The 50,602-nt window shown below is 65.1% G+C and carries 38 protein-coding genes and 1 pseudogene; 25 read left to right on the top strand and 14 right to left on the bottom strand.

The genetic code is table 11. The annotated features are described in order from the left end of the window. Positions 1-304 (bottom strand): annotated as a pseudogene (locus BN2476_RS34550) (PRC-barrel domain containing protein); the annotation flags it as partial. A gap of 601 nt (positions 305-905) precedes the next feature. Here BN2476_RS34550 and BN2476_RS34555 point away from each other — a divergent pair. The 5 genes from BN2476_RS34555 to BN2476_RS34575 all read left to right on the top strand — a co-directional run bounded on the left by BN2476_RS34555 (position 906) and on the right by BN2476_RS34575 (position 12,800). Further along, positions 906-2,300, top strand: a complete 1,395-nt coding sequence (locus BN2476_RS34555) for an NCS2 family permease (RefSeq protein WP_087738719.1) — start codon at positions 906-908, stop codon at positions 2,298-2,300. Between the two features lie 247 nt (positions 2,301-2,547). Continuing rightward, positions 2,548-11,154: an autotransporter-associated beta strand repeat-containing protein gene (locus BN2476_RS34560; RefSeq protein ID WP_087738689.1), complete on the top strand. Its 8,607-nt coding sequence runs from the start codon at positions 2,548-2,550 to the stop codon at positions 11,152-11,154. A 41-nt stretch (positions 11,155-11,195) separates the two neighbouring features. Continuing rightward, positions 11,196-11,618 (top strand): ArsR/SmtB family transcription factor, encoded by a 423-nt coding sequence (locus BN2476_RS34565; protein WP_087738690.1) that lies wholly within the window; start codon positions 11,196-11,198, stop codon positions 11,616-11,618. After that, on the top strand, positions 11,525-11,953 hold the full coding sequence (locus tag BN2476_RS34570) for an SRPBCC family protein (protein WP_087738691.1): 429 nt from the start codon (positions 11,525-11,527) through the stop codon (positions 11,951-11,953). The genes BN2476_RS34565 and BN2476_RS34570 overlap by 94 nt, the downstream gene beginning before the upstream one ends. Before the next feature lie 73 nt (positions 11,954-12,026). Further along, positions 12,027-12,800 carry a DUF899 domain-containing protein gene (locus BN2476_RS34575; protein WP_087738720.1) on the top strand — a complete coding sequence of 258 codons (774 nt, stop codon included), beginning with the start codon at positions 12,027-12,029 and terminating at the stop codon, positions 12,798-12,800. Between the two features lie 40 nt (positions 12,801-12,840). Here BN2476_RS34575 and BN2476_RS34580 read toward each other — a convergent pair whose 3' ends face one another. Together BN2476_RS34580 and BN2476_RS34585 are read right to left on the bottom strand one after the other, a co-directional pair. Continuing rightward, positions 12,841-13,023, bottom strand: a complete 183-nt coding sequence (locus tag BN2476_RS34580; RefSeq protein ID WP_087738692.1) for a hypothetical protein — start codon at positions 13,021-13,023, stop codon at positions 12,841-12,843. A 132-nt stretch (positions 13,024-13,155) separates the two neighbouring features. Next, a complete protein-coding gene (locus tag BN2476_RS34585; protein ID WP_087738721.1) occupies positions 13,156-14,061 on the bottom strand; it encodes an NAD-dependent epimerase/dehydratase family protein in 906 nt (301 codons plus the stop codon). A 389-nt stretch (positions 14,062-14,450) separates the two neighbouring features. On the opposite strand from BN2476_RS34585, the gene hutH reads away from it, so the two are divergent. The 8 genes from hutH (at position 14,451) to BN2476_RS34625 (ending at position 23,728) form a co-directional block, all read left to right on the top strand. Further along, positions 14,451-15,974 (top strand): histidine ammonia-lyase, encoded by a 1,524-nt coding sequence (gene hutH / locus BN2476_RS34590; protein WP_087738693.1) that lies wholly within the window; start codon positions 14,451-14,453, stop codon positions 15,972-15,974. Between the two features lie 38 nt (positions 15,975-16,012). Continuing rightward, on the top strand, positions 16,013-16,708 hold the full coding sequence (gene hutC / locus BN2476_RS34595; protein WP_087738694.1) for a histidine utilization transcriptional repressor HutC: 696 nt from the start codon (positions 16,013-16,015) through the stop codon (positions 16,706-16,708). Between the two features lie 82 nt (positions 16,709-16,790). Then, complete coding sequence (gene hutU, locus BN2476_RS34600) at positions 16,791-18,479, top strand: urocanate hydratase (RefSeq protein ID WP_087738695.1); 1,689 nt, start codon at positions 16,791-16,793, stop codon at positions 18,477-18,479. Between the two features lie 2 nt (positions 18,480-18,481). Next, on the top strand, positions 18,482-19,108 hold the full coding sequence (locus tag BN2476_RS34605) for a HutD/Ves family protein (protein ID WP_087738696.1): 627 nt from the start codon (positions 18,482-18,484) through the stop codon (positions 19,106-19,108). Between the two features lie 57 nt (positions 19,109-19,165). Then, complete coding sequence (hutI, locus tag BN2476_RS34610; protein WP_087738697.1) at positions 19,166-20,383, top strand: imidazolonepropionase; 1,218 nt, start codon at positions 19,166-19,168, stop codon at positions 20,381-20,383. Positions 20,384-20,488: 105 nt separating this feature from the next. Next, positions 20,489-21,889 carry a formimidoylglutamate deiminase gene (locus BN2476_RS34615; RefSeq protein ID WP_087738698.1) on the top strand — a complete coding sequence of 467 codons (1,401 nt, stop codon included), beginning with the start codon at positions 20,489-20,491 and terminating at the stop codon, positions 21,887-21,889. Between the two features lie 55 nt (positions 21,890-21,944). Further along, positions 21,945-22,757, top strand: coding sequence for an N-formylglutamate deformylase (hutG, locus tag BN2476_RS34620; RefSeq protein ID WP_087738699.1), 813 nt, complete (start codon positions 21,945-21,947; stop codon positions 22,755-22,757). Positions 22,758-23,065: 308 nt separating this feature from the next. Then, positions 23,066-23,728 (top strand): hypothetical protein, encoded by a 663-nt coding sequence (locus BN2476_RS34625; RefSeq protein WP_087738722.1) that lies wholly within the window; start codon positions 23,066-23,068, stop codon positions 23,726-23,728. Between the two features lie 34 nt (positions 23,729-23,762). Here BN2476_RS34625 and BN2476_RS34630 read toward each other — a convergent pair whose 3' ends face one another. After that, on the bottom strand, positions 23,763-24,539 hold the full coding sequence (locus BN2476_RS34630; protein ID WP_087738723.1) for a helix-turn-helix domain-containing protein: 777 nt from the start codon (positions 24,537-24,539) through the stop codon (positions 23,763-23,765). Positions 24,540-24,667: 128 nt separating this feature from the next. Continuing rightward, positions 24,668-25,315, bottom strand: coding sequence for a response regulator (locus BN2476_RS34635; protein ID WP_087738700.1), 648 nt, complete (start codon positions 25,313-25,315; stop codon positions 24,668-24,670). A 638-nt stretch (positions 25,316-25,953) separates the two neighbouring features. Between BN2476_RS34635 and BN2476_RS34640 the strand changes: the two genes are divergently transcribed. After that, complete coding sequence (locus tag BN2476_RS34640) at positions 25,954-26,877, top strand: LysR family transcriptional regulator (protein WP_087738701.1); 924 nt, start codon at positions 25,954-25,956, stop codon at positions 26,875-26,877. Between the two features lie 9 nt (positions 26,878-26,886). Here the strand turns inward: BN2476_RS34640 and BN2476_RS34645 are convergent, their stop codons facing one another. After that, positions 26,887-27,741 carry a LysR substrate-binding domain-containing protein gene (locus tag BN2476_RS34645; protein WP_087738702.1) on the bottom strand — a complete coding sequence of 285 codons (855 nt, stop codon included), beginning with the start codon at positions 27,739-27,741 and terminating at the stop codon, positions 26,887-26,889. 54 nt (positions 27,742-27,795) lie between these two features. Between BN2476_RS34645 and BN2476_RS34650 the strand changes: the two genes are divergently transcribed. Together BN2476_RS34650 and BN2476_RS34655 are read left to right on the top strand one after the other, a co-directional pair. Further along, positions 27,796-29,121 carry an aspartate aminotransferase type Ic gene (locus BN2476_RS34650; protein ID WP_500044692.1) on the top strand — a complete coding sequence of 442 codons (1,326 nt, stop codon included), beginning with the start codon at positions 27,796-27,798 and terminating at the stop codon, positions 29,119-29,121. Positions 29,122-29,241: 120 nt separating this feature from the next. After that, a complete protein-coding gene (locus BN2476_RS34655) occupies positions 29,242-30,630 on the top strand; it encodes a DHA2 family efflux MFS transporter permease subunit (RefSeq protein ID WP_087738704.1) in 1,389 nt (462 codons plus the stop codon). Between the two features lie 27 nt (positions 30,631-30,657). Here the strand turns inward: BN2476_RS34655 and BN2476_RS34660 are convergent, their stop codons facing one another. After that, positions 30,658-31,206, bottom strand: a complete 549-nt coding sequence (locus tag BN2476_RS34660) for a hypothetical protein (RefSeq protein WP_087738705.1) — start codon at positions 31,204-31,206, stop codon at positions 30,658-30,660. Between the two features lie 136 nt (positions 31,207-31,342). Between BN2476_RS34660 and BN2476_RS34665 the strand changes: the two genes are divergently transcribed. Together BN2476_RS34665 and BN2476_RS34670 are read left to right on the top strand one after the other, a co-directional pair. After that, entirely contained in the window at positions 31,343-32,281 is a 939-nt protein-coding gene (locus tag BN2476_RS34665) for a helix-turn-helix transcriptional regulator (RefSeq protein WP_087738706.1), read from the top strand. Continuing rightward, positions 32,278-34,170 (top strand): DUF3857 domain-containing transglutaminase family protein, encoded by a 1,893-nt coding sequence (locus BN2476_RS34670; RefSeq protein WP_087738707.1) that lies wholly within the window; start codon positions 32,278-32,280, stop codon positions 34,168-34,170. The genes BN2476_RS34665 and BN2476_RS34670 overlap by 4 nt, the downstream gene beginning before the upstream one ends. Positions 34,171-34,383: 213 nt before the next feature. On the opposite strand, the gene BN2476_RS34675 is transcribed toward BN2476_RS34670, so the two are convergent. From BN2476_RS34675 to glgC, 5 genes are all read right to left on the bottom strand, one after another. Next, positions 34,384-35,538, bottom strand: a complete 1,155-nt coding sequence (locus tag BN2476_RS34675) for a branched-chain amino acid ABC transporter substrate-binding protein (protein ID WP_087738708.1) — start codon at positions 35,536-35,538, stop codon at positions 34,384-34,386. Positions 35,539-36,083: 545 nt separating this feature from the next. Continuing rightward, positions 36,084-36,545: a hypothetical protein gene (locus BN2476_RS34680; protein ID WP_087738709.1), complete on the bottom strand. Its 462-nt coding sequence runs from the start codon at positions 36,543-36,545 to the stop codon at positions 36,084-36,086. 117 nt (positions 36,546-36,662) lie between these two features. Further along, positions 36,663-37,526 (bottom strand): pyridoxal kinase PdxY, encoded by an 864-nt coding sequence (gene pdxY / locus BN2476_RS34685; RefSeq protein WP_087738724.1) that lies wholly within the window; start codon positions 37,524-37,526, stop codon positions 36,663-36,665. A 331-nt stretch (positions 37,527-37,857) separates the two neighbouring features. Continuing rightward, complete coding sequence (gene glgA, locus BN2476_RS34690; RefSeq protein WP_087738710.1) at positions 37,858-39,318, bottom strand: glycogen synthase GlgA; 1,461 nt, start codon at positions 39,316-39,318, stop codon at positions 37,858-37,860. Between the two features lie 73 nt (positions 39,319-39,391). After that, positions 39,392-40,666, bottom strand: a complete 1,275-nt coding sequence (gene glgC, locus BN2476_RS34695; RefSeq protein ID WP_087738711.1) for a glucose-1-phosphate adenylyltransferase — start codon at positions 40,664-40,666, stop codon at positions 39,392-39,394. A 437-nt stretch (positions 40,667-41,103) separates the two neighbouring features. Here glgC and BN2476_RS34700 point away from each other — a divergent pair, with 437 nt between their 5' ends. After that, positions 41,104-42,192 (top strand): alpha/beta fold hydrolase, encoded by a 1,089-nt coding sequence (locus tag BN2476_RS34700; RefSeq protein WP_087738712.1) that lies wholly within the window; start codon positions 41,104-41,106, stop codon positions 42,190-42,192. A gap of 134 nt (positions 42,193-42,326) precedes the next feature. Here BN2476_RS34700 and BN2476_RS34705 read toward each other — a convergent pair whose 3' ends face one another. Next, a complete protein-coding gene (locus BN2476_RS34705) occupies positions 42,327-43,319 on the bottom strand; it encodes an LLM class flavin-dependent oxidoreductase (protein WP_087738725.1) in 993 nt (330 codons plus the stop codon). A 947-nt stretch (positions 43,320-44,266) separates the two neighbouring features. Here BN2476_RS34705 and bamE point away from each other — a divergent pair. After that, complete coding sequence (bamE, locus tag BN2476_RS34710; protein ID WP_438942925.1) at positions 44,267-44,836, top strand: outer membrane protein assembly factor BamE domain-containing protein; 570 nt, start codon at positions 44,267-44,269, stop codon at positions 44,834-44,836. A 183-nt stretch (positions 44,837-45,019) separates the two neighbouring features. After that, positions 45,020-46,024 carry a patatin-like phospholipase family protein gene (locus BN2476_RS34715; RefSeq protein ID WP_087738713.1) on the top strand — a complete coding sequence of 335 codons (1,005 nt, stop codon included), beginning with the start codon at positions 45,020-45,022 and terminating at the stop codon, positions 46,022-46,024. 20 nt (positions 46,025-46,044) lie between these two features. Here the strand turns inward: BN2476_RS34715 and BN2476_RS34720 are convergent, their stop codons facing one another. Next, a complete protein-coding gene (locus BN2476_RS34720; protein WP_087738714.1) occupies positions 46,045-46,662 on the bottom strand; it encodes a class I SAM-dependent methyltransferase in 618 nt (205 codons plus the stop codon). 429 nt (positions 46,663-47,091) lie between these two features. Here BN2476_RS34720 and BN2476_RS34730 point away from each other — a divergent pair, with 429 nt between their 5' ends. The 4 genes from BN2476_RS34730 (at position 47,092) to BN2476_RS34745 (ending at position 50,520) form a co-directional block, all read left to right on the top strand. Next, positions 47,092-47,781: an ABC transporter permease gene (locus BN2476_RS34730; protein ID WP_087738727.1), complete on the top strand. Its 690-nt coding sequence runs from the start codon at positions 47,092-47,094 to the stop codon at positions 47,779-47,781. Positions 47,782-47,809: 28 nt separating this feature from the next. After that, positions 47,810-48,523: an ABC transporter permease gene (locus BN2476_RS34735; protein ID WP_087738716.1), complete on the top strand. Its 714-nt coding sequence runs from the start codon at positions 47,810-47,812 to the stop codon at positions 48,521-48,523. A 105-nt stretch (positions 48,524-48,628) separates the two neighbouring features. Beyond that, positions 48,629-49,420 (top strand): ABC transporter ATP-binding protein, encoded by a 792-nt coding sequence (locus tag BN2476_RS34740; protein ID WP_087738717.1) that lies wholly within the window; start codon positions 48,629-48,631, stop codon positions 49,418-49,420. Between the two features lie 38 nt (positions 49,421-49,458). Beyond that, the gene (locus tag BN2476_RS34745; protein WP_087738718.1) at positions 49,459-50,520 is read left to right on the top strand and encodes a GlxA family transcriptional regulator; all 1,062 of its coding nucleotides are present in this window, start codon (positions 49,459-49,461) and stop codon (positions 50,518-50,520) included. Positions 50,521-50,602: the final 82 nt, after the last annotated feature.

Below are 50,602 nucleotides of genomic sequence, written 5' to 3' on the forward strand. Positions count from 1 at the left end.
GGGGCGGCGGCGGGGGCGGCGGCGCGACGACGGGTGGCGGCGGTTCCGGCTTGCGCGGACGCACGACAGGGGGACGCGGCTTCTTCGGTTCCTTCGGCTCGACGGTTTCGACGGGCTCGGGCTCAGGCTCGGATGCGGCGACGGGCGCGGGGACGTTCAGCAGCGTCACCGTCGCTTCGCTGATGGGCGCGGGCGGCTGTTCGGTGGGCCCGAACAGGCTGCACCCCGACAGGATGGCGATGAAGGCCGCAAAAACGGCCAAAAACAAAAGACGGAAGGCTGGACGTAGGAAACCGCCGTTCATCAAGTGGGACTCCGTGGCCAGGGCGGCAGGCCGATGCAGGTGCTGTCGCAAACAAACGATCCAGAGACTCATGCGGGCATCGAAAGCCTCGCCGGCAATGCATTAAAGGCGTGGTTTGCCGAGAGTTTAACCCGTGACGCCGCGCGGCCCTTGTTTCGTCTGCGCTTGCGGGGCGCGGAATGCACGGCGCCGCTTCGCAAACGGCGCTGTCGATGCGGTGGCCGCGCGAGCGCGCCGGCTGCATTCAACATCGGCTTCAAAGCGCTTTCAGCAGGGCTTGCGCGCCTGTCGGGCGGCGCGAAGCGAGTAGGTGTTAACACGCGGGTCGCGAGCGCGCGTTGCCGTGATTCAAACGATATAAGGATCGCGACATGCCCGGCATCTTTTTATCGCGATGGGACTTATAAGGCGATTCGCCTAACCTTCGCCTCAACACAAAAAGAACAACGGCGCGACACGCGGCATCACGGACGACGTCCACGGGCGCGCCGAGGGCCGGGAAAGCGCAACACATACCGACTACTCAACGAGACGAACCTGATGACGGCGCCGCCGCTGAAGCGGCCGCCGTTTCAGCATGCTGATAAAGGAGGCACTCATCATGATGGAACCCCAGGCCCAGAGCATCGCGGAAGCCGGCAGCGAGGTGTTCGAAGGCACCCGCGGCGGGCAGACGTTCATCGACCGCTTTTTCGACATCACCGCGCGCGGCAGCACGGGACGTCAGGAGATCATCGCAGGCATCACGACGTTTCTCGCGATGGTGTATTCCGTGTTCGTCGTGCCGGGCATGTTCGGCAAGGCGGGCTTCGACACGAGTGCTGTGTTCGTCGCCGTGTGTCTGACGACGGCGTTCGGTTCGCTATTGATGGGCATCTGGGCGCGCCTGCCGATCGCGATCGGCTGCGCGATCTCGCTGACGGCATTCACCGCGTTCGGCCTCGTGCTCGGCAAGGGCTTGCATCCGAACGTCGCGCTCGGCGCCGTGTTCCTGATGGGGCTCGTCTTCACCGCGATTTCGGTGACGGGCGTGCGCTCGTGGATTCTGCGCAATCTGCCTGCTGGCGTCGCGCATGGCACGGGCATCGGCATCGGGCTCTTTCTGCTGCTGATCGCGGCCAACGATGTCGGCCTCGTTGTGAAGAATCCGGGGCCGGGGCTGCCTGTGTCGCTGGGCCATATCACGTCGCTGCCGGTGCTGATGTCGGTGGGCGGCCTCGCTGCGATCTTCGGCCTCGTGCGCCGTCGCGTGCCGGGCTCGATCCTGATCGTGATCGTCGCGATCTCGGCGCTTGCGCTGCTGATCGATCCCGCCGTCGCGTTCCATGGCGTGTTCGCATTGCCGTCGCTGAGCACGCCGGGGCACGCTTCGCTGATCGGCGCGATGGACATCAAGGGCGCGTTGTCGCTTGCCGTGCTGCCTAGCGTGCTCGCGCTCGTGATGACGGCCGTGTTCGACGCGACGGGGACGATCCGCGCGGTCGCAGGGCAGGCGGGCCAACTCGACGAGAACGGCCGCATCATCAACGGTGGCCGCGCGCTGACAGCCGACTCGCTCAGCTCGATCTTCTCCGGCCTGATGGGCGGCGCGCCGGCTGCCGCGTACATCGAATCGACGGTGGGCGTCGCGGCAGGCGCGAAGACGGGTCTGGCGGCTGCCGTGGTCGGCTTGCTGTTCCTCGTCGTGATGTTCTTCTCGCCGCTCGCCGCGCTCGTGCCCTCGTATGCGACGGCGCCCGCGCTGATGTACGTCGGCTTGCTGATGCTCTCCAGCGTGAGCAAGCTGCACATGGACGATATGGTCGATTCGATGTCCGGCCTCGTGTGCGCCGTGTTCATCGTGCTGACGGCCAATATCGTCACGGGCATCATGCTGGGCTTCTGCACGCTCGTGATCGGCCGCGTGGTCAGCGGCGAATGGCGCAAGCTGAACGTGGGCACAGTGGCGATCGCTATCGTGCTGGCCGTGTTCTATCTTGGCGGCTGGGCGATCTGATTCTTTGGATTGTTGCGGCGATACGGGTGTTGCCCTTTGCGGGGCAGCACCCGTTTTTTTTTGTAGCGACTCCAGAGCACGCAGGCATTGCAAGCGACCGCGCCGATTATTTGCACAAGGCGATTGTTTAATAATCCTCATGGTTTCACGATTGGAAACACGACAGTATGGCCGATCAGGTCGATGTCCTTCGTGAGCGCGAAGTGTGTCGACCTGATGAAACCGGGGCCACGTTGCGGAGGATTAAATGGACGACGTCAGGCTGGTTTTCGCGTCTTCGCTCAAACCGCTTGCCACGTTCATTGGCTTCGCACTGGTCAACGGCCTCTATGGTCCGGCGGCATCCGCGGCCTGTGCGACATCGTCGAACGTCACCACCTGCAACACGAACGCGCCGTCTCCGTGGACCAGTACTGTGGGGCAGGGACCGGCCACGCCGGCCGGCGCCACCGTGACACTCGCGCCGAGCGCGCAGATCGTCACGGGCAATGCCAACGCGATCAGCCTCGGCGACAACACGACCATCAACATCGGCGCGGGCGCGCTCGTGCAGAACAAGGCAACCAGCGGCGCCGGCCTCTCGAGCGCCGGCAACAATACGGTCGAGTTCGGTTCGAACGGCAACATGACGGTCGGCGCGGGCGCGTCCGTCAAGTCGACGGGCTCGGCTCGCAACGCGGAAGCCATCAACGTGATCGGCACAGGCAACACGATCACCAACTTCGGACTGATTTCAGGCGTCAACTCGGCTGCTATATGGTTCGAAGACCGGACCATCGGCACGCCGAATACAGTCGACAACTACGGCACGATCCAGACAGGCAGCGGCGCCGCGGGTAGCACGCTCGGCAACGTGATCGGCAACTCGAGTCACGGCAATGTGAACTTCATCAACCGCACGGGAGCGACCGTGCAGGGCAGCCTGTCGTTTGCGAGCGGCAACGACTCGCTGACGCTCGAAGCCGGCTCCGTGATCACGGGCAGCTTCGATGGCGGCGGCGGCACCAATACGCTCACGTTGTCGGGCGTCACGGGCTCGAGCGATACGCTGCCCGGCAACATCTCCAACTTCCAGACGCTGACCAAGACGGGCGCGGGCACGTGGACGCTGTCGGGCACGGTCGGCAACAACGCGGGCACGCCGCTCGCAGTCGATGTCCAGCAGGGCACGCTGGCCCTGACGGGCAATAACGCCAGCTTCAACGGCTCCGTGCTGGTCGAGGGCGCGGGCACGCTTCAGGCGCGCGCGCAAAGCCTGCCGCCGACCGTTACCGACAACGGCCTCGTGCTGTTCGCGCAGCCCGACAACGGCACCTACGCCGGCCTGCTCAAGGGCACGGGCGCGGTCACCAAGACGGGTGTGGGCGTGCTGACGCTATCGGGCAACAACACATATCAGGGCAACACGTTGATCCAGGGCGGCGCGATCGCGATCAGTGCCGATAGCGGACTGGGCGGCGCGAGCGGTGCGGTGACGCTCGATGGCGGGGCGCTGGAACTGCAGCGCAGCTTCAATCTTTCACCGTCGCGCGCGATCACGGTCACGCCGAACAACGGCGCGATCATCACCGATGCGGGCGTGAGCAGCGTGCTCGGTCAGCCTGTCGCGGGCGCAGGTTCGTTCACCAAGGGCGGTGCCGGTACGCTGGCGCTCACAAACACGAGCACATATGCGGGCAGCACGACGATCGCGGGCGGCACGCTGCAACTGGGCAATGGCGGCACGACAGGCAGCCTTCCCGGCGGCGCAGTGACGGACAACGGCATCCTCGCGTTCAACCGCAGCGATCAGGTGGGCTTCGGCAATCCGATCTCCGGCAGCGGCGGCGTCATCCAGAACGGCAGCGGCACGACGATTCTCACCGCGAGCAACTCGTACGGCGGCGTCACCAACGTCGATGCGGGCGCTCTCTACGTGAACGGCAACCAGGCGGGCACGGGCACCGCAACCGTCGCGAGCGGCGCGACGCTGGGCGGAGCGGGCGCGCTGGGCGGCAGTGTCGCGGTCGGCAACGGCGGCACGCTGTCGCCTGGCGATGTCGACGCCACGCCGGGCACGCTGACGATCGGCGGCGATCTGTCGTTGGGCAGCAGCTCGACGCTGAACTACAGCTTCGGCCAGGCCGGACAGGTCGGCGGCCCGCTGAACGATCTGACCGACGTGGGCGGCAATCTCACCCTCGGCGGCACATTGAACGTCGTCGCGACGCCGGGCGGAACGTTCTCGCCAGGCCTTTATCGCGTCATCAGCTATGCGGGGGCACTGGGGGGCGGCGGCCTCGCACTGGGCACCGTGCCGACACCGGGCAACTATTTCATTCAGACCTCGATCCCCAATCAGGTCAATCTGATCAACACGAGCGGCCTGACGTTGAACTACTGGGACGGCCAGATCCCGGCGCAGAGGAACAACGGAAGCATCGACGGCGGCAACGGCACCTGGACGAGCTCGCTCGGCAACGACAACTGGACCAACGAGAGCGGCCTCGTCAATGCGCCTTACAGCAATGGCGCATTCGCGATCTTCGTGGGCGCGCCGGGCACCGTGACTGTCGACACGAGTCTGGGCGCGGTACAGGCCGCAGGCATGCAGTTCGGAGTCGATGGCTACAACATCGTCGGCAATCCGTTGACGTTGACGGGAGGCGCAACGCCCGCCACCGGCTCGGTCATTCGCGTCGGCGACGGCACGCGTGCGGGCGCGGGCTACACGGCCACCATCGCCGCGCCTGTCCATGGCAGCGCCACGCTCGTCAAGAGCGATCTGGGCACGCTGGTGCTGAGCGGCGCGAACACATACACAGGCGGTACGCAGATCAACGGCGGCACGCTGCAGGTGAGCCAGGACGCCAACCTCGGTGCCTCGGGCGGCGCGCTGGGACTCGACGGCGGCGCGCTGCACACGACGCAAAGCTTCGGCACGTTGCGCAATACGACGCTGGAGCCGGGCGGAGGCACGTTCGATACCGATGCGGGAACCACGCTCGCGATGGGCGACGGCGTGTCCGCTGCCGGCATGATCGGCGGCGCGGGTGGCCTGGTGAAGACGGGCGGCGGCACGCTCGCGCTCGCGGCCGACAACACCTACACGGGCGGCACCACGATCGAAGCAGGCACGCTTCAGCTGGGCGCAGGCACAGCGACAGGGAGCATCGCCGGCGATGTGACGGACAACGGCACGTTGGCCTTCAACCGCGCCGATACGTTCACCTTCGGCGGCATCGTTTCCGGCGCGGGCGCGCTTGCGCAGACGGGCAGCGGCACCACGGTCCTCACGGCCGCGAACACGTACACTGGCGGCACCACGATCAGCGCGGGCGGGCTGCAACTGGGCAACGGCGGCGCGAGCGGCAGCATCGTCGGCAACGTGACGGACAACGGCAGCCTGACGTTCAACCGTTCCGACAGTTTCAGCTTCGGCGGCGCGATTTCAGGCACCGGCAGCGTCACGCAAAGCGGCACGGGCACGACGGATCTGAGCGCAGCCAACAGCTATACGGGCGCGACCACGGTCAATGCGGGAGCGCTTTACATCGACGGCGACCAGAGTCTCGCGACGGGCACGACGACCGTCGGCGCCGCCACGCTGGGCGGTGCTGGCACGATCGGCGGAAGCGTCAATATCGCCGGCAACGGCAGCGCGGGCGGCACGCTGTCGCCAGGCACCCGTTCGACGGCGCCGGGCACGCTCACCATCAACGGCAACCTGTCGCTCGCCAGCAACTCGTCGCTGGACTACCGCTTCGGCGCCGCAAACACGGTGGGCGGCGCGTTCAACGACCTGACCAACGTCGGCGGCAATCTGACGCTCGGCGGCACGCTGAACGTCACGCTGTCGCCGGGAGGAAGCTTCGATCCGGGCGTGTACCGCGTGATCAACTACGGCGGCACGCTCACCAGCAACACGCTGAGCCTCGGCACCGTGCCGGCGGGGTCGTTCTTCGTGCAGACCTCGGTGAGCCACGAGGTCAATCTCATCAACACGACGGGCGTCACGCTGAACTATTGGGACGGGGGCGCCGGTCCGAAGAACAATAGTTCAGTCGACGGCGGCAGCGGCGTCTGGAACGCAGCCGCGCCCGGCGGCAACGACAACTGGACCGACCAGAACGGCACCCTCAACGCGCCGTGGGCCAATCAGGCATTTGCAATCTTCATGTCGACGCCGGGCACGGTCACCGTCGACAGCAGCACGTCGACGGGCAATGGCCCCGTCGTGGCGAGCGGGATGCAGTTCGCGAGCAACGGCTATGTGATCAACGGCAATACGCCCGCCGATGCGATCACGCTGGTGGGCACGGGCACAGGAGTGGGCATGACGGCTTCGTCCGTGATCCGCGTTGGCGACGGCACGGCGCAAGGCGCCGGATACACGGCAACCATCAACGCGCAACTGACGGGGGCCTCGCAACTCGTCAAGACCGACCTCGGCACGCTGATCCTCGAGGGCGCCAACACGTACACAGGCGGGACCGCAATCGACGGCGGCGTGCTGCAGATCGCCGCCGACAACAACCTGGGCGCGCCCGGCACGGCATTGAGCGTCGACAGCGGCACGCTGCGCACCACGGCCGACATGACATCGGCGCGCGCGACGACCCTCGGCGCGAACGGAGGCACGTTCGACGTCACGGCGGGCACGACGCTCGAACTCGACGCGGCGGTCGGCGGCACGGGCGCGCTCAGCAAGACCAGCGCCGGTGCGCTCGTGCTCGCGCAGGACAATGTGTATTCGGGCGGGACGATCATCGGCGCGGGCACGCTTCAACTCGGCAATGGCGGCACGTCGGGCAGCGTCATCGGCAATGTGACGGATAACGGCACACTCGCATTCGATCGCAGCGACGCGGCAACATTCGGCGGACTGATTTCGGGCACCGGCAGTGTGAATCAGCTCGGCTCGGGCACGACGATCTTCACTGCCGACAACACCTACAGCGGCGGCACGACCATCAGCGGCGGCACGTTGCAACTGGGCAATGGCGGCACGTCGGGCAGCGTCATCGGCAATGTGACGGATAGCGGCACGCTCGCATTCGATCGCAGCGACGCCGCGACATTCGGCGGACTGATTTCGGGCACCGGCAGTGTGAATCAGCTCGGCTCAGGCACGACGATCTTCACCGCCGACAACACCTACAGCGGTGGCACGACCATCAGTGCCGGCACGCTGCAACTGGGCAACGGCGGCACGTCCGGCTCGATCGCCGGCAATGTCACGGACAACGCCACACTGGCGTTCAGGCGCGCCGACACGGTGACTTTCGCCGGCGTGATCGGCGGAAGCGGCACGCTGAACCAGCTGGGCACCGGCACGACCATGCTCACCGGCGACAACACGTATGGCGGCGGCACAACGATCGGCGCGGGCACGCTGCAGCTAGGCAACGGCGGCACGTCCGGCAGCATCGTCGGTGACGTGACTGACGAAGGCATACTCGCTGTCGATCGCGCCGATACGCTGCCGCTCGGCGGCCGCATCACGGGCGCGGGTGCGCTGCTGCAGCAAGGCACGGGCACGACGGTGCTGACGGGCTTCAATACGTACTCGGGCGGCACAATCATCAGCGGCGGCACGCTGCAACTGGGCAACGGCGGGGCGACGGGCAGCATCACGGGCGACGTGCTCGACAACGGCACGTTGACCTTCAATCGCGCGGACCTGATGCCCTTCGTCGGCACGATTTCCGGGTCGGGCGCCGTAGTTCAGCAAGGCAGCGGCACGACGGTGCTGAGCGGCGCCAACGCCTATGGCGGCCCGACCCTGGTGACGGGCGGCGCGCTCTTCATCGACGGCGACCAGAGCGGCGCCGCCGGGCCGACGACGGCGACAGGCGGAGCCACGCTGGGCGGCACGGGCACCATCGGCGGCGATGTGGCTATCGTCAGCGGCGGCACGCTGTCGCCGGGCGATGTCGGTGTCGCGCCGGGAACGCTGACGATCAACAGGAACCTGACCCTGAACAGCGGTGCGCTGCTGTCGTACAGCTTCGGCCAGGCGAATGTCGTGGGCGGTCCGCTCAACGATCTCACCGTGGTCAAGGGCAACCTGACGCTCGCGGGCACGCTGAACGTGCAGACGACGGAAGGCGGTACGTTCGATCCCGGCATCTACCGCGTATTCAGCTACACAGGCTCGCTCACGAATAACGGCCTCGCGCTCGCTGCGATCCCTTCGCCGGACTTCACCGTGCAGACATCGGTCGACAAGCAGGTGAATCTCGTCAATCCATCGGGGCTCGCGCTGAATTTCTGGGACGGCGCGGCAGGGCCGAAGAACGACTCCAGCGTCAATGGCGGCGACGGCGTTTGGCAGAACTTCAACGGCAACAACAACTGGAGCAATCCGTCGGGTGCGCTGAACGGCGTGTTCGCGGATGCGTCGTTTGCCGTTTTCATGGCGAAGCCCGGCACCGTCACCGTCGATGACAGTCTCGGCAGCGTCCACGTGTCGGGCATGCAGTTCGCAAGCGACGGCTATGTGGTGAAGGGCGCGCCCATCACGTTGATCGGCACGCCTCAGACACAGGGCGCAGCCGTGATCCGGGTCGGCGACGGCAGCAGCGCCGGCGCGGCCTACACGGCGACCATCGATTCCGTGTTGACGGGCACGGCGTCCCTGGTGAAGAGCGACATCGGCACACTCGTGTTGAACGCGGCCAACACCTATACGGGTGGCACGGCCATCAACGGTGGCGTCCTGCAGATCGCGGGCGATGCGAACCTCGGCGCGTCGGCGGGAGCGCTGAGCCTGAACGGCGGCACGCTGCGCACCACGGCGAGCTTCAGCGAATCGCGCGCTACCACGCTCGGCGATCTGGGCGGCACGTTCGATACGGCGGCGGGCACGCAATTCACGCTGGCCACCGACATCGGCGGCAGCGGGTCGCTCACGAAGATGGGGGCGGGCACCACGATTCTCACCGGCACGAACACCTATGTAGGCGGGACGACGGTCAGCGCGGGCACGCTGCAACTGGGTAATGGCGGCGCAAGCGGAAGTGTGTCCGGCGACATCCGCGACAACGCGACGTTGACATTCGACCGCTCGGACCAGTTTGCGCTCGCTGGCGCGGTGTTCGGCACGGGCCGTGTCATCCAGCAAGGCTCGGGCACGACGATCCTCAACGCGAACAACACGTACCTCGGCACGACGACGGTCAATGCCGGCACCCTCGCCGTCGGCGATGCCGCCCATTCATCTGCTGCACTGAGCGGCGGTGGCAATACGATCGTACGGGCAGGCGCTACGCTGGGCGGCTACGGCAGCGTGACGGGCAATGTGATGAACCTCGGCACGATTGCGGTTGCCGACGCGATCCCGGCGTTCGGCAACGCAGCCGGCAACGTGGCCGCGGCAGCTGCGGCAGGCGGCGCGACGGCGCATGCGCAGACGACGCCGCACTCTGCCGCACAAGGCGCAACAGATGGCGGCACGGGCAACTTCAACATCGTCGGCAACCTCGCCAACGCAGGGCTTGTGCAACTCGGTGGGCCAGGCGTTGGAAACACGCTGACGGTGGCCGGCAACTACGTCGGGCAGCAGGGCGCCGTCGCGCTGAACGCGAAGCTCGGCGCCGACAATTCGCCGGCCGACCGCCTCGTGATCAGCGGCGGCAGTGCGACGGGTTCGACGATGCTGAAAGTGACCAACGTCGGCGGCGCCGGCGACCAGACCGTGTCGGATGGCATCCAGGTCGTGCAAGCGACGAACGGCGCGACCACGGCGCCAGGCGCATTCACAGGGGGCCCTGCGAGTGCTGGCGCATACACGTACCAGTTGTTTCGCGGCGGCATCCACCCCGGCACCGAAGACAACTGGTATCTGCGCTCGGCGTTGATGCCGAACGAATTGCCCTCCGCCACGCCCACACCGCCACCACCCGCGCCGCCAATTCCCATCTATCGCGCGGCGGTGCCCGTCTATGCGGAGGTGCCGTCGCTCGCACGCGAACTGATGGTGCAGCAGATCGGCACGTTCCATGACCGCATGGGCTCGCAGGACCTGCTGACCGAAACGGGCACCGTGCCCGCCTCATGGGGACGGTTGTGGGGCGATCACCTGTCCGAGGATCACGACGGCACGGTGAGTCAGTCGTTCAGCGGCACCGTGATGGGAGCCCAGGCAGGGCAGGACGTGTATGCCGATTCGACCGCGAGCGGCCATCGAAACCACTATGGCTTCTTCCTCGGCTATGCTCGCGCGAGTGGCGACGTCAAAGGTTTCGCACTCGCACAACCCGATTTTGCCGCGGGCAGCCTGTCGATCGACTCATACAGCGCCGGAGCGTACTGGACACACGTCGGGCCGGGTGGCTGGTACACGGATACCGTGCTGATGGGCAGCACGATGACTATCAATCCCGAGTCGAACGCGGGAGATCACACGTCCACTCACGCGAACGCGTTCACCGCGTCGCTGGAAGGCGGACTGCCGATTGCCTTGCAGCACAACCTCACCGTCGAGCCGCAGGCGCAACTCGTGTTCGAGCACACACACATCAACGATCTGAACGATGGCGTGTCGAGCGTGAGCTGGAGCAGCGCGAACGAACTGATCGGCCGGCTCGGCGTGCGGCTCGCGGGGCAGCTCTCGGGCCACGGGATGCAGTGGCAGCCGTATCTTCGGCTCGATGTGCTGCGCTATTTCGGCGGCCACGACCAGACGACTTTCGCGAACCATACGACGATCGACTCGAACGCGGGCTCTACCCAGGGACATGTGGGCGTGGGCGTATCGGCGCACGTGAATAACCGGGTCAGCGTCTACGCGACTGCGGGCTACTGGTTCAATCTCGGCACGTCGCATCGGGCTACCGTCGAGGGCAATGCCGGTGTGCGCCTGAGCTGGTAAGTTCGCTTGACAAGGCGTCCTCGTGCTCTACACTTAACCTCATGGTTAAGTTTCAAGACGGCACACTCGATCGCACATTCGCGGCGCTGGCCGACCCCACGCGCCGCGCGCTGCTGTCGCGCCTGTCCGATAGCGTGGATCTGTCCGTCTCCGAACTCGCCGAACCGTTCTCGATGTCGCTGCCCGCCGTGATGAAGCACCTCGACGTGCTGTCGGACGCGGGGCTCATCACGCGGACCAAGACGGGCCGCACGGTCGCGTGCCGTCTGTCGGCGGGGCCGATGGAGGAGGCGATGGAATGGCTGCGCCGCTATCAGCGGTTCTGGTCCGAAGCGCTCGATCAACTGGCCGCCTACGTGGAGGAACAGTCATGCCCGACCGCCCCAGTCTCACACTCCAGCGACACATCAACGCGCGCCCGGCGAAAGTCTTCAGCGCGTGGACGGACCCGCAGCAAATCGTGAAGTGGCTGCATCCCGGCGGCTGCAACGTCGTTCACGCCGAGATGGAACTGAGGGCAGGCGGCCGTTTTCACATGATCATGCGCGCGCCCGATGGCGAAGAGCACGACGTGAGCGGCGTCTTTCGCGAAGTCGCGATGAACGAAAAGCTTGTCTACACATGGGCGTATCGCTCGACGCCAGAACGTGAGTCCATCGTCACATTCATGCTGAAGGCGGATGGCGACGGGACGTGGCTGACGCTGAAGCACGAACAGTTCTTCGACGAAGCCGCGCGCGATGCGCATCGGGGCGGCTGGACGGAAGCGCTGGACGGACTCGAACACTATTTCTCGTGAAGGTCGCGCTCGCCTGCATGGAGCGAACGCAGAGCGAATGCAGAGCGAACAGGCCGTGCAACCGGAGGAACTGATGGAACAGCACAAGATCGTTTCACGCGAAGAATGGCTTGCCGCGCAACGCGCGCATCTCGTCGAAGAAAAGGCGTTCACGCGCGCACGCGATGCGCTTGCGAAAAAGCGCCAGGCACTGCCATGGATGAAAGTCGACAAGACCTATACGTTCGATACGCCCGATGGCGAGAAGACGCTCGCGGATCTTTTCGCGGGGCGCAGCCAGTTGATTGTGTATCACTTCATGCTTGGACCCGACTGGGAGCAGGGATGTCCCGGCTGTTCGTTCCTGTCCGATCATATCGACGGCGCGCTCGTGCATCTCGCGCATCGCGACGTGACGTATGTGGCCATCTCGCGCGCGCCGCTCGAAAAAATCGAGGCATTCAAAGAGCGCATGGAGTGGCGGTTTCCGTGGGTGTCGTCGTTCAGCAGCGACTTCAATTACGACTTCAACGTGTCGTTCACGACGCAGCAGGAAGCCGAAGGCAAGGTGTTCTACAACTTCGAAACACAGGACTACGCGTGCGACGAACTGCCCGGCATGAGCGTGTTCTACAGGAACGACAAGGGCGAAATCTTCCGCACGTTCGCGTCGTATGCGCGCGGCGGCGAGCCGCTGATCAGCACGTATACGCTGCTCGATTACGTGCCGAAGGGCCGCGACGAAGACGAGAACAAGATGATGGGCTGGATGCGCCATCACGACCGCTATGAAGACGGCGTGACGGGCAAATCGCTGGCTGAAGGGAAAGAGGCGGATGCGTGCTGCCATTCCGCGCTGCACAAGTGAACGCCCACGAGTAGTCAGGACACTCGGATCGGGCCCGCGTTTACAGCGACATTTCAAACGCGGGCTTGAGAAAGACTTCGATGGCCATCACGACGAGGCCCATCGCGCCTGACGCGAGCGTGAGCGTGCCGTATTCGTCGTAACGCGAGTCGTACAGGCACGCGATCACGAAGAGAATCGCGAGCAGATTCGTCAGCCAGTCGAAATTGAGTGCAAGCAGCATTGAATGATCCGGGCTCGTGCCGATAGATCAAAATCGTCGTGATCCTGATCGAACGGATTCTAGCGGCGCGAGCTTACGGATAAGCAACAGCCGGACTTGCAGCGTGTGCGTTGGGCAACGTTTTGCGCGCTTCTACGCGTCTTTCATCATGTCGTTCCCGATCCAGTCGATCACCGATGTGCGCGTCGGTTGCCAGCCGAGCAGGTCACGCGCGCGAGTGCCGCGCACGCGGCTATTCGAGCCGAGTCCATACGACGCCATTTCGTAGCCCCATTCGGCGATCGCCTGCTCGAGCGGCCAGTCTTGCGCGGGACCGAGATGCAGCGCCTTCGCGATAGCCGTGCTCATGTCGCGGAACGACGCTTCGCCGCTTTCGACGAAATAGAACGTGCCCGCCGGGCTCTTGTCGAGCGCGAGACGATACAGCTCGACGACGTCGTCGATGAACACGTTCGACCAGATGTTGCCGCCGCTGCCGACATGCCGCACGACGCCGCTCTTTTGCGCCTGACGCACGAGACGCGGCAACTGCACGCTCGCACTGCCTTTGACCGCGCCGTGTCCATAGATCAGCGTATTGCACAGCACCGACGAACGGATGCCGCGCTGCGCTGCATCGAGCACGAGCCGGTCGATCTCGACGCGCGGCGCCTTGTCGGCCGTCGGCTCGGGCAGCGCATCTTCCGTGTAGATCTTCGCGTCGCCGCGTTCGCCGCCCGACGCATCGCCGACGATGCTCGATCCGCTCGTATGCAGAAGCGGCTTGCCGGAGCCCGCGAGTCCGTCGATCAGCGCAACGACTGCGCCGCGATGGTCGCTGCTCGCCGCGTTGATGACGGCGTTGGCGGCTTGGGCTTGCGCGGTCAGCAGAGTGCGGTCGTCGAGCGTGCCTGTCACGGGCTCGATGCCTAGGCGTTTCAGTTCGGCCGCGTGTTCCGGGTTGCGGATCAGGCCCGTCACGCGATGGCCCGCGCGCACGAGCCCCGCCGCAATCGATCCGCCGATATAGCCGCTTGCGCCTGTCACGAAGATGTTCAAAACGTTCTCCTTGCGAGAAAAGACTTGGGACGGCGTCAGTATGGCGGCGCAAGGTTCTTGCAAAAAGCGCGCGGGTCTCAAATCAATCTTGACTCGAAATCAAGAATGCGGCCGCGTGGCGGACGTCGGCTGGCGCGGCCGCTTTTTGTCCGCTTGCCAACGCGTAAATCACACGTGTATATACAAGTTATCGACGCGGCTCGACGAGGCACGTGAACCAGGGCGCGAATTGCCCGATCGCCAGCGAGACTGCGAAAACTGCGAGATCCATGCCAGAACGCCTTGTTCGATCTAATGGAAAGCCCTTACCCGAATTCGCAAAATTTGAGTTGTATATACAAGCTGTCGCCGATACACTTCTCGAAATTGTATAGACAGGAACTCACACCATGATTCTCACGCCAGGCTCCCTGACTCTGCCCCAACTGCGCCAGATCGCGCACGAACAGGTAACGTTGCAACTCGATCCCGCGAGCTTCGCCGCCATCGACGCCTGCGCTCAAGCCGTCGCGGACATCGCCGCCAAGGGCGAGCCGGCGTACGGCATCAACACGGGCTTTGGCCGCCTCGCGAGCACGCATATCCCGCACGATCAGCTCGAACTGCTGCAGCGCAATCTGGTGCTGTCGCATGCCGTCGGCATCGGCGAGCCGATGTCGCTGCCCGTCGTGCGTCTGCTGATGGCGCTCAAGTTGTCGAGCCTCGGCCGCGGCCACTCGGGCATTCGCCGCGAAGTGATGGACGCGTTGATCAAGCTGTTCAACGCCGACGTGCTGCCCGTGATCCCCGTGAAGGGTTCGGTCGGCGCATCGGGCGACCTCGCGCCGCTCGCGCATATGTCGGCCGTGCTGCTCGGCGTCGGCGAAGTGTTCGTGAAGGGCGAGCGCTTGCCGGCGACGGAAGGCCTGCGTCTCGTCGGCCTCAAGCCGCTGACGCTGCAAGCGAAGGAAGGCCTCGCGCTGCTGAACGGCACCCAGGCATCGACGGCGCTCGCGCTCTACAACATGTTCGCGATCGAAGACCTGTACCGCACCGGCCTCGTGGCGGGCGCGCTGTCCGTCGATGCGGCGGCCGGCTCCGTCAAGCCGTTCGACGCGCGCATCCATGAACTGCGCGGCCATCAAGGCCAGATGGATGCGGCAGCTTCGTACCGCGCGCTGCTCGACGGTTCCGCGATCAATCTGTCGCATCGCGATTGCGGCAAGGTGCAGGACCCGTACAGCCTGCGCTGCCAGCCGCAGGTGATGGGCGCGTGCCTCGACCAGATGCGTGCCGCCGCGCAAGTGCTGCTCGTCGAAGCAAACGCGGTGTCCGACAACCCGCTGATCTTCCCGGACACGGGCGAAGTGCTGTCGGGCGGCAACTTCCACGCCGAGCCCGTCGCGTTCGCCGCCGACAATCTCGCGCTCGCCGCATCGGAAATCGGCGCGCTCGCCGAGCGCCGCATCGCGCTGCTGATCGACGCGACGCTGTCGGGCCTGCCGCCGTTCCTCGTCAAGGATGGCGGCGTGAACTCGGGCTTCATGATCGCGCACGTCACTGCCGCCGCGCTCGCATCGGAGAACAAGACGCTGGCTCACCCGGCATCCGTCGATTCGCTGCCCACGTCGGCGAACCAGGAGGATCACGTGTCGATGGCGACCTTCGCCGCGCGCAAGCTCGCCGACATCGCCGACAACACCGCGAACATCCTGTCGATCGAGTTGCTCGCCGCCGCGCAGGGCGTCGATCTGCGCGCGCCGCACAAGACGAGCCCTGCGCTGCAAAAGGTGATGGACACGGTGCGTGCGCACGTCGCGCATTACGAGCTCGACCATTACTTCGCGCCGGATATCGCGGCGATCACGAAGCTCGTGCAGGACGGCACGATCGCGGCGCACAGCCCGTTCTCGTTCGTCTCCGAGCAACGCTAGACCACTTGCACAGCGGCAGAGCGAGAGAGAAGCCCAGCATGAACGCACCCGCCTATCAGGGAATCAAGGACTTCATCCTCGCCCGCATCCACGCGGGCGAATGGAGCGAAGGGCATCAGGTTCCATCGGAGAACGAGCTTGCGCGCGAGTTCAACGTCGCGCGCATGACGGTCAACCGCGCGCTGCGCGAATTGACGGCCGAGCAGGTGCTCACGCGCGTTCAGGGCTCGGGCACGTTCGTCGCGCGGCCGAAGTACGAGTCGACGCTGGTGGCGATCCGCAGCATCTCCGACGAGATCGTCGCGCGCGGCCATCGCTATCACGCGAACGTGCTGCTCGTGGGCGCTGCGATCGCCGACGAAGAGCTTGCCGCTGAAATGCAGGTGAGCGCGGGCAGCCCGATCTTTCACTCGCGCGTGCTGCATTTCGAGAACGACGAGCCGGTGCAACTCGAAGAACGCTGGGTCAATCCCGCCGTCGCGCCCGAATACGCATTGCAGGACTTCACGAACACGACGCCGAATCAGTACCTCGTGCGCGTCGCGCCGCTGCAGCGCGTCGAGTACCGCATCGAAGCATCGGCGCCGGACGCCGACACGCGCCGGCTTCTGACGATGGACGACGTCGAGCCGTGCCTCGTGCTGCATCGTCGCACGTGGTCGCAGAGTGTGGTCGCATCCATTGCGAACCTCTGGCATCCGGGCAACCGTTACCGGTTCACCGGCCACTTCTGACACTGCTGATTTCGTTTTCGTTCGATCCATTCGCTCAGTTATCACCTCAGTCATCACTGTTACTAGCGCTTCCGAGGGCAACATGAACAACCCGAAACACATCGACCCGCGTCTCGACCCGACTCGCACGATCCGCGCGCCGCGCGGCAGCGAGAAAACCTGCAAGACCTGGATCGCGGAAGCCGCGTACCGGATGATCCAGAACAACCTGGACCCGGAAGTGGCCGAGCATCCGCATGCGCTCGTCGTGTACGGCGGCATCGGCCGTGCGGCGCGCAACTGGGATTGCTTCGACCAGATTCTTGCATCGCTGAAGAACCTCGAAGAGAACGAGACGCTGCTGGTGCAATCGGGCAAGCCTGTCGGCGTGTTCCGCACGCACGCCGACGCGCCGCGCGTGCTGCTCGCGAATTCGAACCTCGTCCCGCACTGGGCAAACTGGGACCACTTCCACGAACTCGACCGCAAGGGCCTGATGATGTACGGCCAGATGACGGCGGGCAGCTGGATCTATATCGGCAGCCAGGGCATCGTGCAGGGCACGTACGAGACGTTCTTCTCAGTGGCTAACCAGCACTTCGACGGCAATCCGAAGGGCCGCTGGATCTTGACGGGCGGTCTCGGCGGCATGGGCGGCGCGCAGCCGCTCGCGGCGACGATGGCGGGCTTCTCGATGATCGCCGTCGAATGCGACGAGACGCGCATCGACTTCCGCCTCAAGACGCGCTACGTCGATAAAAAGGCGAAGACGCTCGACGAAGCGCTCGCGATGATCGACGAAGCGAAGAAAACGGGCTCGCCCGTTTCGATCGGCCTGCTCGGCAATGCTGCCGATGTGTTCGCGGAACTCGTCAAGCGCAACATCACGCCCGACTGCGTGACGGACCAGACGAGCGCGCACGACCCGATTCACGGCTATCTGCCGCAAGGCTGGACGATCGAAGACTGGCGCGAGCGTCAGAAGACGGACCCGCAGAGCATCGTGACGCCCGCGAAGCAGTCGATGGCGAAGCAGGTTCAAGCGATGCTCACGCTGCAGCAACGCGGCGCGGCTACGCTCGACTACGGCAACAACATCCGTCAGATGGCGCTCGAAATGGGCGTGCAGAACGCGTTCGATTTCCCCGGCTTCGTGCCCGCGTATATCCGTCCTTTGTTCTGCGAAGGCAAGGGACCGTTCCGCTGGGTCGCGCTGTCGGGCGATCCCGAGGACATCTACAAGACGGACGCGAAGGTCAAGGAACTGATCCCCGATGATCCGCACCTGCACAACTGGCTCGACATGGCGCGCGAGCGCATCGCGTTCCAGGGCTTGCCGGCGCGTATCTGCTGGGTCGGCGTGAAGGATCGCTATCGTCTCGGCCAGGCGTTCAACGAAATGGTCAAGAAGGGCGAGCTGAAGGCGCCGATCGTGATCGGCCGCGATCACCTCGATACGGGATCGGTGGCGAGCCCGAACCGCGAAACGGAAGCGATGAAGGACGGCTCGGATGCCGTCAGCGACTGGCCGCTGCTCAACGCGCTGCTGAACACGGCGGGCGGCGCGTCGTGGGTATCGCTGCATCATGGCGGCGGCGTCGGCATGGGCTTTTCCCAGCATGCGGGCGTCGTGATCGTCGCCGATGGCTCGGACGCCGCGCATGAGCGCCTCGGCCGCGTGCTGTTCAACGACCCGGCGACGGGCGTGATGCGTCACGCGGACGCTGGCTACGAACTCGCGCAGAAGACGGCGCGCGAAGCCGGCCTCAAGCTGCCGATGCTGGGCCGCTGATCGTGAGCGCGACGTCATCGGCCGCAAGCGTGTCGCTGATCCGCGGCGCGGATCTCGTGGCGTCGCCGTGGAAGAACGGCGGCGGCGTCACGCGCGAAGTCGCGGCTTATCCCGCGGGCGCGGCGCTCGATGCGTTCGTGTGGCGCGTGAGCGTCGCCGATGTCGGCGCGGCCGGTCCGTTCTCGCGCTTCGCGGGCATCGACCGGACGCTCGTGCTGCTGTCGGGCGCGGGCATGATGCTCGACGAAGCGGACGAAGGGCAACGAGTGATGCACGCGCTGCGCGAGCCGCTCGATATCGCACGCTTCAAAGGCGAGACGGCCATCGACGCGCGTCTCGTCGACGGCCCGACGCGCGACTTCAACCTGATGGTGCGGCGTGGTGCGGCGACGGGCGAAGTCGCGATCTGGCGCGACGAAGCGCGCGCGCAGCTCGATGCCGACGCCGTGCTGCTGTTCTGCGCACAAGGGGCGCTCGATGTCGCGCTCGGCGACGAGATGAAAGCAGCCACGCTCACGGCCAACGACACCTTGCGCATCGACAACGCACGCGCATTGCGATGCGAGGTAAAAGGCAAGGGCGCGTTGCTCGCCGTCAGCATTCGCTATACGGACAAGTCGCGAGCCTGAACCTGCTTTGAACGCAATGGGCCTGCCCTCAACAGACTGCCTTCGACGACATCCGCAATGAAGCCAATCGTCTGGAACCATCTCAAGCTCTGCGCGCAGGGCAACCCCAACGAAACGATCGACGATGCCGCGATCGCCGTCGAGAACGGCCGCATCGCATGGCTCGGCGCGGCGCGCGAATTGCCTCCGCAGTACACAGCGTGGCCGCGCGAAGACCTGGGCGGCGCGTGGGTGACGCCGGGGCTCGTCGATTGCCATACGCATCTCGTATACGGCGGCCAGCGCGCCGACGAATTCGCGCAGCGTCTCGCGGGCGTGAGCTACGAGGAAATCGCGAAGCAGGGCGGCGGCATTGTGTCGACGGTGCGCGCGACGCGTGCCGCCGACGAGGCATCGCTCTTCAGTCAATCGGCGGCGCGGCTCGAACCGATGCTCGCCGAAGGCGTGACGGCCATCGAAATCAAATCCGGCTACGGGCTCGATCTGCAATCCGAGCGCAAGATGCTGCGCGTCGCGCGGCAACTGGGCGAGCGTTATCCCGTGACCGTCTACACGACGTTTCTCGGCGCGCATGCGTTGCCGCCGGAATTCGCGGGCCGCGCGGACGACTACATCGATGAAGTGTGCGAGCACATGCTGCCCGCGCTTGCCGACGAAGGACTCGTCGATGCCGTCGACGTGTTCTGCGAGCGTATCGGCTTTTCGCTCGAACAGAGCGAGCGCGTGTTCAACGCCGCGGCGCGGCGCGGATTGCCCGTCAAGATGCACGCGGAGCAACTGTCGAACAGCGGCGGCACGGCGCTCGCCGCGCGTCATCGCGCGCTGTCGGCGGATCATCTGGAGTTTCTCGACGAAGCGGGCGTCGCCGCGATGAAGGAAGCGGGCACCGTCGCCGTGCTGCTGCCGGGCGCGTTCTACTTCATCCGCGAAACGCAGTTGCCGCCGCTCGACCTGCTGCGCCGCTACGAAGTGCCGATTGCGATTTCGACCGACAGCAATCCGGGCACGTCGCCCGCGACCTCGCTGCTGCTGATGATGAACATGGCGACGACGCTCTTCCGGATGACCGTCCCTGAAGTGCTGCAAGGCGTGACGCGCCATGCGGCGCAGGCGCTCGGCAAAGCGGATAGGCATGGCGCGCTCGCGGTCGGGCGTGCCGCCGACTTCGCGGTGTGGTCGGTGCAATCGCTTGCGGAGCTCGCGTACTGGATCGGGCGTCCGCTGTGCGAGCGGGTCGTGCGCGGCGGCGAGACGGTTTATACGCGACGCGGCTGATCGCGCGCGGGAGCGCGTGCACAGGCACGGAAACACGCATACGCGCAGACGCACGCACGGACACGCGATCACACGCACGCCAACGCAACGAGATTCCGACACGACATGACTCAAGCCACTCAATCGCTTTTCGCCGATCACGCGTTCCTGCCCGAAGGCTGGCGCCACAATGTGCTGCTGCAATGGGACGCGCACGGCGCGCTGCTTTCCGTCACGCCCGACACGCAAGCGCCCGCAGGCATCGCGCGCGCGAGCGGCCCCGTCTTGCCCGGCATGCCGAATCTTCATTCGCACGCGTTTCAGCGCGCGATGGCGGGCCTCACCGAATACCGGGCCGCGTGCCAAGGCGCCACCGACAACTTCTGGAGCTGGCGCGACCTGATGTATCGCTTCGCCGCGCGCATCACGCCGGAAGGGCTCGCGTCGATTGCGCAATGGCTCTACATCGAAATGCTGAAGGCGGGCTACACGTCCGTCTGCGAGTTCCATTACGTGCACCACATGCAGGACGGCAGGCGTTATGCGAACGCGGCGGAACTGGCGCAACGCGTCGTCGATGCGGCAGGCGAGAGCGGCATCGGCATCACGATGCTGCCCGTGCTCTATCAGTATGCGGGCTTCGGCGCGCAGCCGCCGCGCGACGACCAGCGCCGCTTCATCAACACGCCGGAGAGCCTGCTTGCGCTGCTGGATACGCTGCGCGGCGCGCGCCGCGAGCATGGCGCGCTGCGCTACGGCGTCGCGCCGCATTCGCTGCGCGCGGTGTCGAACGATACGCTGCGCACGCTGCTCGATGGCCTCGATGCGATGTCGCCGGGCGCGCCCGTGCATATCCATATCGCCGAGCAGACAGCGGAAGTGGACGCGTGCTTCGCAACGGAAGGCGCGCGGCCCGTGCAATGGCTGCTCGATCGTTTCGACGTCGATGCGCGCTGGTGTCTCGTGCACGCGACCCATATCGACGCCGACGAAACCGCCGCGCTCGCGAAGAGCGGAGCCGTCGCGGGCCTGTGCCTGACGACGGAAGCGAATCTCGGCGACGGCATCTTTCCCGCGCACGATTATCTCGCTCAGAACGGACGCATCGGAATCGGCAGCGACAGCCATATCGGCGTCGACTGGCGCGCGGAACTGCGGCTGCTCGAATACGGCCAGCGCCTGTCGAAACGGCAGCGCAACGTGCTCGCATCGGCGGACATGCCGCGTGTCGCCGACCGCCTGTTCGCTGCGTCGCTGGAAGGCGGCGCGCTCGCGACGGGCCGCGCGGTCGGCGCGTTGCGGGCAGGCGCGCGCGCCGATTTCATCGTGCTCGATGCGAATCATGCGAGCATCGCGGAGCATGCGAGCGACGCGTGGCTGTCGGGTGTCGTATTCTGCGAGCACGGAGAGACGCCCATCCGCGATGTGTACGCGGGCGGCGCGAAGGTCGTCGAAGACCGCAAGCATCGCGACGAAGCGCGCGCGTATGCGCAATATCGCGCAGCGCTTTCCGATCTGCTGAAATGAAGCCAGCCGCCGGCGCTCTCGCCGGTCCGAATCCACTTTGAGAAGCACTGACGACATGACCGCGACGCACAACTTGCCTGTCTTCTCGCTGCATCGGGGAAGCCTGCCGATGCTGATCTCGATCCCGCATCTGGGCACGCGTATTCCCGACGACATCGCCGCGACGATGAGCCCCGTCGCCGCACGCACCGACGATTGCGACTGGCATCTCGACCGCCTGTATGCGTTTGCGAAACGCATGGGCGCGTCGATTCTCACGCCCATCTATGCGCGCTACGTAATCGATCTGAACCGTCCGCCCGATGGCGCGAACCTCTATCCGGGGCAGGACACGACGGGCCTGTTGCCCGTCGATACGTTCGACAAGGAGCCGCTCTATCGCGACGGCCATCTGCCCGACGATGCGGAAGCCGCGCGCCGCCGCGACGCGTACTGGAAGCCGTATCACGAGGCCTTGCAGGGCGAACTGGCCGCGCTGAAGGCAAAGCACGGCAACGTGCTGCTGTGGGAAGCGCACTCGATCCGCTCGCAAGTGCCGCGCTTCTTCGACGGGCGGCTGCCCGATTTCAACTTCGGTACGTCGAACGGCGCGAGCGCGGTCGAAGGGCTCGCCGAAACGCTGGCGAATATCGTCAACGGGCATGGCGGCTATACGGCCGTTGCAAACGGCCGCTTCAAGGGCGGCTATATCACGCGACACTACGGACAGCCCGCGCAGAACGTGCACGCCATCCAGCTCGAACTGTCGCAGATCACGTACATGCAGGAGCAGATGCCGTACGCGTACGGCGAAGTGCTTGCCGCGAAGGTCGAGCCGCTGCTCGAAACGCTCGTGAAGACGGCGCTCGAACGCGTCGTGGCCGCCTGATCCTCCTTTTTGCCCGCCACACGGTGAAATCCATGTAGCGGTGTCTTCATCGTGCGGAACGCCGCTTGCTTCCGGCAGTCAATTGCTGAATGAGGTGCGCGCGTCCGGTGCGCGCCACTGTTGTCTTTGCGCCGCAGCGTTCGGGCGAATCCGGTTGCGCGCCGCATGGCGATGCGACTATCTTTGTCGGACACAGCGCCTGGGCACGCGCCTTGCGCCGCGAGGCCGTCCGGCGAAGCATCGCGCAATCGGTGCGGCGTGTCGCGCCGCATGCGCTAGCAGCGAGACTGACGAAGGAAGACCCAGCGATGGAATATTCCGACGAATACCTGCTTCCTGTCTGGCGAACGAATCTGGCGCTGCTGACGCGCGAGGTCGGCGCGTCGATGCGTCTTGCGCGGATGATGACGTTCTCCCCGTCGTACCTGAAGCTGATGCTCGCGGGCCAGCGCGACTTCAGCGAAGAATTCGTGCGCGGCGTCGAAGCGGTGACGGGGCTGCCGCCCGGCTGGATGGATACGCCGCATGAATCGCACGACGTGCCCGACAATGCGCGCGATGCAATCGACAACGAAACGCCGCTTGCGCGCTTTCGCGGCACCGCGCATCCGGTGCGCAAGAAGTCGGTCCTGCGTCCGCCGGAGCCGATCTTCGGTCAGCAGCCGCAACGCCGTCCCGAGGACGACACTCACGAAGCCGAACAGCATCGGCGTCAGGCGCACTTTCGCAAGGTGCGCGATCTTGCCGTGCAGGAAGTGCGGCGCTTCGAACGCTATCTGACGCATCCGCCCGTCGAACTGGCGTCGGTGCGCGCGAAAGTCGAAGACGTAATGGCCGCCGCCGATCTCGACGAACAGATTCACGCCGATCTCGCCGGCCGTCTCGAACAGATCGACAAGCATCGCCATATGCTGCTGCGTCATACAGAGCGCTTGCACGCATTGCTCGCGCAGCTAGGCGAAGACGACTGAACGCGTCCCGCAGCAGTCGGTAGCGCATGATGTGTCAGAGCCGCGCGAGCGCGGCGCTGTCGAGAATGCGGATCTGCTTGCCGCGTGCATGCACGAGCCGCTCCTGCTGGAGCTTCGAGAACATCCGGCTGGCCGTTTCGAGCGTGATGCCGAGATAGCTGCCGATCTCGCAGCGCGTCATGCGCATGTTGAACTCGGTCGCCGAGTAGCCGCGCGTGCCGTAGCGCTCCGCCAGATTCAGCAGAAACGCGGCGACGCGCTGCTCCGCGCGCATCGTGCCGAGCAGCAGGATCACGTTCGCTTCTCGCACGATTTCCCAACTCATCATTCTGTGCAGATGCCGCTGCATCGGCTTGATTTCGCGGCACAGGTTCTCGAGCGGCTCGAACGGAATCACGCAGACGGTGCTGCGTTCGAGCGCGACCGCGCCGCAACGATGCTGGCCGCCGGCGATGCCGTCCAGCCCGAGTGTTTCCCCTGAGATCTGGAATCCCGTCACCTGCTCGCGTCCCTCGCGATGCATGACGACGGTCTTGAACGAGCCGCTGCGCAGGACGTAGACGCTGTGAAACGGATCGTTCGCGCGATAGAGGTTAGCGCCGCGCTGCACGGTGCGCACTTCGCAGACGAGCGAGTCCACTTGCGCGAGTTCGTCGGCGTTGAGATCGGCGGGGTTGCACAGCGTGTTGAGCGCCCATTGCGAGCAGCGGGGCGCCGGATGCAGTGCCGCGCCCGCGTTTAACCTGCGCACGAGGTCCGGTGCCTGGCTGAATGGGAGGGGCGAGTTCGTCGGCGCGTCGGCAAACAGCATGATGGCCTCCTTCAAGGGAACGCGCATGCGGGCCATGATGCACGCGCGGTGGTGTTGTCCCGCTTTCGCGTCATTGCGGAAGAGCGGCGCGGGCGGGCGATGTCGGCGTTGTATTGCGCGTGGTGCGCTCACGGTTCCTCGCTGTCGTCGAACAGTCTGTGGCGCATCGCGTAGCGGACGAGCGCCGTGCCGTGCGGCATCCGCATCTTCTCGAGGATGCGGGCCTTGTAAGTGCTGACGGTCTTCGTGCTCACGCACAGTTGCGTCGCGATCTCGCCGATTCTTTCTCCCGCCGTGATGCGCCGGAACACGTCGAATTCGCGTCTGCTGAGCCGCTGATGCGGCAGTGTTTCGACGGGCTCGGGCGGATTGCGAGCGATCTGCCCGGCCATTGCGACGCTCATGTGGATACCGCCGCTGGCGATCGTCGTCAGCGCGCCGATCAACTCGCCGCTTGCGCTTTCGCTGGTCAGATAACCCGATGCGCCCGCCTTGAATGCGCGCATCGCGTACTGCTCGTCGCCGTTCATCGTCAGCGCGAGTACCTGGATGCCCTGATCGATCTCCCTGATTTCGCGGATCAACTCGACGCCGGTGTGGCTCGCGATCGACGCATCGAGTATCAGGATGTGCGCTTGCGTCGTGCGCACCAGTGCGATCGTGCTGGCCGAATCGGCTGCTTCGCCGGCGACTTCGAAGTCAGGCAAGCGCAGCAGAATGTGGCGAATGCCTTCGCGTATCAATGCGCGATCGTGTGCAATGAGGATGCGGATCATGAGTGCGGCTCTATAAGTTGAAAGGGCGTTCAAGGGGAACGCGTTCTCACGCGCGAGTGGCACGATTCAAGTGTCGTCGCGCGTAATGTCATTTCGATCGCGTTGTCGATTAATTAATGCATTCACCATGTTTGATATCGCTTATGTAACTACCGGATAGCCGGCATTTCATTGTTGAAAACAAAGCGGATTGGTCTCGCATGGGAATAATTTGTCCCCCTCCAAACGGAGGGTGCCACTTCGACTTTTCTCGACATAGACTCTCTGCTAATCGGTCGGAGATGTAACCAGATGTTGCCGGAAGCGCGCCGCGAGCGGCGTGCGCCAACGCACCGGATGCGCGCGACTCAACGATGTATTCAGCGCTCCGCCACATGTCGTTTTGCACACGCGCAATCAAATGCGCGAAGGAAAAAGATCTCCGCGTCAAGGCCAGCGACTCACAATTGTGTTCTGCATGTTTTCGCTTGCTCATCGGATGTCTCCATTACGATAGCGAGTTGGCAATGCAAACGGCGCTTTGCCGTATCGCGAGTCGAGATGTATATGATTTTTCCTTAAAAATAATATGTCCCATAGGATAACTAAGAAATAGATGTGGTTGAAAACAGCATTTTCATTTTTGAAAAAGGTTTCTTATGGATCTAAACGCGACTCGTATGTTCGTTACGGCAGTGCAGACGGGCACCCTTTCTGCTGCGGCAGCACGCCTTAACGTTCCGTTGCCCACGTTGAGCCGGCGCATCCGGCGGCTCGAGCGCGACTTGCGCGTGCAACTGATCGAGCGCGGCACACGGGGCGTGACGCTGACGCGCGCCGGCATGCAGTTTTATGAAACGACTGACTTCGGGATCGACTCATTGCTCAAAGCCGAGGACGTGCTGAGATCGGGGCAGGCTCACTACGAAGGCGTGCTCAGGCTTTCGTTGCCGCCTTCGTTCGAGCCATGGTGGGAAATGCTCGGCGATTTTCAGGAGCGGTATCCTGCGATCAAGGTGTGTGTGTACACCAGCGAGCGCAATGTCGATCTGCGGCACGAGGGCATCGATGTTGCGCTGCGGGTTGGCCGGGTCGTCGAAGACAGCATGGTGGCGCGGCGGCTTGTCAGCTACCGGCATGTGCTGGTGGCGAGTCCGTCGCTCGCCGAGCGCCTCGATCCCGATTCTCCCGAGGCGCTGCATTCGTGCCCGTGCGCGGTCTGGTCGAACCAGCCGAACGACGAGAGCAGCTGGCGCCTGGGCGACCAGGCGCTGCGCGGCAGCGTGAGGCTCGTCACGAACGACTACCTTCATTTGCGCATTCGCGCGTTGCGTGGCGAGGTCGTGACGGAGCTGCCGCCGTTTCTCGCGGCGGACGCGATCCGCAATGGCACGCTGCGCGCTCTTTTCCCGAACCTCGTAATGCCCTTGCAGTACATCAGTCTCGTGTACCCGTCGCATCGCCATCCGTCGAGCCTCGTGAAGGCTTATCTCGACCATTGCGAGGAATATGTCGCTTCGTTCGAAGGGCTTGCCAACCAGGGGATGCACGCATCCGCAGCCGAGCGGCCGCCTCGCGCGTGACGCGAGCCTTCAGGCGCGCAGTTCGCTCAGGATCTGTTCCGCGAGATAGTCGCAAGGCGGACGATTCGAACGCGCGCTGCGCGCCAGAATGATTTCGAGTTCCGGCAGCTTCGGCAGGCCATGCGGCCGACCGAGCGTGACGAAGCGCTCGGGCACCGCGCAACGCGCGAGCGGCGCGACGGCGAGCCCGGCGTCGACCATGCTGAAGAGGCCCATCAGGCTCGGGCTTTCATACGACGTGCGATAGGCGATCTTCGCGCGCTCCAGCGCTTGCAGCGCGTTCGCGCGCGCGACGCTACCTGTGCCGAACACGGCGATGGGAAGCGGGCGTTCCTTCCACACTTCGCGTCCCGCGGCGGACGTGCCCGCCCAGACCATCGGTTCGAGCCGGATGAACTCGCCCGCGAGACCCTTGACGCGCGTCACGCACGCGAGATCGATCTTGTTGTCCTTCAAGAGCGGCGCCAGCGCATTGCTGGGCAGGCCGACCACCTGGATTTCGACTTTCGGATAGGTCGCCGAAAAATTGCGCAACACGGAGGGCAGCAGCGACGATGCGTAATCGTCGGGCACGCCGATCGCGACGCGGCCCTTCACATCGGGATGCACGACGGACGCCCACGCCTCGTCGCGCAGCGCGAGCATGCGCCGCGCGTAGGCGAGGAGCGTCTGGCCGTCCGGCGTCAGTGTCACGCTGCGCGGTCCGCGTATGAAGAGCGGCTTGCCGAGCGCCGCTTCGAGCGAACGTATCTGCATGCTCAGCGCCGATTGCGAGCGATGCACGAGCGTCGCGCCGCGCACGAAGCTGCCCGTATCGGCGATGGCGACGAACATCGCGAGCACGTCGAGGTCGAGGGCTTTCATTCGCTGTTATCCGCCGTTATCCGTTGATCGGAAACATCAGAAATATTGATCGAAATGTTCAATATAACGCGTTTGCCTGAAGTCAGGCGCGGCGGGCATACTGATTTTATCCGAGACCTTTCACACGCCACCATGACGACGCCCGCCACCTACGACGAATTCAAGCGCCTGAACATGCGGCTCGACATGTCGCGCGGCAAGCCATCGCCAGAGCAATTGGACCTGTCGCGAGCTTTGATCGACGAAGCGGGGACGGCGGGTTTCATGTCGCGCGATGGAATCGACTGCCGCAACTACGGTCATGTACTGGGCTTGCCGGAAGCGCGCGAGTTCGGCGCTCAACTGCTGGACGTCGACGCGGCGCAGGTCGTCGCGGCGGGCAATTCGAGCCTCGAACTGATGCACGATGCGCTCGTGTTCGCGATGCTGCACGGCGTGTCCGCTCATGTATCCAATCACGCGCCATGGAGCCGGCAGCGCGAGGTCGCGTTTCTGTGCCCTGTGCCCGGATACGACCGGCACTTCGCGATCTGCGAGGCGCTGGGTATCCGCATGATCGCCGTGCCGATGACGCAGGACGCCCCCGACATGGACGCCGTCGAAGCGCTCGTCAAGCACGACGCGTCGGTGAAGGGCATCTGGTGCATGCCGCTCTACAGCAACCCATCGGGTGCGATCTGGTCGCGCACGACGATCGAGCGTCTCGCCGCGATGCCGACGGCCGCGAACGATTTCCGGCTCTTCTGGGATGACGCGTACCGTTTTCATCATCTGACCGGCACGCGGCACGCGACGCCCGGCATCATCGAACTATGCGAGCAGGCGGGACATGCGGATCGCGCGCTGGTGTTCGCATCGCTGTCGAAAGTGACGCTCGCGGGTGGCGGCGTCGCGTTCCTCGCGTCGTCGCGGCGCAATGTCGACTGGTGGCAGCGGCATGCGAGCATTCGCACGATCGGCCCGGACAAGCTGAACCAGTTGCGGCACGTGCGCTATCTGCGCGACCGCGAAGGGCTCGAACATCTGATGGCGAAGCATCGTGCGCTACTGCGCCCGAAGTTCGACGCCGTCGTGGCCGAGTTCGACACACTGCTCGCCGATGTGCCCGGTGTATCGTGGAACCGGCCGGAAGGCGGCTACTTCATCAGCCTGTATGCGCCGAAGGGCCACGCGAAACGCACGGTCGCGCTCGCGGCCGACGCGGGACTCGTGTTGACGCCCGCAGGCGCCGCGTATCCGTACGGACGCGACGACGAAGACCGGCATCTGCGTATCGCGCCGTCGTTTCCGTCGCTCGATGAGGTGACGCTCGCGGCGCGCGGCATCGCGCTGTCGCTGCGCCGCGCGCTGGAAGATGGCGCGGCGCTCGTAGCGGAATAGCGAGCGCGTCGGCACGTACAAGCCACAAGCGCCGCAAACCGGTAGCGCGCGCAACAAACTGTAATGACGGGGACGCGATGGAACTCGCCATCGCCGGCGGTTTTGCGGTAAAAGAAACGGATGACCGACCGCGCCCGCATCATTCCGCTGATCGTTGCCTGTCCGCTGTTCCTGCAAAACCTCGATACGTCGATCATGGCGACCGCGTTGCCGTCGATCGCGCGCTCGCTCGACGTCGAGGCGCTGCATCTGAATCTCGCGATCACCTCCTATCTGCTGAGCCTCGCGGTGTTTCTGCCCGCGAGCGGCTGGCTCGCCGACCGCTTCGGCGCGCGCCGCGTGTTCTGCTCGGCGATCGGTTTGTTTTCGTTCGCCTCCGCGCTGTGCGGGCTCGCCACATCGCTGCCGCAGCTCGTCGCGTTCCGCGTGCTGCAGGGCATGGGCGGCGCGATGATGGTGCCTGTCGGCCGCCTGATCCTGCTGCGCAGCGTGCCGCCCGCGCGGATGGTCGCGGCGATGGTGTGGTTCACGGTGCCGGGCGCCGTCGGCCGGCTGGCGGGGCCGCTGCTCGGCGGCTTCGTCGTGACGATCACGTCATGGCGCTGGATCTTTCTGCTGAACGTGCCGTTCGGCGTGATCGGCGTGCTGTGCGCGCTGGCCTTCGTCGACGATACGCACGAGCACATCGACGAGCGTTTCGATGTGCCCGGCTTCATTCTCCTTTCGACGGGGCTCGTCGGGCTGGTTGGCGGGCTCGACACGGCGGGCCGCGGACTCGTGCCGCAATGGGTGACCTTCGCGTTCACGGGCACGGGCGCGCTGTCGACGCTGCTGTACTGGCTCTATAGCCGCCGCTACGCGGACGCGATCATCGATCCCTTGCTACTGCGCTTCAAGGCGTACCGGACGGCCGTGCTCGGCGGCATGCCGCTGCGCATCGGCATCGGCGCGTCGCCGTTCCTGATGCCGTTGATGCTGCAACTGGGCTTCGGTCTCTCGCCGCTCACATCGGGGTCGCTGAGCGTCGCGACGGCCGTCGGCTCGCTCGCCGTGCGCGGCGTGATGGGCCTCGCGATTCGCCGCATCGGCTTTCGCACGGTGCTGATCGGCGCGACTTGCATGACGGGCTGCTTCTACGCATGCTATGGACTTTTCCGGCCGAGCACGCCGCATCTGCTGATCTTCTGCGTGCTGCTGGTGGGCGGCCTGTTCAATTCGCTGGCGATGGTCACGCTCAATACGCTCGGCTATTCCGACATGCCCAAGCAGAAGATGAGCCGCGCGACTGCGCTCTCCGGCATGGCGCAGCAGCTCTCCGTGAGCGTGGGCGTCGCGTTCGGCGCGTCGCTGCTCGCACTGACGGCGCATCTGCACGGCGGCAGCGCCGCGCATCTCGCCGCGCGCGACTTCTCGCCGGCGTTTTTCGTCGTCGGCGCGGCGGTGCTGTGCTCGCTGTTCTTCTTCGTGAAGCTGTCGAAGGACGAGGGCGCGGAGTTGCGGCAGCGTTAGCCGGTTCGCTTTCTTGCGTTTGCGGCGTCAGCCGCGACGGCGCCGCGCAACGAACTCGCCTTCTAGATTCCACGAGATGCCGTCATCGGCGAGTGCGACGCCTGTCCAGCGGAATGAGTCGTCGGTGATGTCGGTGAAGTTCCAGCGGATCGGCGTGCCGTTCGCGCGCGTGCCGATCTGCACGATATCGCGGCCGGCTTTCCTGCCGATCAGCTCGTCGCGCTGGCCGTTCACGGGGTTGATGTACGTGACGCGCCACGCGCCGATCGACGGGTCCCAGACGCGCAGCGTCGTGCCGTACATGTCGAGGCCGGGCTCGCGTTGCGCGCTACGGTCCGCGCGGCGCGGCATGATCCAGACGTCCTGCACCGCGCGTCCTTCGAGCGCCCAGCCGAAGTGAATCTCGCCCGTGAGGCGCCGCTCGCGCACATCGACGCGATAGTGCAAAACGTCCATGTCCCAGCTGCCGACGAGCCAGCCATACAGATCGTCGGCGGCATCGATATCCGCTGCGCGGCCAGGCGCGGCGAGTGCGGCGTGAAAGCCAGAAGCAAGCCCATGGTCCAATGCGTTCATTGCATGTTGCTCCGTTTGACAGGTTCGGTTGAAGAGTCCGGTTGAAGGGCCCGGTTGAAAAGGGCGGCCAGGCGTGGCGCTGTGCGCCTGCCGCCGATGTGATAAAACAATCGTACGGACCCGGCGAGGTGACATCTTGGGAAAAATTGCCGTCGATCTCGAAGCCGCGCTGCACCGACGCGATGTGCTCGGCACGCGCGGCGACACACACATGCGCACGCTCGCGGCGGGCGATGGCTGGACCGTCGTCGACGTGCTGTGCACGTTCGGTCCGCGCGACCGGCCCTTCGAAGAGCGGCACGCGGGCGTCTGCATCGCGATGGTGGCGGCGGGCGCATTCGGCTACCGCTCCGCGACGGGGCGCGAGTTGCTGACACCCGGTTCGCTGCTGCTCGGCAACGCGGGCGAATGCTTCGAGTGCGGGCATCGTCATGCGTCGGGGGATCGCTGTGTGTCGTTTCACTATCAGCCTGCGTACTTCGAGCGGCTCGCCTCCGACGCGGGCTTTTCACGCACGGACATCCCGTTCCGGCACGGCTGCATGCCGCCATTGCGCGCGTTTTCCGGCCTGATCACGAAAGCTTGCGCGGGCGCGACCGATGCGACGACGTTCGAAGCCTGGGACGAACTCGCCGTCGATCTCGCCGAAGCCACGCTGCGCTCGACGCAAGCCGATGCGAAACGCCGCGCCCCGGAGACGAGCGCATCGGCATGGGCACGTGTCACGCAGATTGTCCGCGTGATCGACGAAGCGCCCGATGCGCCGCATACGCTCGCAAGCCTCGCGCAGATGTGCGGGTTGTCCGATTTCTATTTTCTACGCACCTTCGAACGCGTGACGGGCGTCACGCCGCATCAATATGTGCTGCGCGCGCGGCTGCGTCACGCGGCGCTGCGTCTTGCCGGCGAGGACACGAAGATCGTCGATATCGCCCTCGATAGCGGCTTTAACGACGTGTCCAATTTCAATCACGCGTTTCGCGCCGAATTCGGCATGAGCCCGCGCGCGTGGCGCGTGCAGCGCAGCTCGCGTGAGGACTGCGTGGCTCGCATCGACGAGGCATCGAAAGCATGAGCCGGCGTGTGCATCGGTTGCGCGCGGCAGCCGTGCTGCCGCTGATCGTCTGCGCATGCGGCGCGGCCGCCGTGAACGCGCAGGAGCGCGTCGCGCCCGACGATGTGCCGCCGTCGACCATGGAACGCGACGTGCATCTCTTCGTCGTGCAGAAAGACGGCTCGGTCGAGGAACACGACGACACGATCCTGCGCGCGAACACGACGAGCGGCGTCGACGAAATCGCGCAGCGCTATGTGTGGTTCAACAAGGACATCGAGCAGGTGCAGCTGCTTGCGGCGGAGACGATCGACGGTAGCGGCGTCGCGCATCCCGTCGGACCGGACGGCATCCGCGACGTGCAGGAGCCGCGTTCGGCGGGCGCGCCGACTTTCGAGGACGGCGTGCTGCGCACGGTGATCTTTCCGGGCGTCGAGCCGGGCTCGCGCGTGCATCTCGCGTTTCGCAAGACGCGCGCGGTGCCGTTGCAGGCGGGCACGTTTGCGTATTTCGTCGAGCCCACGCGCGGGCCCGTCGATATGCAGCAGCTGATCTTCGATCTGCCCGCCGACGTGCCGCTCTACGCCGACGCGCGCGGCTACATCGCACAGCCGCCCGTGACGGAGAACGGCCGCACGCGCTACACGTTCGAATACCATCATGGGTCCTATACGCCAATCGAGTCGGGCGCCGTCGGCTACCCGACATGGGGCGACCGCCTGATGGTGTCGACGACGCGCGATTTTGCCGCGTTCGCCGAGCGTTATCGTTCTGCCGCATACGATCCGAGCTGGCGCGACCCGAGCGTCGTTCAGATCGCGCAGTCGCTGACGGCGCTGACCGACGATCCGTACACGAAGGCGCAGATCCTGTACGACTGGGTGCGTCTGAACATCCGCTATGTTGCGCTCTTTCTCGGCGAGACGGCGGCCATGCCGCACAAGGTGAGCGACATCCTGCGCAACCGCTACGGCGACTGCAAGGACCATGTCGCGCTCTTCGGCGCGCTGCTGGCCGCCGTCGGCATTGACAGCCAGGCCGTGCTGCTCAATCTCGGGCCCGTCTATACGCTGCCCGACGTGCCGGGCTACGGTGCGAGCGCGATCAATCACGCGATCACGTGGATTCCGTCGTTGCAGATGTACGCGGATACGACGGCGGGAGGAATCGGCTTCGGCTATCTGCCGCCGGGCGCGATGGACCGGCCGGTGCTGCTCGTCGACGACGGCGTGCTCGCGCGCACGCCCGCGACCCAGGAGCGCGCCCGCAACGCGCGGCTCGCCATCGACATCGACCGCACGGGCACGGCGGGCTTCACGTATCGCGTCGAGGACGCGGGCGTGTCCGCCGAACTGGAGCGCAACGTGTTTCGCCGCGCGACGCGTCAGCGCTGGCAGCAGATCGCCGCCGACCGCTTGCGGCAAACGGGACTGCACGGCATCGCGCGCCTGCAGCCGGGCGAAGTACGCACGACCACGGGCCCCTTCTCGACGACGATGCAGGGCACGCTCGAGCACTTCTCATGGCCCGATGGCACGACGGCGCTGCCCGCGCTGACGAGTCTGTCGGGCGGCATCGCGACCCAGGTGCAGGCGTGGCTCGCGGAGCCGGCGCGCACGCAGCCGTGGGTGTGCATCGGCGGCGACTTTGACGAGACCTCGCAGATCACGCTGCCCGATACGGTGCGCGTGACCGACATGCCGCAGGACACATCGGTGCGCGACCGCTTCTTCGATTACGAATCGCACTATGTGTACGATCCGTCGTCGCGGATCGTGCAGATCACGCGGCGGCTGCATGCGCGCTTCGGGCATCAGGTGTGCAGCCCGGATGAATTTGCGCAGACGCGGGCGTCGCTGGTGAGGATCGAACGCGATGCGTTGTCGCAGATCGTGGTGAGGGCAGGCTAAGGCGCTTGAGTGTGGGTGTCTTAGGTTCGTTTAGCCTGCCGCTGGCGTCCGTGATGCGCTGGTTTGCTTTGCCTTTGCCGCTGGCATCCGCGCCGCGAGGCGCATCGCGGATGCCAGCGGCGGGCTAAGCCAACCACAACAAAAAGCCATCGCCGACACAACTAGCAACCGTGGATGCCAGCGCCGCGCTCAAACAAAGGACCGCGGCGACCGTTACACGCCGCTCTTCGTGACGACAGGGACCCAAACCCCGTTCTTCACCTGATACAGCGTCGATGCCGCGCTCTTCAGCGCGCCCGTGCTGTCGAACGAGATCGTTCCCGTCACGCCTTCGAAGTTGATGCTCTTGAGAGCGGGGCGATACACCTTCGGGTCCGACGATTTCGCCGTCTGCATCGCCTTGATCACGGCCCACGCCGCGTCATAGCCGAACGGCGCATACGACAGGATGTCGTCGCCGAAGCGCTTCTTGAACTTCGTCGAGAAGTCCTTGCCGCCGGGCAGTTGCGCAAGCGGGCGGCCATATTCCCAGGCCATCGCGCCTTCGGCCGCTTCGCCCGCGAGCTTCACGAACTCCGGATCTTCGACACCGCCGCCGCCGAGCAGTTGCGCCGTCATGCCGAGTTGCTTCATCTTCTTCGCGATCGCGGCAGCCTGCGTGTCGAGTCCGCCGAAGAAGATCAGATCGGCGTTGGTCGCCTTGATCTTCGTGAGCTGCGTGCTGAAGTCGACGGCCGTGTTGCTGGTGAACTCGCGCGCGACGATATTGCCGCCCGCGGCCTTCACCGCCTTTTCGAACTCGTCCGCCTCGCCCTGGCCGAACGCCGTGCGGTCGTCGATGATCGCGATGCGCTTCGCCTTCGTCACCTGCACGGCGTACGTGCCCGCGTTGCCGGCGTTTTGCGCGTCGGTGGAGATCACCATGAACGTGTTCGCGAAGCCGCGATTCGTGATGGTCGGGTTCGTCGCGGCGGGATCGATCATCGGAATGCCCGCCTGTTCATAGACCTGCGAGGCGGGAATCGTCGTGCCCGAGTTGAAGTGGCCGACGATGCCGGACACGCTCTGGTCCACCAGTTTCTGCGCGGCCTGCACGCCGATGCGCGGGTCGGCCTGGTCGTCTTCCGAAACGAGCTCGAAACGCGCGACCTTGTCGCCGATCTTGATCTTCTGCGCGTTGGCTTCCTCGATGGCAAGCCGCACGCCATTCTGCAGGTCCTTGCCATAGCCTGCGTTGGGACCCGTCATCGGTGCGGCGAAGCCTATTTTTACGGGCATTTCGTCTGCGGCGAAACTGGCGAGCGGCGCGATGGACAGCACGGCGCCCAACATCACGGCAAACGGATTCAGCGTCTTGCAAAGGCTCATGGTTTCTCCTTACATCGGCAGACAGGGATGGGAAAAACAGCCGGCTTGCAGTGCGCGCTTTACGTCGGCTCGACATCTGGTCTTACGTCGAACGACGCGAAGCGCTACCGGTCGGATTGCTCGATGCAGTGTGTCGGCAGGTCTCCTTCGTGACGATATCGGACAAATGCACGGACGAGAGTACGGACGATGCAGCATGGACGGCAATGCTGGAAAACACCGAAGCCGCATCGCTTGCATGCCCTCTGCCGACGGACCCAGGGCCTCGCGCAACCCGCGTGCTGCAGCCGATCCGTGGCGCGAATATAGAAAGCCAATATGCGTGCGTCTTGGCAGTTCGCGGCATGTTGAATGCGCATTTCAGCACAGCGAGTGTGCAGGCTATCGAGCGAGGGCAGGGAAGATGCGCGCGCGGCCGGCCGCGCAAGGGGAGGGAAGGTATGGAGGCCGCGCGTCATGCACGCATCACGCGCTCGCGATCGAGCGGCGCCCGCGAATGCAAATCATGCAGAAGGCGCTGCGCGTGAAGAATCGGCGCGATGCGTTCACTGCTCGCCTTGCATGCGCAGCAGTTCTTCGCGCAGACGCAGAAGCGGTTCTTTCACGTCGTCTTCGGCCCACGTGTCGAGATCGTCGATTGCGCGCTGGCAACCGTCGAGCACCACATCGAGATCGACAGGCACGCCGTTCGCGAGCGCGAAGTGAATGGTCTCGGCGAATTGCTGGCATTCGTCCGCGCCATACGAGATGTCGAGGTTGTCGCCGATCACTTCTGCGATATTGCTGCGCGCCTTGTCGTCGGGCGTGACCATGTCGATGATGCCGCGCGCGACGGCAGGCGAGTAGTAGAGCGCGATATCGAGCCATTGAGCCGCGTCGAAATCCGCTTCGCCGAACTGCGATTCGAAGAACTCGATCGCTTCCTGTTCGTGCGCTTCGTCTGCATCGACGCTGATGCACAACTCTTCAAACTGCTCTTCACGTTCGCTGCGGATAGTGCCGTCCATCGGTGCCTCGTCTGCCAGTGCCAATAAAAATGCTGCGCGGTTTCGCGCGCGGCACGCATTATAGGACGTCAGGCTGACAGGTAAAGTTCGCGGCGACCCTCGATGTATCGCCGGACCCTATGCCGACTCCACCACCCACGCATCGAACCAGTCGCGCGGATGCGCGATATCGTCCTGCGCGGCGATGATCTCGAGTTCATAGCGCCCCGCATCCCACGTCGCGCGCACGACCGCGTTGACGGCGGCCATCGTATGCTCGAACGCGCCGCGCACGGAATCGCCGTGCAGCGTGCGCGCGACGAACACTGCGCTCGTCAGGTCGCCGACGCCGACGGGCTGCCGCGCGAACGGGTAGAGCGGGCGCTGGCCCATCCACGCTTCGCGCTCGGTGACGACGAGCATGTTGAAGCGGTCCGCCGCGCTGTTGCGATCGAGCAGATGCTTGACGAGCACCGTCTTCGGTCCGCGTTCCATCAGGTCGCGGCACGCGGCGACGGCTTCTTCGACGGTTTCGATCTCGCGGCCCACGAGCCGCTGCAATTCGCTGTGATTCGGGCACATCACGTCGGAGACTTCGGGCATCGTCCGCACGAGAAACTGCTGGATGCCGGGCTCGACACGGCAGCCCGTCGCCGTGCCCATCACGGGATCGCAGATATAGCGCGCATGCGGATTCGCGGCCTTCACGGCGCGCACGATTTCGACCACCGCCTGCGCCTGCTCGGGCGTGCCGAGATAGCCCGACAGCACGGCGTCGCAGCGCGGCAGCACGCCGATCGCGCCGATGCCTTCGACTAGCGCGAGCATCTGCGATGCGTCGATCGCGCTGCCTTCCCAATGGCCGTATTGCGTATGGTTCGAGAACTGCACCGTGTTGAGCGGCCACACGTTGACGCCGAGACGCCGCATCGGGAACACCGACGCGCTGTTGCCCGCGTGCCCGAACACGACATGTGACTGGATGCTCAGAACGTTTTTCATGTTGAACCGATATGGCGCGGCGAAGGCGCTGGTCGAATGCGGATCGGATGTATTGACGGGCAGCCGGCACCCGGCAGGCAGCACGCGTCGGATATGCGCCAGGCGGCCTGTCGTGCAGCCGCGCACCGCGTTCCTGCACCGTTTTGGCGTCTATGCCCATCGATACATGGACAGCATGCGCGTCATGCCCTGATCAGCACAAGATACATGAGTTTTCGCGCGCCGGAAGCGATCTGGCCCCGTCGTGTTGCGCCGAACCATCACCGCGAGGGCCGATGGCACAGCCGCTTGCGCCTGGTCACGTGGCACCGCAGCACGCCTTGACGCGCGCTCAGACCAGCTCGCGATACAGCGCGAGATAGCGTTCCGCCGACGCGCCCCAGCTGAAGTCCTGGCGCATCGCGCGACGCTGCGCCGCTTTCCAGTCGGTGCGCCGCGCGTAGAGCGCGAAAGCGCGGCGGATCGCGCCTATCAGCGCCTCGGGTTCGAAGCGCTCGAACACGAAGCCCGTCGCGAGATCGTCGGCGATGTTTTCGAGCGACGCATCCGTGACGGTATCCGCGAGGCCGCCGACGCGATGCACGAGCGGCAGCGATCCGTACGCGAGCGCATAGAGCTGCGTCAGGCCGCACGGCTCGAAGCGCGACGGCACGGCGATCACGTCGCTGCCCGCGACGATCTGATGCGCAAGCGTCTCGTCGAAGCCGAGCTCGACGGCGACGCTTTCCGGATGCGCGTGCGCGACGCGCTGCAAGCCGATCTCGAGCGCCGGGTCGCCCGTGCCGAACACGACGAGCTGGCCGCCGCGCTTGACGATCTCGGGCAGCGCCGCGAGCAGCAGGTCGAGACCTTTCTGTTCCGTCAGCCGGCTCACGACGCCGAACAGCAGCGCGTCGCTCTTCTGCGCGAGATGGAAGCGCTCCTGCAACGCCGTCTTGCACGCGCGCTTGCCGGCAAGGCGCGTGTCGGTGTAGCGTGCGCCGATCAGCTGATCGGCGGCCGGATGCCACACCGTGTAGTCGACCCCGTTCAGAATGCCCGACAGATCGTGCGAACGCTGGCTCAGCAGCCCGTCGAGCCCGCCGCCTTGCGCGAGCGTCTGGATTTCGCGCGCATAGGTCGGGCTCACCGTCGTGATGCGGTCGCTGTAGAAGAGCCCTGCTTTCAGAAACGACATCTGGCCGTAGAACTCGACGCCGCTCATGTGGAAGAAATCGGCGGGCAGCCCCAGCTGGCCGAACTGATGCGCGGGGAAGATGCCCTGATACGCGAGGTTGTGGACCGTGAACACCGTGCGCGGCAACGGCTTGCCGCGCTCGCGCCCGGCGGCTTTCAGATACGCGGGCGTGAGCCCGGCGTGCCAGTCGTGCGCGTGGACGATCTGCGGCGCCCATGCGGGATCGAGCTGCTGCGCGAGTTGCGCAGCCGTCCAGCCGAGCGTCGCGAAACGCTGCGCATTGTCGCCGTAGGGCACGTGCTCGGCGTCGAGATACGGATTGCCGCCGCGGTCGTACAGCGTCTTCGCGCGGATCACGTACACGACGAGGCCGTTCGCGGGCAGCGTGCCGCGCTCGAGCGTCACGTCGGGCGCGCCGAAGCGCTCGCCGATCGGCGCGACGGGCTGAAGGTCCGACAGCCCGTCGACAACGGCGGGAAAGCCCGGCAGCAGCACGCGGACGTCGGCGCCCAGCTCGATCAGCGCGGGCGGCAGCGCGCCCACGACATCGGCGAGGCCGCCCGTTTTCAGAAGGGGATACAGCTCGCTTGCGACGTGCAGCGCGCGGATCGTCATGGGCTGGGTCCTGTTCGCTATGGGTTGGGTTCGTCGTTCCAGTGCCGCGATCGGCGCGCCCGCCGCGCGTCCGCTATTGCACTGCCGCCGCCTGGCGCCTGAGCGCTTCGGCCGTCACGAGCACGACGCCGCTATCCGTGCGGTAGAAGCGCTCGCCGTCGCGCATGGGGTCTTCGCCGATCACGGTGCCGTCTGGAAGCCGGCAGCCACGGTCGATCACGACCTTGCGCAGGCGGCAGCTCGCGCCGATCGTCACCTGCGGCAACAAGACTGCCTCAGCGATGTTACAGAACGAATTCACGACGACATTCGACGACAGCACCGAGCGCGAAATCTGCGAGCCGGAGATCACGCAGCCGCCGCACACGATCAGGTTGGTGCCCGAGCCTTGCAGTCCGTTCAGGTCGCGCACGAACTTGGCGGGCGGCAACTGCTCCTGATGCGTCCAGATCGGCCAGTTGCGGTCGTAGAGATCGAGCGCGGGGATCGTCGACGCGAGATCGAGATTCGCGGCCCAGTATGCGTCGATCGTGCCGACGTCGCGCCAGTACGGCTCGACGCTCGGGTCCGACGACACGCACGACATGCTGAACGGATGCGCGATCGCATGCCCCGACGTGACGACGCGCGGAATGATGTCCTTGCCGAAGTCGTGATCGGTCGCGACGCTGGTGATGTTCTCTTCGAGCAGAGAGTACAGGTACTCGGCGTTGAACACATAGATGCCCATGCTCGCGAGCGCGATGTCGGGGCGGCCGGGCATCGCGGGCGGATCGGCGGGCTTTTCGACGAAGCCCGTCACGCGGCGCTGTTCGTCCACATGCATCACGCCGAACGCGACGGCATCCATGCGCGGCACCTCGATGCAGCCGACCGTGCAGTCCGCGTGCGACTCGACGTGGTCCATCACCATCCGCGTGTAGTCCATCTTGTAGATGTGATCGCCCGCCAGCACGACGACGTACTTCGGGCTGATCGAGCGGATGATGTCGAGGTTCTGGAACACCGCGTCGGCCGTGCCGCGATACCAGTGCGCGCCTTCGACGCGCTGCTGCGCGGGCCACAGGTCGATGAACTCGTTGAACTCGCCACGCAGGAAGCCCCAGCCGCGCTGCACGTGGCGGAGCAGCGAATGCGCCTTGTACTGGGTGACGACGGCGATGCGCCGGATGCCTGAATTCAGGCAGTTCGATAACGCGAAGTCGATGATCCGGTATTTGCCGCCGAAATGGACGGCGGGTTTGACGCGCTTGTTCGTCAGGGGCCCGAGGCGGGTGCCGCGTCCACCAGCGAGAACGATGGCGAGTGTCGTGTGCTGAAGATCGTTGAGGCTTGCCGGCGTATCCATGTGCGTCTCCTTATGGGTGAGCCCTGGTGGAAGCTTTCTGTCTTCGCCTACTTTGCCCCGGCGTTTTTGTTGTTATGGCCTGGCCCCTGGTGTTGTTGTCGTCGGCTGCGCCAGCCAGCGTTTAGTCTGGACCATGCGCATGCGGCGCGCAACGTTGGGGTGTCGGCCTGTTGCGCGTCGCGCGTTCGACACGCCTCATTGTGCGCCCGGTTGCGATGCGAAACCGCCCCGCATCGGGTAGAAACGGCTCCCATGCACTGCGGCACGAAGTGCGTGCGGTCATTGATGCCGTAGTCAAACGCGTGTTTGGACTGTGCCCGGCGCTCTGTGCAGCCCCGCCTGCGCGCGGCGCTGCAAGGCGGCCGCGACGCGGGCATCATGCGGGCTTGTCCGCTTTTTCTTTCCGTGTCTTTCCCCGTTACATACGCTCACTGCCTATGAGATTGCCTTCATCCTTCGTTGCCGTCGCCTTGTCCGCATGCGTCGCCGCTGTGGGCGCTAATGCCTTCGCCGCCGATGCCGCGGGTGCCTCTGCGTCAGCCGCCACGTCTTCGCCGAATGCGGCCGCGAGCGACGATGGTCCCGCGTACGGCCCCGAACTGCAGGGCTTCAACTATCCGGCGCCCGTGCGGCAGTTCGAGTTCACATCGCAAGGCAAAGCGCTGCACATGGCCTACATGGACATTGCGCCCGTGCATCCGAACGGCCGCACGGCCGTGTTGCTGCACGGCAAGAATTTTTGCGCCGCGACATGGGAAGGCACGATCGAGCGTCTGTCGGCAGCGGGCTATCGCGTGGTCGCACCCGACCAGATCGGCTTTTGCAAGTCGAGCAAGCCGCAGCGCTATCAGTTCAGCTTCCAGCAACTCGCGCGCAACACGCATGCGCTGCTCGAATCGCTTGGCGTGAGCAACGCGACCGTCATCGGCCATTCGACGGGCGGCATGCTCGCGATTCGCTATGCGTTGATGTATCCGGCGCAGACGCAGCAACTGGTGCTCGTCAACCCCATCGGACTCGAGGACTGGAAGGCGAAGGGCGTGCCGTCGCTTTCCGTCGATCAATGGTACGAGCGCGAACTGAAGACCACGGCGGGCGGCATCCGCCGATATGAGCAGGCCACGTACTACTCAGGCCAGTGGCGCAGCGATTTCGAGCCGTGGGTGCAGATGCTCGCGGGCATGTATCGCGGGCTGGGCAAGAAGGAGGTCGCGTGGGATTCGGCGCTGCTTTACGACATGATCTACACGCAGCCCGTCGTCTACGAACTCGGTCAGCTGAAGATGCCGGCGCTGCTGTTGATCGGCGACAAGGACACGACGGCCATCGGCAAGGATGCATCGCCGCCCGACGTGCGCGCGAAGATCGGCCACTACCCGGAACTGGCGAAGCTGACCGCGCAGGCCATTCCGCATGCGAAGCTCGTCGAGTTCGCCGAGTTGGGCCACGCGCCGCAGATGCAGGACCCGCAAGCCTTTCACAAGGCGCTGCTCGACGGGCTTGCCGCCGTGCCGGCCGATCACTGAACGCGCATATTCGATGATGCGAAGGCGGCGCTGCCACCTTCGCCCGCGTCCCATATGCCTGTCATTGCCGTGGTGTCGCTACCGCCGCCGCCTCGCACGCACCACACGCGGCCGTATCGCAACCGCTCAAGACTTCACTTCCCGACGATCTCGTCGCGCACCTGCGCGCCGATCTCGAACGAACGCAGCCGTGCCGCGTGGTCGTAGATCTGCGCGGTCAGCATCAGTTCGTTTGCGCCCGTCTGCTCGATGATCGATTGCAGGCCTTCACGCACCGTATCGCGATCGCCGATGACCGAGTACGCGAGCGAATGCCGCACGCTGCTCAGCTCCATCTCCGATGCATCGATGCGATCGACGGGCGGCTGCAACTGCCCCGGCGTGCCGCGCCGCAGATTGATGAACTGCTGCTGCAGCGACGTGAAGAGGCGTTGCGCCTGATCGTTCGTGTCGGCGGCGAACAGATTCACGCCGACCATCACGTACGGCTTGTTGAGCGTCTCCGACGGCTGGAACTGCGCGCGATACACATGCAGCGCCTGCATCATGTAGTCGGGCGCGAAGTGCGAGGCGAACGCGAACGGCAGGCCGAGCGCCGCCGCCAGTTGCGCACTGAAGAGGCTCGACCCGAGCAGCCACAGCGGCACGTGCAGCCCCGCGCCCGGCACGGCGCGCACGCGCTGGCCCGGCACGGGATCGGCGAAATAGCGCTGTAGCTCGACGACGTCGTCGGGAAACGAATCGGCGCTGCCGCGCAGATCGCGGCGCAGCGCGCGGGCCGTCGTCTGGTCCGTGCCGGGCGCGCGGCCGAGGCCGAGATCGATGCGGTCCGGATACAGCGACGCCAGCGTGCCGAACTGCTCGGCGATCACGAGGGGCGCGTGATTCGGCAGCATCACGCCGCCCGAGCCGACGCGGATCGTCTTCGTGCCGCCCGCGACGTGCCCGATCACGACGGATGTCGCCGCGCTCGCGATGCCCGTCATGTTGTGATGCTCGGCGAGCCAGTAGCGCTTGTAGCCCCATTGCTCGGCGTGCTGCGCGAGGTCGAGCGTGTTGCGGAACGCGTCGGCGGCGCTAGCGCCAGCCGTGATGGGAGAAAGATCGAGGACCGAAAAAGAAATCATGGCAATGGATGTGCGGCCAACCATCGTCCGCTGCAAGGGGGCGGCGATGATCGAGCCGGATCGGCAGGGGCAAAAGCGGATTGTGCCAAAGCGCCCCCATTCGTGCTGGTGGCGTGATCATGCCCCTGACGGCGGGAGGGTCGCAGCGATTGCTGGCTACAAGCCCGGCAATTGCGGAAAAGTGAGGCCACACGCCGACGGCAGAAAAAACCCCTGAAAACAGGCTCGAAATGCGTTGCCGTCTGCGTCGATGCGTGTGTCCTCGCACAGAGTCCCGAGCGTCCACGCGTTAGGGTGAAGGCGTCGCCGTCGACGACGCGGAACTGCGCGGCGCGTTTTCGCGTGGTTAGGTGGCGGCCTCCACGGACCTCGACGCCGGTCGGTCCGTCACGTCACGCGTAGGTCGGCTACGCAGCGCACACCCGGGCGAACCGGGCCGGCCGGGTCAGCCGGGCACGCATCGCCCGCCTGCTATCTTTGCGCGCGCCCGCGAAATCAGCGCGTCAGCGCGCGATTCATCAGCCGATTCGGTGTAAACGCGCTCTCGCGCAATTTAGGTGCTGACGCTAGATTGTCAACACTTGCGGGATAGTCGAGGGGCCAGAGGCCGTCGCTCCGGCGGCCGATCAAGTGGTGAAATTGCGCGACGGCCAGATGCCCAAGGGGCTTCTGGCCGAAACGCTAACTGCGTTGCGGCTCATGGCTGCGGCTTGCGTTGTTCGCAGCGAACCGGTCGCGTCGGCCTGGCCCTCACTCATGCACAACCCGTGCAACGGACTTATCCCGGCACTTCTCCACCCTTCTTTGCACTTCTCCGCACGCGCGAAATCTCGCGTAGCAACTCTTTAACTTTCCAAACACATCCGCCTCGCGTCCGCTCGCGATTTCGCCGTCGAGCGGGTTATCCTCTCTGTCGTTCACACCATTTGATTGACGTGTCATCGAAGATGGTTATCCGCACCTCGTTGCGCAACATGATGCTTTTCGTGGCCATGGCGGGCGCGCTGTCCGCGCTTGCCGGCTGCGACCAACAGCAAAGCGATCAGGCCGTGCAAAAACTCAAGGAATTTTTCAACGCCGTCAAACCGGATGCGCTGCTTCTGAAAGGCCTCACGCCCGGCGTCACGACGGAAGCGCAGATCCGCGACCAGATGGGCAAGCCCGAAACCGAGCGCGATTTCACCGACGGCTCGAAGCGGCTCGAATATCCGCGCGGCCCGCAAGGCCTCAACACCTACATGGTCGACATCGGCCCGGACGGCACGCTGCAAGCGATCACGCAAGTGCTGACGGCCACGAACTTCGCGAAGATCCGCCCGGGCATGACGGAGGACGAAGTGCGGCGGCTGCTCGGCAAGCCCGGCGAAGTGGCCGTCTATCCGCTCAAGCCCGAGACAGTATGGAGCTGGAAGTGGCGTGAAGGCGGCGTCACCCAGGAGGGCTATTTCAACGTGCATTTCGACGTCAATCACGTCGTCTACACGACGTCGCGCTCGGACGTGATGCGCGGCCACTGACGAAGCACGAAGCACGAAGCGCGACGCGAGACCGCGAGCGAAGCGGAGGACGACACACGCAAGGCGACAACCAGGACCGGATACCAGGCGCGAAATACCGTGCGCAAAAGCGGACGATTAAAACAAATGCCGAAAACGCTGGTCCAATCATAAAAATGCCTGCAAACAAGGGAGAAAAGAACGGTGTCAACTCATAGACGCTACCGGCGCATCGGCCTCGTGCTCGGCGGCGGAGCCGCGCGCGGCTGGGCGCATATCGGTGCGATTCGCGCGCTGCACGATGCGGGGATCAGGCCGGATCTTGTCGTGGGGACGTCGATCGGCGCGCTGGTCGGCGCTGTCTATGCGAACGGCGATCTCGACTGGCTCGAGGAATGGGTGTCGCGGCTCACGTGGCAGACGGTGGTGCGGCTGCTCGATCTGCGTTTCTCGGGCGGCCTGCTGGGCGGCAAGAAAGTCATTCAGGTGTTTGCGAACCGTTTCAACGGCCGCGAGATCAGCGAGCTGGACATGCCGTTCGCCGCTGTCGCGACCGAGCTCGATTCGGGCCGCGAGACGTGGCTGCAGGATGGCGGCGTGGTCGATGCGGTGCGCGCGTCGATTGCGATCCCCGGCATCTTCACGCCCGTTCTGCACGATGGCGTGTGGCTCGTCGACGGCGGGCTGTCGAACCCTGTGCCCGTGTCCGTTGCGCGCGGCATGCGGGCCGACTACGTGATCGCCGTCGATCTGAACAACGATATTCTCAACGGCCGCGATTTCGGCGGCGCGGTGGTCGATCTGCCGCCCGTGCCCATCGAAGAAGCGGAGCCCGTCGGCGTCGATCCCGATGCGCCCGCGCCCGAGATCGCCACGGCTGAACCTTCGCCCCTGTTACGGCGCAACGGCAAGCCGTTTCCGAACTGGCTTCAGCCTTCTCCGGAGTATTCGCCCGACGTGCGCGTGCCGCCCCCGCCGAGCGCGCGCGTGCCTTCGTTGCTCAGCTCGATCGCGCAAAGCATCGACATCATGCAGGTGCGGATCACGCGCAGCCGTCTCGCGGGCGAGCCCGCCGACATCCTGATCCAGCCGCGCCTGGGCGGCATGGGCATTTTCGATTTTCACCGCGCGGAGCCCGCGATCGAGGAAGGGCGCGCGGCCGTCGAGGCGATGCTGCCCGCTATCCGCGCGCGTCTCGCAATCGATTGACGGGCCTGGGCCGACCGGCTTCAACCTCCGGTCCCTTCCGTGCGTCTGGCCGCGATGATGCGGCACACGCGCTTGCCCGAACTGGCGCTCGTCGTGTCGTCAGCGAACAGGATTACGCAGGCGCTCAGCGCATTCGTGACGAGCCCAGGCTCGAACGCCGAATACAGGCGCCCGTCCGGCTGGCGCCGATCCTCGCCCTCGGTGACGCGCCACGACAGATACAGCATGCCGCTCGGGCGCAGGATGCGCACGAGGTTGTCGACGGCATCGGTGATCGCATCGGGGGCGAGATGCATCAGCACGGTTTCGCAGACCACGTTGTCGAACTGCTCGTCGATCTCGGCCAGCGACGGCAGCGTCGCCGTGCGAAACGCGATATGCGGATAGAGCCGCCGCGCTTCCTCGAGCAACCCTTCCGACGCATCGAAGCCCGTTACGCGATAGCCGTTGTCCGCGAGCCAGGCCGTATCGCGGCCGTTGCCGCAGCCGATGTCGGCTGTTTTGCCCATCGGCAGCAGATGGTCGTGCCACAGCGCGTACATGTCGTCGGGCGGCGGCTGGTCGAGCCATTCGCGCGAGTAGCGGGCGGCGTCGCGCGTGTACGCGTCGAGCGTCGCGGAGTCGGGGCGAAATGTCATGCGGCGATCCTGGTCCGGTGATGGCATGCGGCGGCGAGGGCAAAAGGGCATCGGCAAGTCTAGCGCGCGGTGGCGAATGCGGCTTCGACGGGACGCGCGTTTCCGTACGAGAGGCGCCTGTCATTCAGGGAAAGCCCCAATGGGCGCGGGTTTGCGGGCTTTTCGCACGGCTTGCGCGGCTATCGAAAAAGCGACCCAAAACTTGTGAAATCGCGGCACGCGGATTGCGCACGGCGCCCGCTTACAAACGGATAGCGCCCGATTCTGCGGGCGTTCAACGCCAGCCGCCCGACGTTGTCGAGGATGTTGCGATGCACAAGAGGCGCCTGCTTCGGTTTGAGGAAAGTATTTTTGCCTGCGAGTATCCGCGCCATGCCGCAGCGGATGCGGCCTTCGAACACTCTGCTTTGCATGGGACAGGAGACGCGCGTGATTCTCTATGGCTTTGGCCCGGTGCTTCTCGACGGCACGATCAAGACGATCGAGCTGTCGGTTCTTTCGCTGGCGGCGGCCGTTGTGCTCGGCCTGATCGGCGCGGCCGCGAAGCTGTCGTTCAACCGCCCGCTGCGCGCGATCGCGACGGGCTACACGACGCTGATCCGCTCGGTGCCCGATCTCGTGCTGATGTTGCTGCTCTTCTACAGCATCCAGATCGCCATCAACAATCTGACCGACGCGCTCGGTCTGCCGCAATTCGACATCGACCCGTTCATCGCGGGCGTGCTGACGCTCGGCTTCATCTACGGCGCGTATTTCACCGAGACGTTTCGCGGCGCGTTTCTCGCCGTGCCGCGCGGCCAGCTCGAAGCGGGCGCGGCGTACGGCATGAGCGGCGCGCGCGTGTTCGCCCGCATCCTGTTCCCGCAGATGATGCGCTTCGCGCTGCCCGGCATCGGCAACAACTGGCAGGTGCTCGTGAAGGCGACGGCGCTCGTGTCGATCATCGGTCTCGCCGATGTCGTCAAGGCTGCGCAGGACGCCGGCAAGAGCACGTTCAACATGTTCTTTTTCATTCTCGTCGCCGCGCTGATCTATCTCGCGATCACGACCGTGTCGAACCTCGTGCTGATCTGGCTGGAGAAGCGCTATTCGATCGGCGTGCGGCACGCCGAACTCTGACTGCCCGAATCCGCAGGAGACGACGACCATGATCGACATTCTCAACCAGTTCTGGCGCGCGTTCCTCTATTGGGACGGCCAGCGCATCTCGGGACTCGCCGTCACGCTGTGGCTGCTGGTCGCATCGATCGGCATCGGCTTCGTGACGTCGATACCGCTTGCCGTCGCGCGCGTGTCGAAGAAGCGCTGGCTCTCGACGCCCGTGCGCTTCTACACCTACGTGTTTCGCGGCACGCCGCTCTACGTGCAGCTGCTGCTGATCTACACGGGCATGTACAGCCTCGAGTTCGTGCGCTCGCATGCGCTGCTCGACACGTTTTTCCGCAGCGGCTTTCACTGCGCGATCCTTGCGTTCGCGCTGAACACGTGTGCCTACACGACTGAGATTTTCGCGGGCGCGATCCGCGCGACGCCGCATGGCGAAGTCGAAGCCGCGCGCGCCTATGGGATGAGCTGGTTCACGATGTACCGGCGGATCGTGATACCGTCCGCGCTGCGCCGCGCGCTGCCGTTGTACAGTAACGAAGTGATCCTGATGCTGCACGCGACCACCGTCGCCTTCACGGCCACCGTGCCCGACGTGCTGAAGGTCGCGCGCGATGCGAACTCGGCGACGTACCGCTCGTTCGAGGCATTCGGGCTCGCGGCGCTGATCTATCTTGCTGTATCGTTCGCGCTGGTTGCGCTGTTCCGGCGCGCCGAGCGTCACTGGCTCGCGTATCTGGCCGTGCGCCGGCATTGACCGGACTTCGCGCGGCGGCGCGCAACGCGTGCGTTACACCGATCGGTCAGCGGCCCGACAGCATCGAAGCATCCGTTTCACCCGTCTTCACTCTGGGAGAGCATCTTGCTCCACACGACTCAAACGGAAGCCTGCAAGCTCGCCGTGCAGGACATCCACAAGCGCTATGGCGATAACGAAGTGCTCAAGGGCGTCTCGCTGAACGCCAACAAGGGCGACGTGATCAGCATCATCGGTGCGAGCGGGTCGGGCAAGAGCACGTTCCTGCGCTGCATCAACTTTCTCGAGCGGCCGAATGCCGGACAGATCATCGTCGACGGCGAAGCGGTGCGCACGAAGGTCGACCGTCACGGCAACTTCGAAGTCGCGGATCACAAGCAATTGCAGCGCATTCGCACGAAGCTCGCGATGGTGTTCCAGCACTTCAACCTGTGGGCGCACATGAACGTGCTGGAGAACGTGATCGAGGCGCCTATCCACGTGCTCGGCGTGCCGCGCAAGGAAGCGGAAGACCGCGCGCGTGAATACCTGGAGAAAGTGGGCCTCGCGCCGCGTCTCGAGAAGCAGTATCCGTCGCATCTGTCAGGCGGCCAGCAGCAGCGCGTCGCGATTGCGCGCGCGCTGGCGATGCAACCCGACGTGATGCTGTTCGACGAGCCGACTTCCGCGCTCGACCCCGAGCTCGTCGGCGAAGTGCTGAAGGTGATGCAGAAGCTCGCCGAAGAGGGGCGCACGATGATCGTCGTCACGCACGAAATGGGTTTCGCGCGCAACGTGTCGAACCATGTGATGTTCCTGCATCAGGGCCGCACGGAGGAAGAGGGCGTGCCGTCCGAGGTGCTGGTCGCACCGAAGAGCGAGCGCCTGAAGCAGTTCCTGTCCGGCAGCCTCAAGTAACCTCGGCATCGCGCGGCACCACTTTGCAGCACACATCAATGGCACGACCGTCGTCCAGTCCGGCACGCACGACTCAGGTCGCAATCGTCGCGTTGCCTCCTGTTTCCATGTCGGGCGTGGGTCCCATCGTCGATGCGCTGAATCTGGCCAACGAGATCGACGGCCGCGCGCTGTACCGCTGGCAGGTGTGCTCGTGGGACGGCCGGCCCGTGCCGCTTGCGGGCGGCGCGCAATGGCCCGCCGATGCCGCGTTCGGCGATGCCATTTCATGCGACTGGCTGATCATCGTCAGCGAGCGTTTTCAGCAATTCGCGGACTACCGCCTGTTCCTCGCGAGCCTGTCGCGCGTCGGCCAGCGCACGCCGCTCGTGACGGGCATCCATCATGGCGTCTGGTGGCTCGCTATGGCGGGGCAGTTGTCGGGCTATCGCGTGAGCGTGAACTGGGAGACGTATCAGCAGTTCACGGAGCAATTCGAGCGCACGATCGTCACGCAGCAGATCTTCGAAATCGACCGTGACCGCGCGACCTGCGCGGGCGGCCAGGCGACCGTCGATTTCATGCTTGCGATGATCGGCCGCGACCACGGTCCGGAGCTTGCGGAACGCATCGCGGACACGATGGGCGTCGGCACGCTGCGCTCGGGCGAGGAGCGTCAGCGCATTCCGTTCGTGACGGCGCCAGGCGAGCGGCATCCGCGTTTGAACGACGCGTTGCTGCTGATGGAAGCGAACATCGAAGACCCGCTGACCTCGGACGAGATAGCGGGGCTGGTCGGCGTTTCGCGTCGGCAGCTGGAACGTCTCTTTCGCCAGTACCTCGGCTCGATGCCGTCGAAATACTACCTGGGGCTGCGTCTTGCGAAGGCGCGCACGCAGTTGCAGCGCACGAGCAAGTCGGTCGTGCAGATCAGCCTCGCATGCGGGTTCTCGTCGGCGGCGCACTTTTCCAATGCTTACCGCGAGCGGTTCGGCGTGACGCCGCGCGAAGAGCGGCGCAACTGGATCGAGAAGCAGCATGGGGCGGGTGTTGCCCGTGCGGGCATCGATGAGCCGCGGCCGGGGGCGTTGATTGAGCCGCCTGATGCTGGCGGGCGGTGAAGGTTTTTGTTGTGGTTGTTTCAGCGTGCCGCTGGCATCCGCGAATGCGTTGGTTTCCTTTGCCCTTGCGCTGGCATCCGCG

Origin of the sequence: Paraburkholderia piptadeniae (genome assembly GCF_900007165.1) — a bacterium.
GTDB lineage: Bacteria > Pseudomonadota > Gammaproteobacteria > Burkholderiales > Burkholderiaceae > Paraburkholderia > Paraburkholderia piptadeniae.

Excerpts from the sequence above, each read along its gene's own strand:
- glgC (WP_087738711.1), bottom strand. The coding sequence starts at position 40,666 with ATGGATACGCCGGCAAGCCTCAACGATCTTCAGCACACGACACTCGCC.
- BN2476_RS34580 (WP_087738692.1), bottom strand. The coding sequence starts at position 13,023 with ATGCTGCTTGCACTCAATTTCGACTGGCTGACGAATCTGCTCGCGATT.
- pdxY (WP_087738724.1), bottom strand. The coding sequence starts at position 37,526 with ATGAAAAACGTTCTGAGCATCCAGTCACATGTCGTGTTCGGGCACGCG.
- BN2476_RS34645 (WP_087738702.1), bottom strand. The coding sequence starts at position 27,741 with ATGAAAGCCCTCGACCTCGACGTGCTCGCGATGTTCGTCGCCATCGCC.
- BN2476_RS34705 (WP_087738725.1), bottom strand. The coding sequence starts at position 43,319 with ATGATTTCTTTTTCGGTCCTCGATCTTTCTCCCATCACGGCTGGCGCT.
- BN2476_RS34615 (WP_087738698.1), top strand. The coding sequence starts at position 20,489 with ATGACTCAAGCCACTCAATCGCTTTTCGCCGATCACGCGTTCCTGCCC.
- hutC (WP_087738694.1), top strand. The coding sequence starts at position 16,013 with ATGAACGCACCCGCCTATCAGGGAATCAAGGACTTCATCCTCGCCCGC.
- BN2476_RS34675 (WP_087738708.1), bottom strand. The coding sequence starts at position 35,538 with ATGAGCCTTTGCAAGACGCTGAATCCGTTTGCCGTGATGTTGGGCGCC.
- BN2476_RS34570 (WP_087738691.1), top strand. The coding sequence starts at position 11,525 with ATGCCCGACCGCCCCAGTCTCACACTCCAGCGACACATCAACGCGCGC.
- glgA (WP_087738710.1), bottom strand. The coding sequence starts at position 39,318 with ATGACGATCCGCGCGCTGCACGTCGCAAGCGAGCTGTATCCCCTTCTG.
- hutG (WP_087738699.1), top strand. The coding sequence starts at position 21,945 with ATGACCGCGACGCACAACTTGCCTGTCTTCTCGCTGCATCGGGGAAGC.
- BN2476_RS34655 (WP_087738704.1), top strand. The coding sequence starts at position 29,242 with ATGACCGACCGCGCCCGCATCATTCCGCTGATCGTTGCCTGTCCGCTG.
- BN2476_RS34660 (WP_087738705.1), bottom strand. The coding sequence starts at position 31,206 with ATGAACGCATTGGACCATGGGCTTGCTTCTGGCTTTCACGCCGCACTC.
- BN2476_RS34625 (WP_087738722.1), top strand. The coding sequence starts at position 23,066 with ATGGAATATTCCGACGAATACCTGCTTCCTGTCTGGCGAACGAATCTG.
- hutI (WP_087738697.1), top strand. The coding sequence starts at position 19,166 with ATGAAGCCAATCGTCTGGAACCATCTCAAGCTCTGCGCGCAGGGCAAC.
- BN2476_RS34640 (WP_087738701.1), top strand. The coding sequence starts at position 25,954 with ATGGATCTAAACGCGACTCGTATGTTCGTTACGGCAGTGCAGACGGGC.
- BN2476_RS34700 (WP_087738712.1), top strand. The coding sequence starts at position 41,104 with ATGAGATTGCCTTCATCCTTCGTTGCCGTCGCCTTGTCCGCATGCGTC.
- BN2476_RS34630 (WP_087738723.1), bottom strand. The coding sequence starts at position 24,539 with ATGCTGTTTGCCGACGCGCCGACGAACTCGCCCCTCCCATTCAGCCAG.
- BN2476_RS34560 (WP_087738689.1), top strand. The coding sequence starts at position 2,548 with ATGGACGACGTCAGGCTGGTTTTCGCGTCTTCGCTCAAACCGCTTGCC.
- BN2476_RS34575 (WP_087738720.1), top strand. The coding sequence starts at position 12,027 with ATGGAACAGCACAAGATCGTTTCACGCGAAGAATGGCTTGCCGCGCAA.
- BN2476_RS34635 (WP_087738700.1), bottom strand. The coding sequence starts at position 25,315 with ATGATCCGCATCCTCATTGCACACGATCGCGCATTGATACGCGAAGGC.
- bamE (WP_438942925.1), top strand. The coding sequence starts at position 44,267 with ATGGTTATCCGCACCTCGTTGCGCAACATGATGCTTTTCGTGGCCATG.
- BN2476_RS34720 (WP_087738714.1), bottom strand. The coding sequence starts at position 46,662 with ATGACATTTCGCCCCGACTCCGCGACGCTCGACGCGTACACGCGCGAC.
- BN2476_RS34745 (WP_087738718.1), top strand. The coding sequence starts at position 49,459 with ATGGCACGACCGTCGTCCAGTCCGGCACGCACGACTCAGGTCGCAATC.
- BN2476_RS34650 (WP_500044692.1), top strand. The coding sequence starts at position 27,796 with ATGTTCAATATAACGCGTTTGCCTGAAGTCAGGCGCGGCGGGCATACT.
- BN2476_RS34670 (WP_087738707.1), top strand. The coding sequence starts at position 32,278 with ATGAGCCGGCGTGTGCATCGGTTGCGCGCGGCAGCCGTGCTGCCGCTG.
- BN2476_RS34735 (WP_087738716.1), top strand. The coding sequence starts at position 47,810 with ATGATCGACATTCTCAACCAGTTCTGGCGCGCGTTCCTCTATTGGGAC.
- hutU (WP_087738695.1), top strand. The coding sequence starts at position 16,791 with ATGAACAACCCGAAACACATCGACCCGCGTCTCGACCCGACTCGCACG.
- hutH (WP_087738693.1), top strand. The coding sequence starts at position 14,451 with ATGATTCTCACGCCAGGCTCCCTGACTCTGCCCCAACTGCGCCAGATC.
- BN2476_RS34555 (WP_087738719.1), top strand. The coding sequence starts at position 906 with ATGATGGAACCCCAGGCCCAGAGCATCGCGGAAGCCGGCAGCGAGGTG.
- BN2476_RS34565 (WP_087738690.1), top strand. The coding sequence starts at position 11,196 with ATGGTTAAGTTTCAAGACGGCACACTCGATCGCACATTCGCGGCGCTG.
- BN2476_RS34680 (WP_087738709.1), bottom strand. The coding sequence starts at position 36,545 with ATGGACGGCACTATCCGCAGCGAACGTGAAGAGCAGTTTGAAGAGTTG.